Genomic DNA, 55,492 nt, shown 5'->3' with positions numbered 1-55,492 from the left:
AGCAAGGCCGGCGGCAACGCCCCGGTCATGGCGGGCGGCTCCGACCTCGCCGTCTGGAAGGACAGCAAGGCCAAGGACGCGGCGTTCGACTACATCACGGTCCTGAACAACGCCAAGAACGCGGCCGCGTGGGCCGACTACAGCGGCTTCTCGTCCATGCGCTCGGACGTGAAGTTCTCCGACCCGAAGCTGGCGATCTTCACCGAGATCGCCGGTAACACCAAGTTCACCCCGATCAGCTCCGGCTGGGGCGAGTTCGAGCAGGCCAAGAAGGTGCTGCCGAACGCGATGAAGGCGATCATGCAGGGCAAGGCCGCGGACGCCGAGTTGAAGAAGGCCAACGAGCAGGCGAACGCGCTGCTCAACCAGTAGGACCGGCACGCCCCGGCCGCCCGCGCGCACCGACGCCGGGCGGCCGGGGCCCGGCAACGCCACCCGCCCGTCCCCGCTGATCGGAACCGCGCATGCTCGACACCGCTCCCGCGGTAAAGAGGACGCCCGGCCGGAGATCCCCCGGCCGGGCGCGCTCCCTACGCAGGCCCCGTTTCGGGCCCTATCTGCTGATCGCGCCCACCGTGATCGTGATCGCACTCCTGATGTTCTGGCCCATGGTCCAGATCGGGATCATGTCCTTCCAGAAGGTCGGCAACCGCCAGCTGCGCGGCGAGCCGGCCGAGTCGGTGGGCACCGAGAACTTCAAAACGATCTTCGACGACCCGTTCTTCTGGCAGACCCTCCGGCACACCGTGCTGTTCGCCGTCGTCGCGGTGAGCCTCACGATGGTGGTGGGCACGCTGATCGGGCTGCTGCTCAACAAGCTCGGCACCAAGATGTCGAACTTCGTCGCCGGCGGCGTGATGGTCGCCTGGGCGACCCCGCCGGTCACCGCGGCCATCATCTTCACCTGGCTGTTCGGCACCACCGGCGGCGTGGTCAACTGGACCCTCGACCTGCTGCCCGACTTCCTCGTCGGGAGCGGCTGGCTCGACTACAACTGGTTCGCCAAGCCCCTGTCCACCTACACCGTGCTGACCGTGTGCGTGGTGTGGCAGGCGTGCCCGTTCGTCGCCGTCTCCGTCCTCGCCGGCCTCAAGAGCGTGCCGAGCGAGCTGTACGAGGCCGCGCGCGTGGACGGGTCGGGCCCCTGGCGGACGTTCTGGAGCATCACCTACCCGATGCTCAAGCCGATCTTCCTCGTGCTGCTGGTCATGTCGATCATCTGGGACTTCAAGGTGTTCACCCAGCTGTTCGTGATGTCCGGGATGGCGAACCGCGACGCGTTCAACCTGTCGCTGTACGCCTACAGCGAGGCGTTCGGCTCGCTCAATCCGAAGCTCGGCATGGGTTCGGCGATCGCGCTCGTGCTGACGATGATCCTGCTCGTCGTCACGGCCCTGTACGTCCGGGTCATGGTGCGTCAGGGGGAGACCAGATGAAGCGCTCCCTGCTCCGGCGGGCCGCCCTGAACGGGACCGGCCTGCTCGTCTTCGTTTTCGCGGTGTTCCCCGTCTTCTGGATGGTCTCCACCGCGTTCAAGCCCAACACCGAGATCTTCAGCACGACGCCGAAGCCGTTCCCGTCGCACCCGACGCTGGCCCACTTCGACCTCGTGCTGAACGGCGGCATCGCGGAGGTCTCCTTCTGGGAGTACTTCCGCAACAGCGCCGTGCTCGCCCTCGTCACCGTCGTGGTGTCGAGCCTGTTCGCCCTGCTGGCGGCGACCGCCGTCGCCCGGTTCCGCTTCCGGTTCCGGACGACGTTCCTGGTCATGCTGCTGGTGGTCCAGATGGTTCCGCTGGAGGCCCTGGTCATCCCGCTGTTCCTGGACCTCAAGAAGGCCGACATGCTCAACACGCTGCCCGGCCTCGCGGTCGTCTACATCGGCTTCGCCGTCCCGTTCGCGATCTGGATGCTGCGCGGCTTCGTCGCCGCGGTGCCGCGCGAGCTGGAGGAGGCCGCCGCGATCGACGGCGCCGGCCCCGTCCGGACGTTCTTCAAGGTCATGCTCCCGCTCGTCGCGCCCGGCCTGGTCGCGACCAGCATCTTCTCCTTCATCACCGCCTGGAACGAGTTCATCTTCGCCTACACCTTCCTGGAAGACCAGGACAAGTACACCCTGCCGATCATGCTGCAGTTCTTCTTCGGCCGCAGCGGCAACGCCTGGGGGCCCATCATGGCAGCGTCCACGCTGCTCACCATTCCCGTCATCGCGTTCTTCCTCCTCGTCCAGCGCCGCATGGTCTCCGGCCTCACCGCAGGGGCGGTGAAGGGGTGAACACCGACGACCTCGCCCGGCTCGCCCGCGGCACGCTGCTCCCCTCCTTCCCCGGCCCGACCGCGCCCCGCTGGGTGCTGGACGCGCTGGAGGCCGGCCTCGGCGGCGTGACGCTGTTCGCGCTGACCGGCAACGTGCCGAGCCCGGAGTCCCTCGCCGCCCTGACCATGCAGATGCGCAAGGCCGGCGACCCGTTCGTGACCATCGACGAGGAGGGCGGCGACGTCACCCGGCTCGGCGGCCACGCCACCGGCAGCCCCTACCCGGGCAACGCCGCCCTCGGCGCGGTGGACGACCCGGAGCTGACCCGGCGCGTCTACCGCTCGCTCGGCGCCGAGCTGGCCGAGGTGGGGGTCAACCTCAACTTCGCGCCCTCGGTGGACGTCAACACCGCCGACGACAACCCCGTGATCGGCACCCGCTCGTTCGGGCCCGACCCCGAGCTCGTCGCCCGGCACGCCGCCGCGGCCGTGACGGGCACGCAGGAGGCGGGCGTGGCGGCGTGCGCGAAGCACTTCCCGGGCCACGGCGCCACCGTGGAGGACAGCCACCTGTCCGTCCCGCTCGTCGACGCCGACCTGGAGCTGCTGGACCGCCGCGAGCTGGTCCCGTTCCGCGCGGCGATCGAGGCCGGCACCCGCGCGGTGATGACCGGGCACCTCAACCTGCCCGCCATCACCCGCGGCGTGCCGGCGACCCTGTCCGGCGCCGCGATCACCGGCCTGCTGCGCGAGCGGCTCGGCTACCAGGGCGTGATCGTCACCGACGCGCTCGACATGGAGGGCGCCAGCGGCGAGATCGGCATCCCCGAGGCGTCGGTCCGGGCGCTGATCGCGGGCGCCGACCTGCTGTGCCTCGGCCCGAACGAGCACGCCGAGACCCTCACCGCCACGCTTGAGGCGATCGTCGCGGCGGTGCGGGCCGGGCGGCTGACCGAGGAGCGCCTCGCGGCCTCGGCGGGCCGCACGGGCCGTCTGAAGCAGTGGCTGGCCGGGCACAGCCCCGCCGTGGTCGACCGCGCCGCCGGCCTGGAGGCCGCCCGCCGCGCCATCCGCGTGTCGGGATCGCTGCCGGGCTGGAGCGCCGCGCCGCTCGTGGTGGAGCTTGAGGCGACCGGGAACATCGCGGTCGGCCCGACCCCGTGGGGGCTCAACCCGTGGGCTCCCGACGCCGTGCAGGCCGATGGGGCCGAAGGGGAGGCAGACCGTGTCCTGGAACGTGCCACGGGACGCGGACTGGTCGTCGTGCTGCGCGACGCGCACCGCCACGCGGGCCAGCGGGCGCTGACGACCGCCCTCCTGACGGCGCGTCCGGACACGGTCGTCGTGGAGATGGGCCTGCCCGTGTGGCGGCCCGGATCCGCGGTGTACCTCGCCACCTACGGAGCCGCCGCCGCCAACGCCCAGGCGGCCGCCGAACTGCTGGGCCTGACGACCGCGGCGTGACGGTTCCGTGACGCCGCGTGACGATGGTATGACGGTCGTGTGAGCCGCGCGGCGGTCGCGTTCGAACCCCGCGGCGGCCGCGCGGGTCGCGCGAGCGTCGCGTGACCGCCGTGGCGTGCCCGCCGGACGAGAGCCCGGTTCCGGTGGGCGCGTCATGGCCCTCTCCCGAGGTGACGACGGGTGGGGTAAGACGAACCAGTCCGATCGGCAAGGGATACTAAGACCATGCGATTGTCCGCCCGGGTCGACTACGCGCTGCGTGCAGCCGCCGAGTTGGCGATCGCCGGAAGCCATCCGGTGACCGCCGTCCAACTCGCGGAGGCCCAGCAAATTCCACCCAAATTCCTTGAGAACATCCTCGGTCAGTTGCGCAGATCCGGCCTCGTCCGGAGCCAGCGCGGCCCCGAGGGCGGCTACTGGCTGGCGAGGCCGGCCGAACAGATCTCGCTCGCCGACATCATCCGCGCGATCGACGGGCCGCTGCTCGGCGTGCGGGGCGAGCGCCCCGAGCACGTCGGGTACGAGGGGCCCGCGCGTTCGCTCCAGGACGTGTGGATCGCCCTGCGCGCCAGCGAGCGCTCCATCCTCGAATCGGTCTCGCTCGGGCACATCGCCGCGGGCGAGCTGCCGCCGCCCGTCCGCAAGCTCACCGAGGACCCGTCGGCCTGGGAGAGCCCGTCCTTCATCTGATCCTCCGACGCCCCACCGAGGTTCCATGCCGGAAGGCGACACCGTCTGGCTGGCCGCCCGGCGCCTGCACGAGGCGCTCGCCGGGCGGCCTCTTACGCTGTCGGACTTCCGCGTCCCCCGGCACGCCACCGCCGACCTGCGCGGACGCGAGGTCCATGAGGCGCGCTCGCGCGGCAAGCACCTCCTGGTGCGGGTCGAGGGCGGGCTGACCGTCCACACGCACCTGATGATGGAGGGCCGCTGGCAGATCCGGCGCGCGGGGCCGCTGCCCCGCGACCACCGGATCCGGCTCGTGCTCGGGAACGCCGAGTGGCAGGCGCTCGGCTACTCCCTCGGCCTGGTGGAGCTGCTGCGCACCGCCGGGGAGGACGAGGCGGTCGGGCACCTCGGCCCCGACCTGCTCGCGCCCGACTGGGGCGCGGAGGCCGCGGCGGCCGCGGTGCGGCGGCTCGGGGAGCGGCCGGACCGGGAGATCGGCGAGGCGCTGCTCGACCAGACCGTGCTCGCCGGGATCGGCAACGTCTACAAGGCCGAGATCCTGTTCCTGAGCGGCGTCCACCCCTGGACGCCGGTCGCCGCCGTCCCCGACCGGCAGGCGATGGTCGACCTCGCGCACCGGCTGCTGGACGCCAACAAGGAGCGGCACGGCCACATCACGACCGGCGACCGGCGGCGCGGCCGGGAGCACTGGGTGTACGGGCGGGCCGGGCGGCCCTGCCGCCGCTGCGGCACCCCGGTCCGGCGCGCCGGCCAGACGTCCGACGTGGGCGTCCGGTCGACGTACTGGTGCCCCCGCTGCCAGCCCGCCCTCGCGGGCGGCTAGGTCAGGCCGCGGGTCGGCCCGCGGCGCGTTCGGCGCGGCGGGCTATCGTGCCGAGGATCTCCAGCCGGACGAAACCGGCGCCGCCCGCGCGGATCAGCGCCCAGTACGGGGAGAACGCGCGGCGCGCGAACGCGTCGGTGCCGCGCACGCGGGTCTCGAAGGACAGCAGGGAGCCCGCGCCCTCGGGGTCCACGCGCAGCGACAGCGCGACCTTCGCCCAGCCGGGCGCGGTGAAGGCGGTGAACTCCCCGGCGTCGCCGGGCTCGACCGGGGCCAGCTCTGGCTGGACCCGCCAGAACTTGGCGATCTTGCCCTTGACCAGCTCGGTGCCCTCGTCGACGAGCAGGGTGGGGGTCGGGAACGACTCCAGGAGCGGGCCCTTCAGCCGGGTGCGTCCCGCCGACCGCAGCCTCATGAGGTTCCGCGAGACGGGCAGCTCCTCGGCGGAGAGCGTCAGCATCGTGTCCCACACCGTCGCCGGGTCGGCGTCGATGTGCCGGGTGTAGCGGGAACGGAAGTCGGGGGCGGGCAGGATCGCGTCGAGCGCGGTGCCCTCCGCTCGTTCGGTCTTCATGGTGTCACTCCTTGGCGCCCAGCGCGGCGACCAGCGCCCCCGCCAGGCGGTCGGTGAGATCGGACGGCATGTCCCCGCCGCCGAGGAACAGGTGGGCGAAGACGGGCCCGAGGATCAGCACGTGGGCGAAGCCGACGTCCTCGGACGCCGGGGACGCGATCTCGCCGCGCCCGGCGGCGCGGTCGAGGATCTCGCCGAGGACGTCCCGCTCGCGGTCGACGAACCCGGCCGCGAACCGCTCCGACAGCGCCGGGTCGGCGGCGAGCTCGGCGACCAGGCCCGGCATGGCGAGCCGCGCGTGCGGCGCGGACAGCAGCGCGGCGACGTGCCGGGCGAGCGCGGCCAGGTCGCCGCGCAGCGTGCCGGTGTCGGCGGGCGGGACCGGCCGCTCCCCGTGCACGACGACGGCGAAGACCATCTCCGCCTTGGACCGCCAGCGGCGGTAGATGCCCGCCTTGCCGACCCCGGCCCGCGCCGCGACCCTGTCGATGCTGAGGCCCTGGTAGCCGTGCTCGACGAGCAGCTCGCGGACGGCCGCGGCGACGGCCTCGTCGACGTGCTCCGAACGTGGGCGGCCTCGGTTCATGCTCCGAGCATAAACGAAACGGAACGATCCGTAAATAATAGGTCGGCGCCCGTCCGGACTCCGGACTCCCGGACGGGTCGCCGCCTGTGCCGGGTCGCCGGATCCTGCGCCCGCGCTTCGATCGTGCGCCGCGCGGCCACCCAAGTCAATTCTCGGGTTTCCTTATTGATCTCTTAGGGATAGCTTGGGGCGATGACCCTGGACGACCTGCGGGTGTTCGTCGCGGTGTGCGAGGCGGGGAACCTGAGCGCCGTCGCGCGCGACCTGGCGTGCAGCCAGCCCGCCGTGAGCCAGCACGTCCGGCGGCTGGAGCGGGAGACCGGGCTCGTCCTGCTGGAGCGGCTGCCGCGCGGCGTCCGGCCGACCGGCGCGGGCCGCGTGCTGCTGCGCGCCGCCGCCGACGGCATCGCCGGGCTGGACGCGGCGCTCGGCCGGCTCGACGACCTGCGGCGCGGCGTGGGCGGCACGGTCCGGATCGCGACCGGCGCCACCACGGTGCGGCACTTCATGGCGGCGGGCGTCGCCGCGTTCCGGGCGCGCCATCCCGAGACCGCGCTCCGGTTCGAGACCGCCGGGTCGAGCCGCCGCTGCCTGGAGGCGGTGCGCTCGCACCGGGCGGATCTGGCCTGGGTCACGGTCGGACCGCCGCTGGAGGGCGTCGAGCAGCGCCCGGCGCGCGAGCTGCCCTGGGTCCTCGCCGTCCACGTGGACGACCCGCTGGCCGGGCGCGAGGCGGTCACGCTGGACGACCTCGCCGGGATCCGGCACATCGAGCTGCCCGCGCACTCCACGTCCCGCGTCCATCTGGAGACGCACCTCGACCGGCACGGCGTGCGGCTCGCCTCGACCACCGGCGTGGCCGACTGGGACACCGCGCTCCTGCTGGCCGAACTCGGGCTCGGGCACGCGATCCTGCCCGCGCTGCCCGGGTGGGGGGCGGGGACGGGCGACGTCCGCCTCGTCCCCGTGCCGGGGCTGCCGCCGCTCACCGCCGGATGGGCCGCGCGTCGCTTCGACGCGCTGAGCCCGCTCGCGCTGGAGTTCGCCGACACGGTCGTCGGCCGGCTCGCCGCCGCCTGACCTCCGGTCGGGCCTCGCTCAGGGGGTCTCGCGCAGGACGAAGGTGACGAACCCAAGCGTCCCGCGATAGCCGTGGAGCCAGGCGCGGCGATGCTCGTCGGCGGCCGCGAACGCGTCGGCACGGTCCTCCGGGTGGTCGATGCCCCACTGGGCGAGCGCGCCCGTCCAGGACCACTCGTAGTCGTCCCACTCGTGCCGGGTGCTGACGTGCGCGTAGACGATCGTCCAGCCGGCGGCGGCGATCCGGTCGGCGGTGGCGGGAAGACCGGCGTACTCGTCGGCGGTGAACCCCGCGTCGAGCGCAGCCCGCCCGGGTTCGCGCTCCCAGAAGCCGTCACCGGCGAGGACGGCGCCGCCGGGCGCCAGATGGCCGCGGGCGGCGGCCAGCGTCGGCATCAGCCCGCCGAACGCGTGCGCCGCGCCGACCGACAGCACCAGGTCGTAAGGCTCGGACGAGGTGAACGCGCGGGCGTCCCCCAGATGGAACGCGACCCGGTCGCCGAGCCCGGCCTCGGCGGCCCGCGCCCGTCCGGTGGCGAGGGCGCCCTCGTCCAGATCGACGCCGTCGGCGCGGAGCCCGGGGCGGCCGTCCAGAGCCCGCAGCAGCCACGCGCCGGTGTTGCAGCCGAGGTCGAGGACGCGTCCGCGCTCCGGCGCCGCGCGGTCGAGCAGGCGGCGGACCGACGCCTCCTCCAGCGGGCCCGCGATCGGATGGCGGGCGTGGGCGGCGGCGCTGATCTGCTCCCTGTTCATGACCCGCCATGCTGGCGGGCGCGGGGCCGGGCCGGCCACCGGTTATCGGGCCGCCCGCCGGTCCAGGCCGGGGGACGCGAGAAGACCCCAGTGCGGGACTGGGGCCTTCTCGCGGGCCGGACGCGTCTGCCTCCCATGGGGGCGGCCGACGGTCAGGTCTGCGCCTGGAACATCCAGTGCTGCTTCTCCAGCTGCGCGGTGATGCTGATGAGCAGGTCCTGCGTGATCGGGTCGGGCTCGTCGGTCTCGGCGACGCGCTCGCGGAACCGCGCGATGACCTGCGCCAGCGCGTCGGTCACCGCGGCGACGACCTTGTCGTCGGCGAGGTAGCCGGCCTCCAGCTGGGGCAGCGCGGTCCGGTCGGCGACGGTGCGGGCGCGGCCGTCGGGGTTCACGCCGATCGCGACCGCGCGCTCGGCGACGTCGTCCTGGCCCTCACGGGCGAGGTCCACGACCTCGTCGAGGTGCTCGTGAACGACCTTGAAGTTGCGTCCGGTCAGGTTCCAGTGGGCCTGCTTGGCCACGAGGGCGAGGTCGATCAGGTCGACCAGGGCGCCCTGCAGGGCGTTGCCGACGGTCTTCCGGGCGTCCTCGCCGAGCGGGCTCTTGACCTCCGCCATGGTGGGCTCCTTCCGCGTCGTTACGGTTGTCCGCTACAACGGGGTTAGATCCCCTCATATGCCGGGCTCATACGTGAGGCCGCGCACACTCGCGGCCCGTCTCGTGCGTGGGCTCGCGCGGGAACGTCCGCCCAGGCCGAAGGTCGTTTCGGGCGTGGACGAACGGGGGCTGGACGGCACCCGAGCGGGCCGTCCGGGCTCGGACGTGGGCTCGTGGGGAGGAGCGCCGCGTCCGGGCATGGGCGCGCCCGATGGGGCTTGGGCGCGCGTGGGACGGGTCAGGCCGCGACCATGTCGGCGCGGAGTTCCCCTGTGATCTCTTCCGGAGTCTCCGGAATGCTCTCGGCCGTGATGCGCTCGTGTTCGGGCGCACCCGCCATGACGGGCTCGTGCTGCAGCTCGGCGAGGGCCAGTTGATCCGCCACTTCCCTGAGCACGTGCGACAGCGGCACACCTAGGGCCTTGCAGATAGAAGAAAGCAACTCCGAAGAGGCTTCCTTCTGTCCCCGCTCCACCTCGGAGAGGTAGCCGAGGGAAACCCGCGCCGCCGCGGACACCTCACGGAGGGTGCGTCCCTGGCGCAGCCGCAGCTGCCGCAGTACGTCACCGAGCAGCTGGCGAAGCAGGACCATCGTCTCGCTCCCTCCCTCAGTTCGGACCATCTGCCGGTTCCACCGTACCCGCCCTGACGGTGACCGTGGCAGACCGTTGATTTCGTGTTCGCTCGGAACGTAACGCTGTAATCAGCCCCACTCTTCCCGATCGCGTCGAGACTCCTCGCTCCACTCGGCCACGTCAAGTCCGAGCAGGGCGCGTCTGAGCAGCTCAAGGGCATGGACGACGGTCATCCGCTGGATCACCGCGCGAATCTCCGGCCCCTTGCCCGGCACCGGGAGTTTCGGGCTGACCACAGTCCGCGTTCCCTCAGGACCGGCCAAACCGATGTAGACCGTTCCCACCGGACGGCCGTCCTGCGGCTCGGGACCCGCCACGCCGGTCACGGAGAGTCCGTAGGCGGTGCCGAGCCGGTCGCGGACGCCCGCCGCCATCGCGGCGGCGACGTCGGGGTGGACGGCGCCGTGCTCGGCCAGCAGGGCGTCCGGGACGCCGAGCAGCCGCGCCTTCATCTCGGTCGCGTAGGCGACGATCCCGCCCGCGTAGGTCTCGGACGAGCCGGGCGCCGCGGTCAGCTCGGCGCTGATGAGCCCGCCGGTCAGCGACTCCGCCGCCGCGACGGTCGCCGACCGCTCGACGAGCAGCCGGTGCACGACGCGGGCGAGCGTCTCGTCCTCGACGCCGTACACGACGTCGCCGAGCAGCTCGCGGACGCGCGCCTCGGCGGCGGCGAGCCGCCCCGGCGCGTCCGGCCCGGCGGCGGTGACGCGGATCTTCACCTCCGCGGGGTCGGGCAGGTAGGCGAGCCTGACGCCGTCCATGGCCTCGACCTCGGCGAGCCGGGTCGCGAGGACCGACTCCCACACGCGCGCGGTGCGCAGGGTGCGGCGCGCGACGCCGGGCGGCCCGGCGATCGCGGCGAGCTCGGGCAACACGACCTCGTCCATGATGGTGCGCATCTCGAACGGGACGCCCGGCAGCGCGTAGGCGATCCCGCCCGGCAGCTCGACGCGCAGGCCCGGCGCCGTCCCGGCGGAGTTGCGCAGCAGGCCCGCGCCCTCGGGCACCTCCGCCATGCGGAACGCCATCGGCTGCAACACCCGCCCCGACGCCTCGGCGCGCTCGCGCAGCCGCCGCTCCAGCGCCGGGTCGCGGACGAGCCCGACCCCGGCCGCCTTGGCGAGCGCGTCGCGGGTCACGTCGTCGTAGGTGGGGCCGAGGCCGCCGGTGGTGATGACCGCGTCGGCGCGCCCCAAGGCGGAGGCGACGGCCTCCACGATGACGTCCAGCTCGTCGCCGACGACCACGCTGCGCGTCACCTCGACGCCGTGGTCGGCGAGCCGCCGCCCGAGCCACGCCGCGTTCCCGTTGACCGTGTCGCCGAGGAGCAGCTCGTCCCCGACCGTGAGCAGTTCGACCCGCATCACGCCCCCCATCCTCGCCGTACCGCGTCCAGCGACCCGAATCTACAGCGGGCCGCCGACAGCCGGCCGGGCGCGGGCGCGGCGGCCGCCGCGCGGCCGGATCAGGACGCCGCATTCCGCTCTGCGGAAAATCGGAACGTGCCCAAGGGGCCACACCCACATTTCTCTTTTCGTCGCGCTGGAAATCGGGGGGCCGCGCATTGCATGCTGTATCACAGACACATCACTCACGGCGCGCGGACGGGAACGGGCCGAAGGAACGCTTCGTCGGCACGTGCTCGGCAAGATCATGGGCGTGGTGTCCGACTTGTCGGACTCTGATCGTGACGTTGTGAGTCAGAACTCATTTGCCCGTGCACAAAGCATTCCCATTCACAGGGATAATTGCCTGGGGCCCGAAGACCGGGCTGCGGGGCCACGACCGGGGTGGGCGCGGCCTCGCAGCCCACCTCCCCTGCTGCCCGGGGGTCGGTCAGGCCCGCGCGAGCCTGCGCAGCACGGCGCCGCAGCGCCGCGCGTAGGCGCGCTGGAACACCGGCATGAGCGGCCCGGCCAGCCGCCCCGCCGCCCCCGCCGGGCGGCTGAACGCGGTGACGGTCAGCCATACCTCGCCCGACTCGTCCCGGTGCACGACGAACGCCTCCTCCCCCGCGGCCGGATGGCCCGGGAGCGTCCCGTACGCCCATCCGGCGCGGTGCTCCTCCTCCCGCGTCCACACGACGCGGCACGGCGCCCTCAGCCGCAGCGGGCCGGCGCCGAGCCCGACCTCCACGCTCACCCCCGGCGCCACGCGCGGCGCCGACGCCCGCACACGCGCGGGCAGCGCCCGGTGCATCCAGAACTCCATCAGCGCGTCGGTCGCGTTCCGCATGACCGCCGGGCCCTCGCCGACGAGCGTGCGCACGCGCATGTGGCGGTAGCCGTCCGGCCGGTCGGCGTCCCAGGTCGCGCCGACCTCGGCGTAGGTGAAGTCCTGTGCGGTCATCGTCGTCCTCCCGGCGCCAGGATGCCGCAGCGCGCCCAACCTGACGAATCGGTGTCAGGTACCGTCCGGATCGCTGGCCTCGCCGCCGCGCGGCGCCGTACCGTCCGAGCCATGACCGCCGTCATCGCCGGGCTGACCGTGTACCCGATCAAGAGCGCGGGCGGCGTCGCGCTCGCCGAGGCCGACCTGACCGCGACCGGGCTGCGGCACGACCGCGCGTTCATGCTCGTCCGGCCGGACGGGCGGCACCTCTCGCAGCGCGAGGTGCCCGAGCTGGCGCTGCTGCGCCCGGGCTTCGACGGCGCGAAGCTGACCGTCGAGTCGCCGCTCGCGAGCGCGCCGCTGGTGTGGGAGGCGGCGGACGGCCCGGCCCGCGACGTGACCGTCCACGGGCGTCCCTGCCAGGGCGTCGACCAGGGCGATGAGCCCGCGGCGTGGTTCGGTGCGGCGCTCGGGCTGGAGTGCCGCCTCGTCCGCTTCACCGGGACGCGCCGCACCCTCCCCGGCGACGGGACCCTGGCGTTCGCCGACGGCTACCCCGTGTCGGTGCTGTCCCGCGAGTCGCTCGACGACCTGAACCGCCGCGTGGACGTCGCGCTCCCGATGAACCGGTTCCGCCCCAACATCGTCCTTGAGGGTCTGGGCCCGTACGGCGAGGACTCCGTCACCTCCCTGCGCGGGCGCGCGCCGGACGCCGTGGAGATCGACCTCGTCAGGCCGTGCGGCCGGTGCGTCATCATCAACACCGACCAGGAGACGGCGCGCCGCGCGCCCGCCCCGCTGCGCGCCCTCGGCCGCTACCGCGTCGAGCGCTTCGGCGGCGGGCGAGAGATCATGTTCGGGCGGCTGGGCGTGCCCCGCGTCCCCGGCGCGCTGCGCCTCGGCGACGCCCTCACGGCCACCTGAGGCCGCCTGGCGGCCTAGGAGGCCCCGTCCCCGCTCCGCCACAGCCGCCACGCCCGGACGAGGTAGTCCGCGCCGGTGACGACCGTGACGACCAGCGCCGCGCCCATCGTCGCCCAGCGCAGCGGGTCGAGCGGCCCCGGCAGGATGTAGAAGCCGATCGCGAAGACCTGGAGCAGCGTCTTCAGCTTGCCGCCCTTGCTCGCCGGGATCACCCCGCGCCGGATCACGACGAACCGCAGCACGGTGATGCCGATCTCGCGGACCATGATGGCGGCGGTCACCCACCACCACAGCTCCCCCATGACCGAGAGGCTGACCAGCGCGGCGCCGATGAGCGCCTTGTCGGCGATCGGGTCGGCGATCTTGCCGAAGTCGGTGACCAGGCCCCGGGCGCGGGCGAGGTCACCGTCGATCTTGTCGGTGATGGACGCGGCGGCGAACACCGCGAACGAGGCGAGCCGCCAGCCGGTGCCGTCCAGGAACAGCGTCCAGACGAACAGCGGGACCAGCGCGATCCGGACGAGCGTCAGCGCGTTGGCGATGTTGTAGACGCTGGCGCTCGGCGGCGGGTCGGGGGACGACCCCGCGACCGGGCCGGGGGCGCCCGCGATCACGGCACGTCCGCCGCCGCGCCCCGCGACACCTCCGCCGGCGCGCCCGCGGCGGCGCCGGTCAGCGCGTCCGCGATCAGGTCCACGCCGTCACTGCCGGTCACGCGGGCCGGGACGATCGCGCCGACCGCCAGGCCCTCGCCGCGGACGAGGACCGTGCCGTCCACCTCGGGCGCCTGGTGCGCGGCGCGCCCCTCGAACGCGCCGTCGGCCGCCTCCTCCTCCAGCAGGACCTCGACGACCGTGCCGACGCGGTCCTCGGCGCGCTGCGCGGTCAGCTCCTCGGCGAGCGCCGTCAGCTCCTCGACCCGGCGGGCGACCTCCGCCGGGTCGATCTTGCCGGGCAGGTTCGCGGCCTCGGTGCCGTCCTCGTCGGAGTAGCCGAAGACGCCGACCGCGTCCAGCCGCGCGGCGGTCAGGAACGCCGCCAGCTCCTCGACGTCGTCCTCGCTCTCGCCGGGGAACCCGACGATGAAGTTGGACCGCACGCCCGCCTCGGGCGCCAGCGCGCGGACCTGGGCGAGCAGGTCCAGGAACCGCTCGCGGTCGCCGAAGCGCCGCATCGAGCGCAGCACCGGCCCGCTCGCGTGCTGGAACGACAGGTCGAAGTAGGGCGCGACGCCGGGGGTGCCGCAGATCGCCTCGATGAGCCCCGGACGGGTCTCGGCGGGCTGGAGGTAGCTGACGCGGACGCGGTCGATGCCGTCCACGGCGGCGAGGTCGGGAAGGAGGCGCTCCAGCGCCCGCAGGTCGCCGAGGTCCTTGCCGTAGGACGTGGAGTTCTCGCTGACGAGCACGAGCTCGCGGGCGCCGTGCCCGGCCAGCCAGCGCGCCTCCTCCAGCACCTCCGCCGGCGGACGCGACACGTAGGCGCCGCGGAAGGCCGGGATCGCGCAGAACGTGCAGCGCCGGTCGCAGCCGGAGGCCAGCTTCAGCGGGGCCACCGGCCCGCCGCCGAGCCGCCGCCGCAGCACCCGGGGGCCGGACGCGGGGGCGACGCCGTCGGGCAGCGCGTCGTCCTCGTGGGCACCGCCGTGGCCCGGGATCGCCACGTCCCCGCTGGAGGCGGTGCGCTCGACCGGGCTGATCGGCAGGAGCGTGCGCCGGTCGCGCGGGGTGTGGGCCTGGTGCGCGCGCCCGGCGACGACGTCCTCCAGCCGCTCGCCGATCGCGGTGTAGTCGTCGAAGCCGATCACCGCGTGCGCCTCGGGCAGCGCCTCGGCCAGCTCCCTGCCGTACCGCTCGGCCATGCAGCCCGCCGCGACGACCTTCGCGCCGGAGTCGTGCGCGGCCAGCAGCGTGTCGATGGAGTCCTTCTTCGCCGCCTCGATGAAGCCGCAGGTGTTGACCACGACCACGTCGGCGTCGCCGCTGCCCTCGGCGAGGTCCCAGCCCGCGTCCTCGATCCGTGCCGCCAGCTCCTCGGAGTCGACCTCGTTGCGGGCGCAGCCGAGCGTGATGAGTGAGACCTTACGCCGTGTGGACATGCCCCTAAGGTAATGGGCGCGGGAGCCCCGGCCGACCAGCGGGCCGTCAGGCCGTCTTCGGGTCGTCGCGCCCGAAGCTGAGCTGCTGCACGCCCCGGCCCTTGCCGGGCGAGCCGATGTCCTTGCCGTTGACGGTCATCCGGACGCCGCCGCCGACGCCGATCACGACGCTGATCTTCTTCTTGGCGGTCCAGCGCTTGTGGTCGCCCTGGCGGAGCATGCCGCTGAACAGCGGCGCGCCCTTGTCGCCGCGCACGCTGACCCAGGTCGTCCGCCTGACCTGGACGGCCAGCTCGACGTGCTTGCGCGGCGCGGCCACGACCGGGTCGCTGCGCTTGGGCGGCGCCGTCGTCGGGCGCGGCGGGGCCGGCGCGGCCGGGGTGCCGGCGACCTGCTGGGCGGTGCGCCGCTCGCTCCCGCCGCCGTGCCCGACGACCTGCACGATCCCGTAGATCACCACGAGCGCCAGGGCGAGCGCCATCGCGGCGCTCCAGTTCGGGGAGCGGCGCTCGCGGAAGGCGACCGGCTGCTCGGGCTCGAACGCCGACACGGCCGACACGGGTTGCGGCGCGCCGCCGTGCGTCGCGTCGAACTCGGCGACCAGCGGTTCCGGATCGATGCCGATCACGCGGGAGACGCTGCGGATGTGGCCGCGGGCGTAGAAGTTGCCGCCGCAGGTGGAGAAGTCGTCCGACTCCATGCCGCGGATGACGGTCTCGCGTATCCGCGTCTGGAGACTGACCTGGGTCACCGAGAGACCGGCCTGCTGACGCTCCGTCGCCAAGGTCTCTCCGATGCTCACGCCGAGCCTCCTTTGAGCGCGCCCATGGCCTACCACACGATCCGGTGACATCAGTCTAGGAACCGCAATGCCCGCTGAGCGACAGCCAACACGTTCGAAACTGGGCAAGATTTCGCATCATTCCGCCATCGCCCCGCCCGCCACCCTTCCCACGGGAGGGAACCGTCCGCACTCCGCGGCGAGACCTCCGGGGAACGCGCCGCCGAACACCGGGTGCGGTCGGCTCATGGTCGGTCTTCGGCCGCCCGCCGGCGGTCAGCCCCCGCGCAGTTCCGCCAGGACGCCGGGAAGGTCGTCGGGCTTGGCGAGGACGTCCCGCGCCTTGGACCCCTCGCTCGGCCCGACGATGTCGCGGCTCTCCATCAGGTCCATGAGCCGCCCGGCCTTGGCGAAGCCGACGCGCAGCTTGCGCTGGAGCATCGAGGTGGACCCGAACTGGGTGGACACCACCAGCTCGATCGCCTGGACGAGCAGGTCCATGTCGTCGCCGATCTCCTCGTCGATCTCCTTCTTCGGCGCGTTGGACTCGGCGACGTCCTCCCGGTAGTTCGCCTCCATCTGCCCCTTGCAGTGGTCGACGACGCCGTGGATCTCCTTCTCGGCCACGTAGGCGTTCTGGATGCGCATGGGCTTGCTCGCGCCCATCGGCAGGAACAGCGCGTCGCCCTGCCCGACGAGCTTCTCCGCGCCCGGCTGGTCGAGGATGACGCGGCTGTCGGCCAGCGAGGACGTCGCGAACGCCAGCCGGGACGGGACGTTGGCCTTGATGAGCCCGGTGACGACGTCCACCGACGGGCGCTGCGTCGCGAGCACGAGGTGGATGCCGGCGGCGCGGGCGAGCTGGGTGATGCGGACGACCGAGTCCTCGACGTCGCGCGGCGCGACCATCATCAGGTCGGCCAGCTCGTCGACGATGACCAGCATGTACGGGTAGGGCGTGTAGACGCGCTCGCTGCCGGGCGGCGCGGTGAGCTTGCCCGCCTTCACCGCCTTGTTGAAGTCGTCGATGTGCCGGAACCCGGACGCGGCGAGGTCGTCGTAGCGGCGGTCCATCTCGCCGACGACCCAGTCGAGCGCCTCGGCGGCCTTCTTGGGGTTGGTGATGATCGGGGTGATCAGGTGCGGGATGCCCTGGTACATCGTCAGCTCGACGCGCTTGGGGTCGACCAGGATCATCCGCACCTCGTCGGGCGTGGCCCGCATCAGGATCGAGGTGATGAGCCCGTTGATGCAGGTCGACTTGCCCGCGCCGGTGGCGCCCGCGATGAGGATGTGCGGCATCTTGGCGAGGTTGGCGACGACCGTGCGGCCCTCGACGTCCTTGCCGAGGCCGACGATCATCGGGTGGTGCTCGTTGGTGGCGGCGGGCGAGCGCAGCACGTCGCCGAGGCTGACGATGTCCTTGTCGACGTTGGGGATCTCCACGCCGATCGCCGACTTGCCGGGGATCGGGGAGATGATGCGCACGTCGGCGCTCTTCACCGCGTAGGCGATGTTCTTGGTGAGCGCGGTGACCTTCTCGACCTTGACGGCGGGGCCCAGCTCGATCTCGTACCGGGTGATCGTCGGGCCCCGGGTGAACCCGGTGACCTGCGCGTCGATGTCGAACTGGTCGAGCACGCCCGACAGCGCGTTCACGACGGTGTCGTTGGCCTTGGTGCGCGGCTTGGCGACGCTGCCGGGCCGCAGCGCCGACGCGTCGGGCAGCGCGTAGATCTCGCCGGAGGAGGACAGCGGGAGCTGCTCGGAGCTGCGCGGCGCCGGCGTCGGGTCGGGCACGGCGTGGGCGTCCGCCGGCTCGGGCACATCGGGCAGGTCGGGCAGCTCGGGGAGGTCGTCGGGGACGGGCTCGTCGTCGGAGGGCGGGGCGGGCGGCGGGACCTCGGCGCCGAACGGGTCGGGCTCGAACAGGTCGTCGACGAGGTCGCGGCCGGACCGGTCGGCGCGGCCGCCGCGCTCGCCCTTGCGGGGCGCGTCCTCCAGCAGGGGCGTGTCGTAGGGCTTGGAGTGCTCGCCGACCTCCAGCTCGCCGTCCTCCAGGGCCTCGCCGTCGGCCTTCCTGCTCTTGCGGCGGCGCTTCTTCGGGGCCTCCTCGGCGGGCGCCCCGTCCTCGGCGTCGCGTGCCGGACGGCCCTGGAGCGTCGCGAGCGTCCACAGGTCGCCGAACCGCTCGGGGACCTTGTTGATGGGGGTCGCGGTGACGACCAGCAGCCCGAAGAACGACAGGAGCAGCAGCAGCGGGACGGCCACCCAGCCGCTCAGCCCGGCCTCCAGCGGCGCCGAGACCACCCAGCCGAGGACGCCGCCCGCGTCGCGCACGGCCGGCATGTCCTTGGCGGGGGACGGCACGCCCGCCGCGATGTGCAGCACGCCGAGGACGCCGACGGCGAGCGCGGTGCAGCCGATGACGACGCGGCCGGTGTCCTCGTGCTGCTCGGGGTGGCGGAGCGTCTGCCAGGCCAGCAGCAGCAGCAGGACCGGCAGCACGACCGCCATCAGCCCGAGCCCGCCGCGCACGACCTTCTCCAGCGCGATCGTGACGACGCCGTCGGGCCGGAACCAGGTGACCGAGGCCAGCACGATGGACGAGCCGAGCAGCGCGAGCCCGAGCCCGTCGCGGCGGTGCTCGGGGTCGAGGCTCCGGGCGCTGTTGCCGTAGGCGCGGAACAGCGACCCGACCGAGACCGCCGCGAGCTGGTAGAGCTTGAACACGAGCTGGGCGAACCCTGAGATGACCTGGACGATCGGATGGGGCTGCGGGGCCGCGGGCCGCCGCCCGCCCGAGCCGCGCGCCGCACCCTTCGCGCCGCCCTTCGCCCCGCCCTTCGCAGCGCCTTTGGCGCCGCCCTTGGACGCGCCGCCGGACGGGCGTTTGCGGGGGGTGGAGCTCGCGGGCTTACGAGCCGCGCTGCCCCCGGCACGCGAGGTGCTCTTCGCTCCGGACGCACGTGTGGCCATGATGATGAGAGTAACCAAGGAGCCTGGCGGTTCCTTGGAGAAGCGAACGGCGTGTCGCCCCGCCGGTGACGGTCGTGACCCCGGGGAACGCCGAGGCCGCACATATCGGAACGTTCCGATATATGCGGCCTGCTGGGACCGTTCCGCTATGCCCGGATGGCCGGAACGGTCCTACACCTCGACGATCACAGGGATGATCATGGGACGGCGGCGGTAGGTGTCGCTCACCCACTTGCCGACCGTGCGCCGGACGAGCTGGCTGATCTGGTGCAGGTCGTTGACCCCGTCGCCCGCCGCGTCCCGCAGCACCTGGTCGATGCGCGCCAGGACCTCGTCGAAGTCCTCGTTGACGATGCCGGCGCCGCGGGCGTGGATCTCCGGACCCGCGACGACCTTGCCGGAGGAGGAGTCGATGCCGATCACGATGGAGACGAAGCCCTCCTCGCCGAGGATCCGCCGGTCCTTCAGGGAGGTCTCGGTGACCTCGCCGACCGACAGGCCGTCGACGTAGACGTACCCGGCGGGGACCGCGCCGACGATGCTCGCCTTCCCCTCGACGAGGTCGACGACGACGCCGTCCTCGGCGATGACGATGTTCTCGTCGGGGACGCCGGTCAGCGCGGCGAGCTTGGCGTGCGCCCGCAGGTGCCGCCACTCGCCGTGGATCGGCATGAAGTTGCCCGGCTTGGTCATGTTGAGCACGTACAGCAGCTCGCCCGCCGAGGCGTGCCCGGACACGTGCACCAGCGCGTTGCCCTTGTGCACGACCCGCGCGCCCCACCGGGTGAGCCCGTTGATGACCCGGTTGACCGCGTTCTCGTTGCCGGGGATCAGCGAGGACGCCAGCATGACGGTGTCGCGGTCGGTGATGCGGATCTGCTGGTGGTCGCGGTTGGCCATCCGCGACAGCGCCGACATCGGCTCGCCCTGCGAGCCGGTGCACACGAGGACGAGGCGGTCGGCGGGGACGTCCTCCAGCTCCTTCGGCTCGACCATGATGCCCTCGGGCACGTTCAGGTAGCCGAGCTCGCGCGCGACGCCCATGTTGCGGACCATGGAGCGGCCGATGAAGCACACCTTGCGGCCGTTAGCGACGGCGGCGTCCAGCACCTGCTGGACGCGGTGGACGTGCGAGGCGAAGCAGGCGACGATCAGCCGCTCCTGCGCGGTGCGGAACACCTCGTCCACGACGGGGCCGATGTTGCGCTCGCTCGGCACGAAGCCGGACACCTCGGCGTTGGTGGAGTCCGACAGGAGCAGGTCGATGCCCTCGGCGCCGAGCCGGGCGAACCCGGGCAGGTCGGTGAGCCGGCCGTCCAGCGGGAGCTGGTCCATCTTGAAGTCGCCGGTGTGCAGCACGAGCCCGGCCCCGGTGCGGACCGCGAGGGCGAGCGCGTCGGGGATCGAGTGGTTGACGGCGAGGAACTCGCAGTCGAACGGGCCGAAGGTGCTCCGGTCGCCCTCGCCGACCACCCGGGTGACGGGCCGGATGCGGTGCTCGGTGAGCTTGGCCTCCAGCAGCGCCAGCGTCAGCCGCGACCCGACGAGCGGGATGTCGGGCCGCTCGCGCAGCAGGTAGGGGACGGCGCCGATGTGGTCCTCGTGGCCGTGGGTCAGCACGACGGCCTCGATGTCGTCGAGCCGGTCCCTGATGTAGTCGAAGTCGGGCAGGATCAGGTCGATCCCGGGCTGCTCGGTCTCGGGGAAGAGCACGCCGCAGTCGACGACGAGCAGGCGTCCGCCGTACTCGTACACCGTCATGTTGCGGCCGATCTCCCCGAGGCCGCCGAGCGCGACGATGCGCAGGCCGTCCGCGGGCGGTTCGGGCGGGTCGGAGAGCTCCGGGTGAGGATGGCTCACCGGGCGACCTCCGGGATCGTTTCGGGCACTTTTACTCCCCCTGTCGTCAGGTCCTCACGCAGGCGTGCCGCGAACTCCGGCGTGGCCTCCACCAGCGGCGCGCGGAGCGGGCCGCCTCCGGGGAGGCCGAGCAGGTTCAGCGCTGCCTTGACGGCGATGGCGCCCTGCGTGCGTGTCATGATCGCGGTGACCACGGGCAGCAGCCGGCGGTGGATGTCCAGCGCCCGACCGTGCTCACCGGCGCGGTATGCGTCGATCATCTCATGGAGCTCGGTGCCGACGACATGCCCGACCACGCTGACGAAGCCCGCCGCCCCGACCGACAGCCACGGCAGGTTGAGCACGTCGTCGCCGGAGTACCACACGAGGTCGGTCTCGGCCATTACCCGGGAGGCGCCGAAAAGGTCGCCCTTGGCGTCCTTGACGGCGAGGATCCGGGGGTGCTCGGCGAGCCGCAGCAGCGTCTCGTTGTGGATCGGCACCCCGGTGCGGCCCGGGATGTCATAGAGCATCGCGGGCAGGCCGGTGGCGTCGGCGACCGCCGTGAAGTGGCGGACGAGCCCCTCCTGCGGCGGCTTGTTGTAGTACGGCGTGACCACCAGCAGGCCGTGCGCGCCGGCGGTCTCGGCCTGCCGCGCGAGTTTCAGCGTGTGCTCGGTGTGGTTCGTCCCGGCACCGGCGACGATCACCGCGCGGTCGCCGACCGCCTCGATGACCGCGCGCAGCAGGGTGGACTTCTCCTCGTCGCTCGTCGTCGGCGACTCGCCCGTCGTCCCGCTGACGACGAGGCCGTCATGGCGCCGCTCGTCGACCAGATGGGTCGCGAGGCGCGCGGCGCCGTCGTAGTCGACGCCGCCGTCGGGCAGGAACGGAGTGACCATCGCGGTCAGCATCCGCCCGAACGGCGCGTCGGTCGTTGTGCTGGGTGCCATGCATCGAACGGTACCGTTCCGGCCGGTCGGCGTGGACCCGCAGGTCCCTCCTAGTCAGGGAATATCCCGCCCTGGCGCCCCGGGCCGCCGCCCGCGGGCCGGAACCGGGCGGGGGACACCGCCCGCGCACCGCCGAAAACGGGCCCGGCGGCCGGGATCCGGCCGCGCTTCTGGAGGATCCGCCGCCACACGCTCGGGGGTACGCGTGGCGGCGGCTCCATCACCACATCGTTGCACGCAAACGCGACGTTACGGGGTCAGTCCGGCCACTTCCCGGACTCGGTTGGATAACATGACCCTGCTCGCCCTGGCGTTGCCCGCGGCACCCCGATCGGGTGCCCGGCGGGTGGTTCAGCGCGCGGCCCCGGCGGCGGCCGTCCCGGCGGGCCATTCCGCGCGGTAGCGCGCCCACTCGGCGTCGTCGGTCGTCCAGTCCGCGTAGACGCCCACGCCGAAGGGGCGTTCCGGCGGCCGCTCCAGGTCGTCCACGCCGCGCCGGATGCCCCGGAGCGCGACCGCGAGGTCCTCCGCCCACGGCACCAGCGGCCGGTACGTCGGGACGCCCATGAACACCGTCGTGCGGTCCCCGATCAGCTCCAGCGTCCAGCGGGTGTGCCGGGCGAAGTGCCATCCGGCCAGCGCCTTCGTCGGCAGCGACACGTCGTAGGTCATGATCGCGACCTGGTCCGCCCGGTCGGCGATCCTGAGGAGGAACTCCCTGGTCGGACGCGGCGGGTAGTGCACCGGACCGTGCCGCGGCACGAGCGCCTTGTAGACGGGCTGGAGCGCGTCGAACAGCGTCGGCTGCTCCAGCGCGACCGACAGCAGCCGCCCCCGGGACCGGGTCAGGGCGCGCGTGGCGTCCATCAGCGCCAGGAACGCGGTGTCGTCGGGGTAGATCGGCTCGAAGTCGTAGTGGATGCCGTCGAACCCGGCGTCGAGGAGCGCCGCGTCGCTGCCCAGCACCCGCGCGCGGACGGCCGGGTCGTCGAGGTCGGTGACCCCGTGGCCCTCGACCGTCCGGATCTGGCCCAGGTACGCCTGCGCGCGGACGCCCGGCGCGTACTCGCGCACGGCCCCGAGGAGCTGCTTGGCGTAGCGGTACTTGGCCGGGGGGACGGTCCCGTCCGCCTCGAAGGGGCCGGCGTGGAAGTACACGTCGGTGATCCGGTTGCGCTTGAGCAGATCCGCGAACGCGCGGTACTCGGCGTCGGTGTGCGGCTCCCCCACCCACTGGTGCCGCGCCCACAGCGCGTTCACCTCCGTGCCGGGCGCGCGCGGCTCCCGCTGCCACCACACGAAGGCGCCGCTGACGGTGATCGCGGCGAGCCCCAGCGCGTAGGCCGCCGCCCAGGCCGTCCAGCGCAGGGAGCGCAGGAGCAGCCGCCGCCAGGACGTTCCACCCGATCGCCGCATCCCGCCATGATCGCGGATCAGTGGGCGGTTCGGACGCGGACGGCATGCGGCGGCCACGGGACGATCATGTTTCGGTCGGGATCGCGGGTCGCGCGCGCGATCCGTTGACACCGCCGGAACGATGTGGTGACCAGGCGGTTCGTCGGACGCGGACCCGGCAGGGTCCGCGCCCCTCCGCTGCGAGGCGTGAGCCGCCCGGTCCGAACCCCGTTTCATCGGGATGGAGGTCGAGCGTCATGCGAGGACGACCGAACCGGGCCGAACCGAAACCCCTGCTCAGCACGCGCGCCCTGGTGATCCTGATCGCCGCGGTGGGCGCCGCCGCCCTGTGCGCCGCCGCGCCCGGGGCCGCCGTCCCGATCGGCGTGGGCGTCGGGGTCGTCACGCTGCTGGTACAGATCGTCCGGGACTGACCGGACCCGGCCGCGCGCCGCCGGCGCGTCCCGGCGGACGCGCGTCCGCTGGGTCAGCGCCACGCACACGAGGACGCCGACGGCGGCGAGCGCGGTGGTGGCGTCGATCGACTCCTCCAGTAGGAGGGCCGACCACACCAGCGTCAGGACGGGCTGGGTCAGCTGCACCTGGCTGGCGCGGGCGATCCCGGCCCGCGCCAGGCCCTCGTACCAGGCGAAGAAGCCGAGGTAGGCGGAGAACGCGGTCACGTAGCCGAAGCCGAGGGCGGCGCGCCCCGTCCAGTGCGGGCCGGTGGTGGCCAGCAGCCAGCCGGTCACCGGGACGGTGACCGGCGCGGCCAGGACCAGCGCCCAGGAGATCACGCGCCAGCCGGGCATGTCGCGGGTGAGCCGCGCGCCCTCGGCGTATCCGGCGGCGGCGGCCAGCAGCGCGGCGAACAGCAGCAGGTCGCCGACCGTGAGGCGGCCCGCGCCGCGCACGAGCGCGAAGCCGGTGACGCAGGCGGCGCCCGCCCCGCTCGCGAGCCAGAACGCGCGGGAGGGCCGCTCCCCCGCGCGCAGGACGGCGAGCACGGCGGTCGCGGCGGGCAGCAGCCCGATCACGACGGCGGAGTGGCCGGAGGATGCGCCCCGGTCGAGCGCGAGCGTGGTCAGCACCGGGAACCCGAAGATCACTCCGGCGCAGACGACCGCGAGCCCGGGGAGCTGGTCGCGCCGGGGCCGCCGGGCGCGCACCGCCAGGAGCGCGATCGCGGCGAGCCCGGCCGCGGCGGCGGACCGGCCGACGCCGATCACGTAGGGGTCGAGCCCCTCCAGCCCGAACTCGGTGCCGGGGAAGGTGAAGGAGTAGATCAGGACACCGATCGAGGCGAGCCACAGCCCGCCGGCCGCTACCGGCGTGGAGGCGGTAGCGCTATCGTGATTCCTCATGCAACAAGATAGCAGCGTGCTCTCCCTGGCCGATCGGCTGCGCGCGGAGGTGCGCGGGCTGAATCCTGGGGAGCGGCTGCCGTCGAGCCGGTCGCTGGTCGAGCGGCACCGGGTCAGCCCGGTGACGGTCTCGCGGGCGCTGGGGCTGCTCGCCGCCGAGGGGCTGGTCGTCACCCGCCCGGGGAGCGGCACGTTCGCCGCCGACCGCCCGGCGCCCGCCGAGCCGTCCGACCCGGGCTGGCAGGCGGTGACGCTCGGCGACCGGGCGGTCGACGCCTCCGGGGTGTCGTGGCTGCTCACGCCCGCGCCGGAGGGCACGGCCGCGCTCAGCGGCGGGTACCTGCACCCGACGCTCCAGCCGGTCCGCGCGCTCGCGACGGCGGCGGCCAGGGCGGCCCGGCGGCCGGACGCGTGGGAGATGCCCGCGCTCGGCGGCCTGCCCGAGCTGCGCGCCTGGTTCGCCCGGACGGTCGGCGGCGGCGTCGCGCCGTCCGACGTGGTGATCACCAGCGGCGGGCAGCAGTCGCTGACGACCGTGCTGCGGGCGCTGCTGCCGCCCGGCGCGCCCGTGCTGGTGGAGTCGCCGACCTACCTGGGCGTGCTCGCGGTGGCGCGGGCGAGCGGGCTGCACCCGGTGCCCGTCCCGGTGGACGCGGGCGGCGTGCGGCCCGACCTGCTCGCCGAGGCGTTCGCGATGAGCGGCGCGCGAGTGCTGTACTGCCAGCCCGCCTTCCACAACCCGACCGGGGCGGTGCTGTCGGCGGAGCGCCGCGAGCGGGTGCTCGCGGTGGCGCGGGCGGCGGGCGCGTTCGTGGTCGAGGACGACTTCGCGCGGCACCTCGGCATCGACCCGCCCCCGCCGCCGCTGGTCGCGCGGGACGGCGAGGGCCGCGTCGTGCACATCGCCTCGCTCACCAAGGCCACCGCGCCGAGCCTGCGGGTCGCCGCGGTGATCGCGCGCGGCCCGGTCGCGGAGCGGATCCGCGCGACGCAGCTCGTCGAGGAGTTCTTCCCCGCGCGGCCGTTGCAGGAGACCCTGCTCGAACTGGTCAGCTCGCCGGGCTGGCCCCGGCACCTGCGCACCGTCCGCGCGGCGCTGCGGTCGCGGCGCGACGCCGTCCTCGCCGCGATCGCGCGCGACCTGCCGGAGGTGCGGACGAGCCGCCCGGCGGGCGGCTTCCACATGTGGCTGCGGCTGCCCGAAGGGGTGGACGACGTGGACCTGGCCGAGGCGGCGCTCCGCGCGGGCGTCCTGGTCAGCGCCGGGCGCCCGTTCTTCCCCGCCGAGGCCCCGGCCCCTCACCTGCGGATCAGCTACGGCACGGCGGCCTCGGAGGCGGAGCTGGCCGAGGGCGTCCGGCGGCTGGCCTCCGTCCTGCCGCGCTGACCTCCCCCTGACTCGGCGGGCCGCGCAGGAGCAGAACTCATCGCCTCGGCTCCGCCGGGCGGCCGGCGGCGCGGCTCCGGCGCCGTCCGATCAGGTCGTGGACGCGTCTCGACCTGCGCTCGGCGCGCTCCAGCGCCTCCGCGCGGGCGGCGAGGCGCGCCTCGACGAGGTCGGCGTGCAGCCGCGCGTACTGCCGCCGCGCCCACGCGTGCCGCGTCGCCAGGTCCGCCAGGTAAGGCAGGGCGTTCATTCGGTCTCCCATCGTTGACACCAGCTAAACCGTAACGCTGGTGTCGCTCATGCTGCAACCACCAAAGCAGGAATGCCGGTGTTGCGGGTTGGGTAGGGTGCTCGGTGACAGGCAGGAGGGGTGATGGCCGACGCTGGTCCCGGTGAGGACGCCGCGCTGCTGCTGCGGGACTTCGTCAACACGCTCGACGTCGACTCCGGCACCGACGGGTTCGCCGCGCCCGCCGACCTCGCGCGCTGGCTCACCGAGCGCGGGCTCGTCCCGTCCGGCACGGCGGCGGGCGACGCCGACCTCGCCATGGGGATCGCCCTGCGCGAGGGGCTGCGCGCCGCGATGCTCGCCCACCGGGGGCCGACGGACGAGGAGGTCTGCGACCTCGACGACGTGCTCGCCGAGCTCCCCCTGCGGGTCGTCCTCGACGGGCCCCGCCCGGCGCTCGTCCCGGCGGGCGGCGCCGCGGCGGCCGCCGCCGGCCTCGCCCGCGTCGCCTCGGCGATCATGGACGCGGCGGCCGCCGGGACCTGGGCCCGGCTCAAGGTCTGCGAGGAGGACACCTGCCGCTGGGCGTTCCTCGACACCTCCAAGAACCGCTCCCGCGCCTGGTGCTCGATGAAGACCTGCGGGAACCGCACCAAGACCCGCGCCTACCGCGCCCGGCGCCGCCCCCCGGCCGGCGCGGCGCCCGCGCGCTGAGCCGTATCCTCGCGCCGTGCTGACGATCCGTTTCGCGGGGGCGGAGGACGCCGAGGCGATCGAGGCCGCCCGCGCCGCGTCGTGGCGGGCGGGCTACGCGGGGCTGCTCCCCCGGGCGGTGATCGACGACCTCACCGGCCCGGACGAGGTCGAGCGGCGGCGCCGGTGGCCGGAGGCGAACCCGCACGGCCGGATGCTGCTGGCCGAGGTCGACGGCGTCCCGGCGGGGATGGCGGCCTTCGGGCCCGAGCGGCGGCCGCGCGACACCTCCGCGTCGTCCCGCGTCGAGCTCTACTCGCTGTACGTCGCGCCGGAGTTCTGGTCGGACGGCGTGGGCCGCGCCCTGCTGGAGCGGGTGGTGGACGAGAGCCGCGCGTCCGGGTACGACCGGCTCGTCCTGTGGGTGCTCGACACCAACACGCGGGCCCGGCGCTTCTACGCGCGGGCGGGGCTGACGGAGACGGCGCGGGAGGAGACGGAGCTGCGCGGGCACGTCGTCACCCACCTCCGGTGCGAGCGCGACCTCACGCGTCCCCCTAGGGTGAGCGGTGATCCCGGACGAGAGGACACGTGACGCCATGGCCGATGTGGGCGTGCGGCCCGCCCGGCGCGCGGACGCCGCCGCCGTCGCCGACATCCAGGTGCGCGCCTGGCGGCTCGGCTACCGGGACCTGCTCCCGCCGGAGGTCCTCACGAGGGTGACCGGTCCCGAGGCGCTCGCGGCCTGGCGGGAGCGGTGGGCGGACGCGGCGGTGTCGCCCCCGTCCCCGCGCCACCGGCTGCTGGTCGCGGTGGCGAACGACCTGGTGGTCGGGTTCGCCGCGCACGCCCCCGCCGAGGACGCCGACCTCGACCCGGCGGCGGACGCCGAACTCGTCGCGCTGCTGGTCGACCCGACGCACGGCCGCGCCGGGCACGGCAGCAGGCTGCTGGCCGCCTCCGTGGACCTGCTCCGCGAGGACGGCTTCCGCACGCTGACCACCTGGGCGTTCGAGGACGACGCGGTGACGCGGGGGTTCCTCGGCTCGGCGGGCTGGGCCCCCGACGGGACGGCCAGGACGCTCGACATGGGCGAGCCCGTCCGGCAGATCCGCCTGCACACCGGCATCGCCGACGAACTGTAGGCGGGGCGGGGCGTTCGGCAGGGGTCGGTGAAGGGCACGGGGCGTCCGGCCATATCTTTGAAGTCGTGCCCGAGTCCACCTCCCTGAGCCCGCCGCCGCATGTCTCGGCGGGGCCGTCGCGCGCCGGCCGCCGCCGCTGGCTCGGCATGGTCGTCATCAGCCTCGGCGTCTCGCTGATCGTGGTCGACGCCACGATCGTCGGCGTCCTGCTCCCCCGGATCGTCACCGGGCTGGACCTCACGACCACCGGCGCGGAGTGGGTGACCTCGGTCTACTCGCTGGTGTTCGCCGCGCTGCTGATCCCGTTCGGGCGGGCGGGCGACCTGTTCGGGCGCCGCCGCATGTTCGTCCTCGGCGTCGCGGTGTTCTCGGTCGCGAGCCTGCTCGCGGCGCTCGCGGGCGGCGCCGGGACGCTGGTCGGCGCGCGGGCGCTGCAGGGCGTCGGCGCTTCCATGATCCTTCCGGCGACGCTGTCCACGGTGAACGCGATGTTCACCGGCCGCGACCGCGCGATCGCGTTCGGCATCTGGGGGTCGCTGATCAGCGGCATGGCCGCGCTCGGCCCGCTGGTGGGCGGCGCGGTCGCCACCGGCGGCGGCTGGCGCTGGGCGTTCGGGATCAACCTGCCGCTCGGCGCCGCGCTCGTGGTGGGCGCTCTCGCCCTGATGCCCGAGACGCGGGTGGAACCCGCCGTTCCGGGAGGCGTGGGGGGGCGTCCCCCCGCAGGAGACCGGTCCGGGAGCGCGTGGCGGGAGATCGACTGGGTCGGCGGGCTGCTGTCGGCGCTCGGGCTCGGCGCGCTGGTGTTCGGGCTGATCGAAGGCCAGACCTACGGCTGGTGGGCGGCGACGCGTCCGATGTCGATCGGCGCGTTCGAGTGGCCGGGCACCGGCCTGTCGCCGGTCCCGGTCGTCCTCGCGCTCGGGATCGCGCTGGTCGCGGTGCTGGTCGTGGTCGAGCGGGCGCGGGCGGCGGCGGGGCGCGCGGTCATGCTCGACCTGGCGCTGTTCCGCATCGCGAACTTCCGGCACGGCAACGTGGCCTCGTCGCTGATCAGCGTGGGCGAGCTGGGGCTGCTGTTCATCCTGCCGCTGTTCCTGCTCGGCGTGCACGGGACGTCCCCGCTCCAGATCAGCGTGGCGATCCTGCCGCTGGCGGTCGGCGCGTTCCTGTCGGGCGGGTACGCGGGCCGGCTCGCGAACAGGCGCGGCGCGCACCGGGTCGTGCAGATCGGCATGGTGCTGGAGGTCGCGGCCGTCCTCGCGCTCGGCCTCACCGTGTCGGCGTCCACCACCGGGTTCGGGCTCGCGCCCTGGATGCTGCTGTACGGCTTCGGCCTCGGCCTGACCTCGGCGCAGCTCACCAACGTCTCGCTGGCGGACGTGCCGCCCGCGCTGGCCGGGCAGGCGTCCGGCACCCAGTCCACCGCCCGCCAGGTCGGCGCGGCGCTCGGCATCGCCCTGATCGGGACGGTGTTCGCGACCGGCCTCGGGCACGCGATGAGCGACCGGCTCGCCGGGTCCGGGCTGCCGCCCGAGCGGCAGGCCGCCATCACCCGCGAGCTGCGCGACAGCGCCGGGACCTACGGACGTGACCTGCACGACACCCCGGGGATGGGCGCCGAGGCGCACGCCGCCGACGCCAGCCTCGCGGTGGCGACCAGGCACGGGGCGCTCGCCACCGCCGCGATCCTGGCGCTCGGCCTCGCGATGTCGCTGCGGCTGCGCCCGAGCAGTGATCATGATCGTGGACAATCGAAGGGATAGTCCCCTGTCATCGCACGAGAACCCGGGATAACTTTGGCAACGCTCTCCCAGTGGGTCGCCGGCGCCCGGCCTCGCACGCTGCCCACCTCGCTCGTCCCCGTCGTCGTCGGCACCGGGGTCGCGGTCGGCGCGGACCACGCCGTCTGGTGGCGCGCGCTGCTCGCCGCCGTCGTGGCCCTGGTCCTGCAGATCGGCGTGAACTACTCCAACGACTACTGCGACGGCATCCGCGGCACCGACGAGAAACGCGTCGGGCCGCTGCGGCTCGTCGGGTCCAAGGTCGCGCCGCCCAGGCAGGTGCTGGCCGCCGCGCTCGGCGCCTTCACCGTCGCGGGCGTGGCGGGCCTCGTCCTCGCCGCCGTGACGACGTGGTGGCTGGTGCTGATCGGCGCGTTCGCGATCCTGGCGGCCTGGTACTACACCGGCGGCAAGACCCCCTACGGCTACCGCGCGCTCGGCGAGATCTCGGTGTTCGTGTTCTTCGGCCTGGTCGCCGTCGTCGGGACGGCCTACGTCCAGGTGGAGGGGCTGCCGTGGGAGGCGTGGGTCGCGGCGGTGCCGATCGGGCTGCTGGCCTGCGGGCTGCTGGTCGCCAACAACCTGCGCGACATCCCCACCGACCGCGTCTCGGGCAAGCGGACCCTGGCCGTCGTCGTCGGCGACCGCTGGACGCGGATCATATACGCGGTCTGCACCGCGCTGCCGTTCATGATCGTCCTCGGGCTGGCCGCCCCGCACCCGTGGGTGCTGATCGCGCTGCTGGCGGCGCCGCTGTCGGTGCCGCCCACGCAGAAGGTGCTGAACGGCGCGGTCGGCCCCGCCCTGATCCCGGTGCTGGGCGAGACCGGCCGGCTGCAGATCGCCTACGGGGTGCTGCTGGCGATCGGCCTCGCCATCTGACCATCCCGCTCCACGAGCAGGACGGCGCCGGTGAGGCCCATGACGAGCCCCGCGAGCACCCCGGCGAGCGCCGTCATGGCCTCGGCGACCGTGAAGCCGGACGCCAGGTGCGCCGGGCGCCCGAGCATCACCAGCAGGGCGTACAGGGACCCGGCGAACGTCGCCCCCGACCCCACCCACGCGGCGGCGAGCGGCGGCACGAACCCGCGGGGGCGTCCGGCGCGCAGGACGATCAGGAGCAGCGCGCCCGCCCCGGCGGCCGTCAGCAGACCTGAGACGCCGTCGACCGTGTGTCGAAGGACGGTCCGGTCCTGGATCTCCTCGGCGGTGAGCCCGACCGTCCCGCCGAGGGCCCAGAAGAGGTCGGCGAGCGCGACGACGGCCGCCAGCCCCGCCGCCCCGAACGCGAGGAGTCTCTGGAGCGCGTGGGTCGCGCCCTCGGGGAGGTCCCTGGTCCGGCTGGTGAAGACGTCGGGCCACCGCGTCCGCGCGTAGAGGACGAACGCCGCCAGCAGCCCGAGGCCCTGCACCGTGAATCCCGAGTACACGACGGCGTAGACCCAGCCCTGGAGGCCGTTGTCGGTCCCGGTCAGGGACTCCGACGAGGTGAGCGTCTGCGACGCCGACCCCAGCGGGACGGCCACGACGATCGGCGCGAGCAGCCCGGCCGCGATCCAGATCGGCGCCAGGACGGCCCACGCCGGGATCCGCAGCCCCCACCGGAACGTGAACGCCAGCGCGACGAGCACGGCCGCCGCGTCCATGGCCATCGTGATCGCGTTGCCGACGTAGAGCGCGGAGTCCTTCGCGGCGTCGACGTCGTTCCAGCCGACCGTGCTGCCGGACAGCCAAGCGATCTTGATGGTCAGGTAGGGGACGCAGGCGGCGACGGTCGCGACGCAGACCGCCAGGCGGACACGTCCGGGCCCCGCGCCCGGGACCCCGGCGGCGCCGCGTCCCGGCAGCGGATGAGCTGAAACGGTCATGCCCGCCATGCTCGCCCGAACGCCCGCCGCCCCGCCTCCCGCCGCCGGGGGAACCGGAACCGCCCGGCTCCCCCACAGGGGTGATCATGCGGTTGTGTTCATGAAAGCCCCGGCCCACGACCGCTCGCGTGGCGGCCGTACTCACGAAGCCCCGGCCCCCAACCGCTCGCCTGGCGGCTCGCGGCCGTGACCGCGCCTTTGGCGAGTGCGGCATCGCTTCGCGATCTTCCCGGTGGGGCTCGCCTTCGGCTTCGCCCCACCGGTCAGCTACGCACTCGCGTGGCGGCTAGGGCCGTTGCGGGGGCGTCCTAGGCGAGGTTCCAGTCGATCTCGGAGCGGCCCGCGTCCACCAGGGCCTTGTTCACGGCGCTGAAGGGGCGCGTGCCGAAGAACTTCTTGGCGCTGAGCGGGCTCGGGTGGGCCGACTCGATCACGGTGTGCTGGGGGCCGGTGATGAGGCGGGCCTTCTTGCGCGCGTAGGCGCCCCAGAGCACGAAGACGACGCGGTCGGTCTTGTCGTTGAGGGCGCGGATCGCGGCGTCGGTGAAGTCCTCCCAGCCCTTGCCGGCGTGCGACCCGGCGTCGCCCGCGCGGACGGTCAGCACCGCGTTGAGCAGCAGGACGCCCTGGTCGGCCCACCGGGTGAGGTCGCCGGACCCCGCGGGCGGGATCTCCAGGTCGGCGGCCAGCTCCTTGTAGATGTTGCGCAGCGACGGCGGCAGCCGCACGCCCTCGCGGACGCTGAAGCTGAGCCCGTGCGCCTGGCCGGGGCCGTGGTAGGGGTCCTGCCCGAGGATCAGGACGCGGGTGTTCTCGTACGCGCAGTGCCTGAACGCGTTGAACAGGTCGGCCTGCGGGGGGTAGACGGTCTGCTCGGCGTACTCGGCGGCCACGAACGCCTCAAGGGCGGCGGTGGCGATCGGGTCGAGCAGCGGGTCGAGCCGCTCCCGCCAGTCGCCGGGCAGCGATTCCATCAGGTCGAGCGACATCGTCGGGCCTCCGGGGAAGTGATCTCCAGCTATCCGGAACACTAGTGCGGGGCACTGACACGCCAGGGCGGAATCACGGGAGCGAATGCCCCGGGACCCTAAGATCGGGCCATATGCCCGACTCCCCCGGCCGGCGCCGCCCCCGAGCATCCGCGCTGCTCACCGTTCTCGTGCTGCTCGGCCTCACGGCGGGCTGCGGCGGTTCGTCGGGCCCGGTGACGCTGAGGGTCCTCGCGGCCTCGTCGCTGACCGAGGCGTTCGGGGAGATGGGTCTGGCGTATTCGCAGGCCAACCCTGGCGTGAAGGTGAGGCTGGAGTTCGGCGGGTCGCAGGAGATGGCGGGCCGGCTGTCCGACCACGACCCCGGCGACGTCCTGGTGACGGCGGACGAGGCGAGCATGCGGAAGGCCGACCGCTACCTGACCGGCCCCCGCCCGGTCATCGCGCACAACTCGATGACGATCGCGGTCGCGCCCGGCAACCCGCGCGGCATCCGCGACGTGCGCGACCTCGCGCGACCGGGGCTGCGGGTCGTGGCGGGGGCCGAGATCGTCCCGGTCGGACGGTACGCCCGGCAGGTCCTGGCGCGGGCCGGGGTGAGCGTCCGGTGGAGGTCGGAGGAGATCAGCGCCCGCGCGGTCCTGGACCGGATCCGCACCGGGGACGCCGACGCCGGCCTCGTCTACATCACCGACCTGGGGTCGGCGGGGGCGGCGGCGAGCAGCGTCCCGATCCCGGCGAACCTCAACGTCACGGCGGCCTATCCGGCGTCGGCCGTCAGGGGCGGCCACCACCTGGACGAGGCGAACGCGTTCGTGTCGTGGCTGAGCACGCCCGAGGCGCAGAAGCTGCTGGGCAAGTACGGCTTCGCCGGCCCCGGCCCCGCCCGCTGACGCCCGCGTCAGGACGCTTCGGCGCGGGCCTTGAGGGCGGCGTTCATGGCGGCGAACTCGTCCTCCATCTTGAGCTGGCCGCCCGCGACCGGGACGAGCGCGCCGCTGAACCGCTCGCCCTGGGTGAGGCGGACGCGGCCCTGCCCGGCGGGCTCGATCCGGAAGTAGTGCTCGCCGTCCACGATCCCGGGCACCCACAGGCGCCCGATCCAGCGCAGCTCTCGGCCCGGCTCGGCGGCGAGGACCTTCGGCTCGAACGTCATCGAGCTTCCGCCGGAGTCGCGCAGCACGTTGCGGAGCCGCGCGCCCTTCCTCGGCTCGCCCTCGGCCTTGACGATGAACGGGTTCCACTCCGGGAAGCTGCCGAAGTCGGTGAGGATGCCGTAGACCTTGTCGGCGGGCGCGGCGATCTCGACGGTGCTGCTGACCTCGTGCGGCGCCAGCTCGCCCCAGGCGAGCAGGCCGCCGGCGGCCAGGACCGGGACGGTGAGGGCGGTGACGACGACGCGGCGGATCATGGCGGCCTCCTTGGCTAATGACTTTTTGCAATTGGCTAAGCTTATTAGCCAACAGGCTAGCTAAGAGGATTAGCTTTGGCAAGAGGGAACGTCCGGGGGCCGTACGCCGTTTACTCCCCCGGAGCCCGCAACCGGGCTTGCGCGCAACCGCGACCCGCGGGCACGCGCCCGGGAAGATCGTGTTCACCGGCCCCGGCCTGGTGACGTGTACGGGGGGAAGGTCAGTCGTGCCGTCCAAGCGACCCGCGCCGCAGCCGAGCGAGGCGGCGCGCCGAGGAGGCCCCGGCGAACCCGACAGGCGCCAGTCGGTCCCGCCCCGCAACGACCCCGAGCAGCCCTGGCGGGCCGAAGGGGTGCCGGAGCGGCGGCCGGAGCGACGCGCGCGCGGCTTCGGCGGCGGCTGGAAACCCGGCCGCAACACCTACCTGTTCTGGCTGCTCCTGGCCGTCGTGTTCGGGCTGAGCTACGCCTCGATGCACATCACCGGCAAGCAGGAGCGGGTGTCGGTGCCCTACACCGCGTTCACGCAGCAGGTGTCGGCGGGCAACGTCAAGGACGTCTACACCAAGGGCTACCAGATCCAGGGCAAGCTGAAGAACGCCCAGCAGGTGCCCGGCCAGGCCGACACGAAGAAGACCTACACCTCGTTCGAGACGCTGCGCCCCGCGTTCGCCGACGACAAGATCTACACCGAGATGGTGCGGAAGGGCGTCCAGGTCGAGGCCAAGCCCGTCAGCGAGGACCGGGGGCTGCTCGCCAACCTCCTGCTGTCGCTACTGCCGACGCTGCTGTTCGTCGGCCTGTGGATCGGCGTGATGGTCTGGCTCCAGCGCCGGATGTCCGGCGGCGGAGGCGGCGGGATCATGGGCGGCTTCGGCCGGTCCCCCAAGCCCGTCCAGCCGGACGAGAAGCGCGCCACGTTCGCCGACGTCGCGGGGATCGACGAGGTCGAGGCCGAGCTGAGCGAGATCGTCGACTTCCTCAAGGACCCTGGCAAGTACCGGCGGATGGGCGCCCGCGTCCCCCGCGGGGTGCTGCTCACCGGCTCGCCCGGCACCGGTAAGACGCTGCTGGCCCGCGCCGTCGCGGGCGAGGCCGACGTGCCGTTCTACTCCGCCGCCGCGTCGGAGTTCATCGAGATGGTCGTGGGCGTCGGCGCGGCCCGCGTCCGCGAGCTGTTCACCGAGGCGCGCAAGACCGCCCCGTCGATCATCTTCATCGACGAGATCGACACGATCGGGCGGGCCCGCGGCAGCGGCGCCAGCATGGGCGGCCACGACGAGCGCGAGCAGACCCTCAACCAGATCCTCACCGAGATGGACGGGTTCTCCGGCTCCGAGGGCGTCGTCGTGATCGCCGCGACCAACCGCCCCGACATCCTGGACCCGGCGCTCATGCGCCCCGGCCGGTTCGACCGCCAGGTCGCCGTCGCGCCGCCCGACCTGGACGGGCGCGTCGCGATCCTGCGCGTCCACACCCGCGAGGTGCCGCTCGCGGGCGACTCCGACATCACCTCCGTCGCCAAGATGACGCCGGGCATGACGGGCGCGGAGCTCGCCAACCTGGTCAACGAGGCCGCCCTGCTCGCCGTCAAGCGCGAGAAGGGCGCGGTCGACATGGCCGACTTCCAGTCCGCGCTGGAGAAGGTGCAGCTCGGCACCCGCCGCTCGCTGGTCATGCCGTTCGAGGAGCGGCGCCGCACGTCCTACCACGAGTCCGGGCACGGCCTGCTCGGCATGCTCCAGCCGGGCGCCGACCCCGTCCGCAAGATCACGATCGTGCCGCACGGCCGCGCGCTCGGCGTCACCGTGTCGACCCCCGAGAGCGACCGGTACGCCTACGACGAGCGCTACCTGCGCGGCCGCATCATCGGCGCGCTCGGCGGGATGGCCGCCGAGGAGCTGGTCTTCGGCGTGATCACCACCGGGTCGGAGAGCGACCTGGAGCAGGTCACCAAGATCGCCCGCGGCATGGTCGGCCGCTGGGGCATGTCCCCGAAGGTCGGCCCGCTGTCGATCCTGCCCGCCGACGGCATGGACCCGATGGGCCAGTACGCCGCCCAGGGCACCCTCGACGCGGTCGACCTGGAGGCCCGCCGCATCGTGGACGAGTGCTACGCCGAGGCCCTGGAGACCCTCCGCGCCAACCGCGACAAGCTGGACTCCCTCGCCCGCGTCCTCCTCGAACACGAGACGCTGGACGAGGAGGCCGCCTACGCGGCCGCGGGGATCGAGCGCGTCACGGTCCCGGTGGAGACCACGAAGTTCCCGTCCCCGACCCAGCGCTAGTCGACTCGGGGCACGCCGACCGGGTTGGGGAAGGGGACCTCGCCCGCGTCGGCCACGGCCCGCGCGAACGGCACGAGCGTCCGGTAGAGCCCTTCCGGGTCGTCCAGGACCCGGAAGGGCGGCGCCGCGAGCGCGTCGGTGCGCCGCTCGACCTCCGCCCTGAGGGCCCGGCCGGTGCCGGTCGCCGCGTCCCCGTCCAGGAGCCCGCGCGCGGCGAGGGCGGCCGACGCCTCCCGCCACTCCTCCTCCGACCAGCCGCGCGCCTTGGACACCATGTCCCCCGGGACGGCTCCGACCCCGCTGGCCAGGACGTTCGCCTCCAGCCCGCCGAGCCCCTCGGCGGTCAGCGCCGCCACATGCCCGTCGCCCCGGTGCTCCCGCAGCGACGTGGCGAGCTGCCAGAGCGCCTCCACGGGATCATCCGGCAGGCTGAGGTCGCGGTTGGCGGCGAACAGGGGGCGCCCGGCGCCGTCCGCCGCGTCGACGACCCTCGCGAGCAGGGGCACGATCTCGGGCGCGGCGTCCTCGATCCCCGGCGCGACCCGCCGCAGGTTCGCCGCCGCCGCCTCGCTCCGCGCCCGCAGGATGGCCTCCGGCGCCGCGAACCCCCACGCGTCCGGGACGGCCCGCCGCACCCGCGCCGGGTGGAACCCGAAGAACGTCGCCTCGACCACGCCCGCCGCCACCGGGCCGAGCGGCGCGGCCCGTCCGCCGAAATACCCCATCCAGAAGCCCCGGAGCCCGACCTCCTTGAGGGCCCCGAGGCTCTCCGGTGAGAAGTACGTCACCACGTGCAGCGGCTCCAGCACCGTCCACATCCGCCGCGCGTCCGAGTCGTCCACAGGCTCTCCCTCCCACTCCGCCGAACGCTAGGCCCGCCCCGCCGCCCGCACAAGGGATCACTCCGCCCTCCCGGCCGGGCGGGAGTCCCGGATCCGGCACGGCCGGACCCGTCACATACTCGCGGTCGGGCGCGTCATAGCTGTGACGTGGCCGAACGGAGGATGGGGTCGATGGACGAGCGGGAGTTTCTGGCCGAGCGGTTCGAGGACCACCGGGGGCATCTGAAGGCCGTCGCCTACCGGATGCTCGGGTCGCTCGCCGAGGCCGACGACGCCGTGCAGGAGGCGTGGCTGCGGCTCAGCCGGACCGACGCCGACGCCGTGCAGAACCTCGGCGGGTGGCTGACGACGGTGGTCGGGCGGGTGTGCATGGACATGCTGCGGTCCCGGACGTCGCGGCGCGAGACGCCGCTCGACGAGCGGCTGCCGGACCCCGTGGTCAGCTCGGTCGACGGGGTCGATCCGGAGCAGCGGGCGGTGCTGGCCGACTCGGTCGGGCTCGCGCTGCTGGTCGTCCTGCAGTCGCTCACGCCCGCGGAACGGCTGGCGTTCGTCCTGCACGACCTGTTCGCGGTGCCGTTCGAGGAGATCGCGCCGATCGTGGGGCGCTCGCCCGCCGCGTCCCGGCAGCTCGCCAGCAGGGCGCGGCGGAGGGTGCGCGGCTCGGTGCCCGTGCCCGAACGCGACCTGGCGCGGCAGCGCGAGGTCGTGGAGGCGTTCCAGGCGGCGGCGACCGGCGGGGACTTCGAGGCGCTCGTCGCCGTCCTCGACCCGGACGTGGTGCTGCGGGCCGACCAGGGCGCGGTGCCCGGCGGCTGGCGGGAGGTGCGCGGCGCGGAGACCGTGGCGAGGCAGGCGCTCACGTTCCGGCACCCGCCCTACGAGCTGACGCCCGCGCTGGTCAACGGCACGGCGGCGGTCGTGGCCGTCAGCCACGGGCGGCCCTTCTCGCTGCTGGCCTTCACGGTCGCCGACGGGCGGATCGCCGCCATCGACATCCTCGCCGACCCCGAGCGGCTCGCCGCCCTCGACCTCACGTCCCTCGGCTGACGCGGGCGAACCTCCGGGGAGGGTGCGGCGTCTCAGTCGGAAGGGAGGAACCGTTGCGTCTGAGGCTGCGCCTGTTCCAGGCCGCGGGACACCGGGTCGTCCAGCCGTGGCGGCCGCTGCGGCACACGGCCCTGTCCGACCCCGAGGGCCACGGATGGCTCGTCGGCGACCGCGAGGGGCTGGCGCGCCTGGCCGGGCTGTTCTCGTTCGCGGCGTACTCGCGGCGGACGCTCGTCCACGTGCCGCTGCGGGACGGGGCGCCGATCGACGGGGACGAGGGCTTCCTGGAGTCGTGCGGCGGCCGCGTGGACCTGCTGCTGGCGCACCATTCGCTGGGGTTCCCCGCGACGCGCTGGCCCGGCGTCCGGCGGAGGCTCGCGGGCGGGACGCCCCTGTCGGTGCGTCCGGACGGCGAGCGCACCGTCCGGGACGCGGCGGCCTGGGAGGCACGGGTCGGGCGGCAGGGTTTCCGGGACTGGCTCAGGCCCGTCACCCATGCGCGGACGCTCTGCCTCACCGGCAGCCGGGACGCCTTCGCCTGCGCCGCCACCGAGTTCGCCTACGCGCTGGAGCACGGGCCGGGGAAGAAGCGGGTGAGCCGGGGCGAGGCGGCCCTGGTCGCGTCGCTGACCGGGCTGTTCGAGCCCGAGGACGCGTGGCCCCGGCGCCAGTTGGAGATCTCCTACAAGCAGCACCCCTCGGCGCTGCGCACGCGCTAGTCAGCCGAGATCCGTGGGCGGCGTCGCGGACTTCAGCGCGTCCAGGACGGCGCGGGGCGGGGCGGCGTGCACCATCGGCAGGACCGGCGCGTCCGGGTAGGCCAGGCGGTCCTCGGACGCGGAGAAGGCCAGGTCGGTGCCGCGCGGGTCGAGATGGACCCAGCGGTCGTCGGCCAGCACGGCGGTGAGGCCGTGCAGGCCGCCGTCCAGCCGCTGGTAGCACAGCCCGGCCTGGATGCCCCCCGCGCGCAGCAGGGCGACGTAGGCGTGCGCCTTGGCGAAGCAGAGCCCGGTCCGCCGGTCGAGCGCGTCGGAGGCCCGCCAGGCGGTCGCCTCCAGCGAATGGGTGATCTCGTCGCGGACGTGGTCGAACGCGGCCTCGGCGTAGGCGAGGTCGTCGCCGGTGCGCAGCCGTGCGGCGATCGTCTGGACGAGCGGGTGCTCGATGTCGATCGCCTCCGACGCGCCGAGGTACTCCCAGGGCCGGGCGTCGAAGTCCATCACAGGCCGAGCAGCGACTCGATGCCGATCGTGAGGCGGTCGGGCAGCCCGGCGACCTCGCGGACGGCCAGCACCACGCCCGGCATGAACGACTCGCGGTTCATCGAGTCGTGCCGGAGCGTGAACAGCTCGCCGTGCCCGCCGAGGATCACCTCCTGGTGGGCGACCGCGCCCGACATCCGCACGGCGTGGACGCGCACGCCCTCGACGTCGGCGCCGCGCGCGCCGTCCAGCGCCGTGGACGTGGCGTCGGGGAAGGGGGCGGCGCCGGCCTCCGCGCGGGCGGCGGCGATCAGCTCGGCGGTGCGGCGGGCGGTGCCCGACGGGGCGTCCGCCTTGTTCGGGTGGTGGGTCTCGACAACCTCGACCGACTCGAAGAACGGCGCGGCCTTCCGCGCGAACTGCATCATCAGCACGGCGCCGATGCCGAAGTTCGGCGCGATGAGGACGTTGCCCGTCCCCTCCTCCAGCCACGCGCGGACGCTGTCGAGCCGCGCCGCGTCGAACCCGGTGGTGCCGACGACGGCGTGGATCCCGTGCTTCACGCACCACTGGAGGTTGTCCATGACGACACCGGGGTGGGTGAAGTCGACGACGACCTCGGCGGCGGTCAGCGCGTCCAGCCCGTCGCCCTGGTCGACGGCGGCGGCGAGTTCCATGCCGTTGGCGTCCCGCACGGCCCGGCACACCTCGGCGCCCATCCGGCCCCGCGCGCCCAGCACCCCGACCTTGATCACGTGTTCCTCCCCGTCTCGGCGTCCGCCCGAGCCTACCGCCGCCTCAACCCCGCTCACCGTCGCGGTCGCGGTCGAACACCTCGTCGGCGACGAACATGTTGAGCAGCCAGCTCACGACGCCGATGATGATCGCCCCCCAGAACGCGGGCCAGAACCAGTCCACGTGGAAGGGCAGGTTCAGCTTCCCCGCGATCCAGCTCGTCAGCATGAGCAGCGCGGCGTTCACCAGCAGCGCGAACAGGCCGAGCGTGAGGATGTAGAAGGCGCACCCGAGCACCTGGATGACCGGTTTCAGGAAGGCGTTGATGACGCCGAAGATGGCCGCGACCGCCAGCAGCGTGAGCACCCGCCGGGCCGTGCTCCCCGCGGTGAGGTCGATGCCGTCCACCAGCGCCTGCGCCACCCACAGCGCGATGGCCGAGATCACGAGCCTGATGAGGATCTTCACGCCGGGGCGATACCCGGTCAGGGACGGGGTCTAACGGCGTCGAGATCGAGCGCCGCCGCCGCGCGCTCCACGGCCTCCCGCTGGTGGGGGGTGGTCTCCTGGCCGGGAATGCCGAGCAGGCTCTCCAGGAACGGGTCGGTGACGGGCGTCCGGACGCCGGCGAGGGTCTCCACGACCGCGAGGCCGCAGAACGGGACGTACTCGGGCGAGTAGCCGCCCTCGTGGACGACGACGACCGGCGCGCCGTAGGAGAGCACGCGCGCGGTCATCATCCGGTAGGCGTCGGAGTGCAGGCACATGCGGGCGAGCGGGTCGAAGGCGCCCGCGTCGAACCCGCAGGCCACGAAGACCAGCTCGGGCTCGAACGCGCGGACGGCGGGCCCCACCACCCGCTCGAACGCCTCCTCGTACGCGCCGGAGCCGGACCCGGCGGGCAGCGGGACGTTGACCGTGAACCCCTCCCCCGCCCCGGTGCCGCGCTCGGCGACCTTGCCCGAGTCGGCCGGGAACAGCCCGTCCTGGTGCAGCGAGACCGCCAGCACGCCCGGGTCGGACTCGAAGACCGCCTGGGTGCCGTTGCCGTGGTGGACGTCCCAGTCGACGACCGCGACCCGGCGGAGCCCCCGCGACCGGGCGTGCTCCGCGGCGACCGCGATGTTGCCGAACATGCAGAACCCGATGCCCTGGTCGGGCACGGCGTGGTGGCCCGGCGGCCGGACCAGCGCGTAGGCGTTGTCGACGGTCCCGTCCAGGACGGCGTCGACCGCCGCGATCACCCCGCCGACGGCGAGGCGGGCGATCTCGTAGGAGCCGGGGCCGAACGCCGACTCGCCGTCGCCCGCGTCGCCGCCGCCCGACTCCGACAGCTCCCGCATCCGCGTCACGTGCGCCTCGGTGTGGACGCGCAGCAGCTCGGCCTCGGTGGCCGGCCGCGGCGCCACCGGCACCAGCGCGTCCAGCAGCCCGCTCACCTCGACCAGGTTGCGCAGCCGCCGCTTGGCCTCCGGGGTGTCCGGGTGGCGCAGCGGCTCCAGGTAGCCGCCGCCGGGCATGCCGAGCGGGCCGGTCCCGGTGTCGTGCCAGAAGTAGCGCTCATGGCAGATCCAGCCGGTGCTCACGTCAGGGCTCCTGGGGGCGGGAATTCAGGCGGCTCGGGGGTTCAGGCGGCGAAGTCGCGGTCGCCGACCGGGCCGATCACCGTGAGGGCCTGCGGGGAGTCCAGCACCTCGTGCGCGACGGCGCGGACGTCCTCCAGCGTCACGGCCTCGATCCGCGCGAGCACCTCGTCGACCGGCAGCAGCGACTCATACACCAGCTCGCTCTTGCCGATGCGGCTCATCCGCGACCCGGTGTCCTCCAGGCCGAGGACCATCGCGCCGCGCAGCTGGCCCTTCCCGCGCTCCAGCTCCTCGGCGGTGAGGCCCTGCCCGCCGTCCCCGGCGACCTTGGCGACCTCGTCCCGGCAGATCGACAGGACCTCCTCGACCTTGCCCGGCTGGCAGCCCGCGTAGACGCCGAACACGCCCGAGTCGGCGTACTGCGCGGTGTAGCTGTACACCGAGTAGGCGAGGCCGCGCTTCTCCCGCACCTCCTGGAACAGCCGCGAGGACATGCCGCCGCCGAGCGCCGCGTTCAGCACGCCGAGCGCGAACCGGCGGTCGTCGGTGCGCGACACCCCGGCGCCGCCGAGCACGATGTGCGCCTGCTCGGTGTCCTTGTCGATCACCCGGGTGGACGGGGCGACCGGCACGGGCGCACCGTTCAGCCGGGGCGCGGCGGGCGCGGCGCCGCCGGTCAGGTGCTCGGCGAACGCGCGCGAGACCAGCCCGACGACCTCCTCGTGGTCGATGTTGCCCGCCACGGACACGACCAGGTTGGACGGGACGTAGTGCTCGCGGTAGTAGTCGTGGATCCGGTCCCGCGACAGCGCGTTGATCGACTCGACGGTGCCGAGGATCGGGCGGCCGAGCGGGGTGTCCCCGTACAGCGCGGTCGCGAACTCGTCGTGGATGAGGTCGCCGGGGTCGTCGTCGCGCATGTGGATCTCTTCGAGGATCACCCCGCGCTCGGCCTCGACGTCCTCGGGGCGGTTGACCGACGCCGCCACCATGTCCGACACGACGTCCACGGCGAGCGGCAGGTCGGAGTCGAGCACCCGCGCGTAGTAGCAGGTGTACTCCTTGGCGGTGAACGCGTTGAGGTCGCCGCCGACGGCGTCGAGCGCGGCCGAGATCTCCAGCGCCGACCGGGTGCGCGTGCCCTTGAACAGCACGTGCTCCAGGTAGTGGCTGGCGCCCGCGTCGGCGACCGCCTCGTCGCGGGACCCGACGCCCGACCAGATGCCGAACGCGGCGGACCGCACGGTCGGCATCGATTCGGTGATCACGCGGAGCCCGCCGGGCAGGACGGTGCGGCGGACCGCGCCGGCGCCCTCGGTGTGGATCGTGGTGGTGGTGCCGGGCTCCTGCGCCCTCGCCGGCAGCGTCACGTGTCGCTCACATTCCGTCGATGGGAAACGGCCGACCGGCCTGCCCGTCGTGGGCAGGCCGGTCGGTCATCGGTATGTCCGTCAGGAGTTGCGCTGGCCGGCGTCGTCGCCGCCGCGGCGGGTGCGGCGGCGGCGCGGGGCCCCGCGGCGCTCGCCGTCCTCGCCGCGCTCCCGGCGCGCGCCGCCGTCCTCGCCGTCGTCGGCCGCGTCGCCGGACGCCGCGTCCGCCGGGCCCTCGCCCGCCTCGTCGGCGGCCGCGGACTCGCGGTCGACGACCTCGACCGGCACCAGCGACAGCTTGCCGCGCTGGTCGATCTCGGTGACCTCGACCTGGATCTTCTCGCCGACGCCGATGACGTCCTCGACGTTCTCGATCCGGGCGCCGCCGTGCAGCTTGCGGATCTGCGAGACGTGCAGCAGGCCGTCCTTGCCGGGCAGCAGCGACACGAACGCGCCGAACGTCGTGGTCTTGACGACGGTGCCGAGGAACCGCTCGCCGACCTCCGGCATGTGCGGGTTGGCGATCGCGTTGATCGCCTGCCGCGCGGCCTCGGCGGAGGGCCCGTCGGTGGCGCCGACGTAGATCGTGCCGTCGTCCTCGATCGTGATGTCGGCGCCGGTGTCGTCCTGGATCGAGTTGATCATCTTGCCCTTGGGGCCGATGACCTCGCCGATCTTGTCGACCGGGACCTTGATCGTGATGATCCGCGGCGCGTTCGGGCTCATCTCGGCGGGCGCCTCGATGGCCTCCTGCATGACGTCCAGGATCGCCAGCCGCGCGCCCTTGGCCTGCTTGAGCGCGGCGGCCAGCACCGAGGCGGGGATGCCGTCGAGCTTGGTGTCGAGCTGGAGCGCGGTGATCACGTCACGGGTGCCGGCGACCTTGAAGTCCATGTCGCCGAACGCGTCCTCGGCGCCGAGGATGTCGGTCAGCGTGACGTACTCGCCGCCCTCGTGGATCAGGCCCATCGCGATGCCCGCGACCATCTGCTTGAGCGGGACGCCCGCGTCCAGCAGCGACATCGTGGACGCGCACACCGAGCCCATCGACGTGGAGCCGTTCGAGCTGACCGCCTCCGACACCTGCCGGATCGCGTACGGGAACTCCTCGCGGGTCGGCAGCACCGGGATCAGCGCGCGCTCGGCGAGCGCGCCGTGCCCGATCTCGCGCCGCTTCGGCGAGCCCACCCGGCCGGTCTCACCGGTCGAGTAGGGCGGGAAGTTGTAGTTGTGCATGTAGCGCTTGGTGCGCTCGGGGTTCAGCGTGTCGATCATCTGCTCCATGCGGAGCATGTTCAACGTGGTGACGCCCAGGATCTGCGTCTCGCCGCGCTCGAACACCGCCGACCCGTGCACCCGCGGGATCACGTGCGCCTCGGCGGTGAGCTGGCGGATGTCCTTCAGCCCGCGGCCGTCGATGCGCAGCCCGTCGCGGATGACCCGCTCGCGGACGAGCTTCTTGGTCACGGCGCGGAACGCGGCGGAGATCTCCTTCTCGCGGCCCTCGAAGTCCTCGCCGAGCTTCTCGGCGGCGCCGGCCTTGATCTCGTCCAGCCGGGACTCGCGCTCCTGCTTGCCCGCGATGGTCAGCGCCTGCGCGAGGTCCTCGCCGACGGCGGCGGTGACGGCGGCGAGCACGTCGTCCTGGTAGTCCAGGAAGACCGGGTACTCGGCGGTCTCCTTGGCGGCGACCGCGGCGAGGTCGCTCTGCGCCTTGCACAGCACCTTGATGAACGGCTTGGCCGCCTCCAGGCCCTGCGCGACGGTCTCCTCGGTCGGCGCGGTCGCGCCCTCGCCGACGAGCTTCAGCGTGTCGCGGGTCGACTCGGCCTCGACCATCATGATCGCGACGTCGCCGTCCTCCAGCGTGCGGCCCGCGACGACCATGTCGAAGGTCGCGCGCTCCAGCTCGGGGTGGGTCGGGAAGCCGACCCACTGGCCGTCGATCAGCGCGACGCGGACGCCGCCGATCGGGCCGGAGAAGGGCAGCCCGGCGAGCTGCGTGGACATCGAGGCGGCGTTGATCGCCACGACGTCGTACAGGTGGTCGGGGTGCAGCGCCATGATCGTCTCGACGACCTGGATCTCGTTGCGCAGGCCCTTGGCGAACGAGGGGCGCAGCGGCCGGTCGATCAGGCGGCAGGTGAGGATCGCGTCCTCGGACGGGCGGCCCTCGCGGCGGAAGAACGAGCCGGGGATGCGCCCGGCCGCGTACATCCGCTCCTCGACGTCCACGGTCAGCGGGAAGAAGTCCAGGTTGTCCTTGGGCTTCTTGGACGCGGTGGTCGCCGACAGCACCATCGTCTCGTCGTCGAGGTAGGCGACGGCCGAGCCGGCCGCCTGGCGGGCCAGCCGGCCCGTCTCGAAGCGGATGGTCCGGGTGCCGAACGTGCCGTTGTCGATCACGGCCTCGGTGCTCTGCGCGCCATCGATGCGCACGGCTTCTGTCACGGGAAACCTCCTCAAGGTTCCTTCGTCGGTCCCCGCGGCCGTCTCCCGTGGCTTTCACGCTGCCGGTCTTCGATCGAAGCATCCGGATCGCATGCCCGCCGGCGCGGCGGACGGATCCGGAAGCCACTACCGAGGACCGGCCCGCACCAGCGGTGTCCGCGAGGCTTGTCTCCAGTTGGCGGCCCACCCGGCCATCTGGGCCGGGCGGCCGGTGCGCCGGGGGCCGGCCCACACGGCCGGGCCTCCGGCGTGGCCGGACGGGGACGCCGTGCGCGGTGGCGCGGCGCGGCCGTCCGGCCCGATGCAAGAGAGGGAGTGGCCGTGGCCACTCCCTCGGTGTGCTATCGGCGCAGACCGAGTCGCTCGATCAGCTTCCGGTAGCGGTTGATGTCCTTGTTGCTCAGGTACTTCAGGAGCCGGCGACGCTGGCCGACCAGCAGCAGCAGCCCGCGGCGGCTGTGGTGGTCGTGCTTGTGCTCCTTGAGGTGCTCGGTGAGATCGTTGATCCGCCGGGTCAGCAGCGCGACCTGGACCTCCGGGGAACCGGTGTCACCCTCAGTGGTCGCGTACTCGGCGATGATCTGCTTCTTCGTGGCGGTGTCGAGCGACACGTGGCTCCTTCAGTGAGGTCGTCACCCGCAGATCCCGGGCCCGGTGGGCGCTCGGGTCCGCATGGTGCGTGTTAAGAGAGTGGTGAGCCGCATGAGGGTGCAGCCAACCGCGCCGGGGCCCTTCCCGGCGACTATTCACCGTACCATGTCCGAAAGCCACCCCGTCACGATGCGGAAACGGCGTGATCACGCAGGGTGCGCCCCGTTCTGCCCGGGTATCAAGGGCGCTGACCTGGGGTGTCCTAGGCGTCCGGCGCGGTGATCTCGCGGGCGCGGTCGACGTCGCGGTGCATCTCCTCGATCAGCGCCTCGATCGAGTCGAACTTGAGGGTGTCGCGGATGCGCGCGGTGAAGTCGGCGGCCATGTGCTCGCCGTACAGGTCGAGGTCGTCGCGGTCCAGCGCGTAGGCCTCGACGGTCCGCTCCACGCCCTCGAACGTCGGGTTGGTGCCGATGGAGATCGCGGCGGGCCAGCGGAAGCCCGGGTAGCGCTCGGAGTCGCAGACCAGCCAGCCCGCGTACACGCCGTCCGCCGGGATCGCGGTGTGCGGCAGCGTCTCCAGGTTGGCGGTCGGGAAGCCGAGCGCCCGGCCGCGCTGGTGGCCGCGCACCACGACGCCCTCGACGCGGTGCGGGCGGCCGAGCGCGGTCGCCGCCGCCTCGACGTCGCCCGCGTCCAGCCGCGCGCGGATGTAGGAGGAGGAGATCGTGTCGCCGTTGGCGACCAGCGGCGTGCCCTCGGCGGTGAAGTCGTACTTCTCGCCCAGCTCGGTCAGCAGCGCGACGTCGCCCTTGGCGCGGTGCCCGAACCGGAAGTCCTCGCCGACGATCACGTGCGCGGTGTGCAGCCGGTCGACGAGCACGGACTGGACGAACTCGTCCGGCGGCACCTTGGACAGCTCCAGCGTGAACGGCACGACGACGACCGCGTCGGTGCCGAGGCCCTCCAGCAGCTCGATCCGGCGCGTGGTGGAGGCCAGCAGCGGCGGGTGCGTGCCGGGGCGGACGACCTCGTCCGGGTGCGGGTCGAAGGTGATCACCACGGACCGCAGCCCGCGCCGGCGCGCCTCCTCGGCGGCGGCGCCCACGATGCGCTGGTGGCCGCGGTGCACTCCGTCGAACACCCCGATGGTGACCACCGAACGGCCCCAGTCGGCGGGAACCTCGTCGAGGCCATACCAGCGCCGCACCATGCTCTCCCTGCGTAGGACGTGAGTGCCCGGTCTATCCCCTGCCGTCTAAGGGTGCCATGCGCGGGCGGGTGAGGTCGCATCCAGGGTGCCCCGGCGCGCGCGGCCCCGCGCCGCCGGGTCAGGCCGACTGGTAGACGACCAGGGAGACCGCGATGTATTGCAGGACGTAGGCGGCGAGCGTGCAGGCGTGGAAGACCTCGTGGAAGCCGAACCAGCTCGGCGACGGGTCGGGGCGGCGCAGGCCGTAGACGACCCCGCCCACGCTGTAGCAGACGCCTCCGAGCGCGACCATCACGCACGCGACCGCTCCCGCGCCGGACAGGAACTGGGGCATGAAGAACACCGCGACCCAGCCGAGGACGATGTAGAGGGTGACGTAGAGCGCGCGGGGGGCGCGGATCCAGGTCGTCCGGAACACGACCCCGGCGACCGCGCCCGTCCACACGATGGCGAGGACGCAGACGCGGACGGCGCCGTCCAGCGCCAGCACCGCGAACGGCGTGTAGGTCCCGGCGATGATCAGGTAGATGTTGGCGTGGTCGAAGCGGCGCAGCACCTCGATCAGCCGGTGCGAGCGCTGCCGGTGGTAGGTGCCCGAGATCCCGAACAGCATCCCCGACGTCGCCACGTACAGCGCGGACGCGAGCCGCGCCTGCGTCGTGGGGCCGAGCGCGACGAGCACGAGCCCCGCGACCAGCACCGCCGGGAACGCGCCGAGATGCAGCCAGCCGCGCAGCCGGGGGCGGGTGGGGGACGGCGCCTCGGCCCGGTCGGTCCCGGTGCCGGTGGGAACGGGGGTTGCGGGCACTGGGGTTGCGGGCACGGTGGTCATGGGGTCGCTCCTCGCCAACGAACGTCGCCAACGAACCTACGGTCACGTAGGTTACGCGACAGTAGCTTCACGCGCATGGTGTTCCGGGGGTGATGCTCACCACGGGCACCCCCATGGGACCATGGGAGCACTCATGCTCGTCCAGCCCTGTTTCCGCCTTGCCCGCGCGGTGGTCTTCGCCACGGTCTGCCTGACCCTGACCACCGCCGGCCACGCGTACGCGGCGGGCGCCTGCGTGCCGCCGCCCTTCGCGGTGGCCGCCGGGTTCGTGCTCGTGACCGGGCTGGCGCTGGCGCTCTGCGGGGTCGAGCGGTCGTTCTGGACGATCGGCGGACTCCTCGCGGGCGCCCAGTTCGCCCTCCACGCCCTCTTCGCGGGCGCGTCCGGCGGCGCCGCGCATCCCACCGGGGAGGCGCATGTCCTCCCCGCGGCCCAGGGCGGGGGCGGGATGACGCTCGCCCATCTCGGCGCGGCCCTGGCGACCGCCTGGTGGCTGCGGCGCGGCGAGGCCGCGATGTGGTCGCTGGCCCGGCGGGTCTCCGCCGCGGCGGGGCGCCCGTGGCGGCCGATCGCGGCCGCCTCCCCCGCCGGCTTCCCGGCCCCGCCGGCGGTCCGGACGCGGCGTCCGGACCGCCCCGCCTCGGACGCGCCGCTCCGCCGCGCGCTCGTCCGCGGCCCGCCCGCGCGCTGAACTCCCCAGCCTTCACCCGCCGCCGCGTCCGGCGCCGGGTCCCTTCTCACGTGGAGAGTTCCGCATGCGCGTTTCCGCACGTCCCGGGCCGGGCACGGGCCTGGCCGCCATCGGCCTGGCCGCCGTCCTGCTGGGCGCCGCCGCCTGCGGCGGGGAGCCCGCCCCCGCCGCGGTCGTCGACAGCACGCCCGCCTCGCCCTACAAGGCCACGATGCTGCCCGCCTCGTACACGCTCCCGGACGTCACGATGACGGACGCCAACGGCCGCCCCTACGACCTGCCGAAGCGGACGCGGGGCAAGGTGACCCTGCTGTTCTTCGGCTTCGCCAACTGCCCCGACGTCTGCCCGACCACGATGGCGGACGCGGCGGGCGCCCTGCGCCTCCTCACCCCGGCCGAGCGGGCGCGGATCCAGGTCGTGTTCATCACCGCCGACCCCGCCCGCGACACCCCGGCCGCGCTGAAGGACTACCTCGGCCGCTTCGACCCCTCGTTCGTCGGGCTCACCGGCCCGTGGAAGACGATCGAGCGGGCGGCGGGGGTCGCGAAGGTCCCGGTCAGCCCGGCGCCGAAGAACCCCAAGGGGAACTACCAGGTCCAGCACGGCAGCAACGTCATGACCTACGGGCCGGACGGCTCCGGGCGGCTCCTGTTCCCCTACCAGTTCGGCAGCGCCGACATGGCCAAGGACCTCAGGACGCTCCTCTACAAGGAGAGGAGGGCCGCCTAGCGAGCGCCTAGGGGACGAAGACGGCGAGCGGCTTGGCCCGGCCGTCCTTCTCCTCGACCAGGGCCAGCAGGGTCCCGTCGGGCGCGAACACGCCGACGGGGCCCGGCCCGAGCCCGGCCGCCTCCAGCCGCCCGCCGTGCGCGACCGCGCGGGCGTCCTCGGTCGAGACGTCGCGGCGCGGGAACGCGGACGCGACCGCCGCGCCGATCGGGAGGATCTCCAGGTTCTCGGCGAGTTGCTCCAACGTCCGCGCCATGCCGAGGTCGTAGGGGCCGACACGGGTGCGGCGCAGCGCGGTCAGGTGCCCGCCGCAGCCGAGGGACGCGCCGAGGTCGCGTGCCAGCGCGCGGATGTAGGTGCCCGACGAGCAGGCGATCGAGGCGTCCACGTCGATCACGTCGCCGTGCCGCCGGACCCCGGTCACCGCGAAGTCGTGCACGGTCACCGGGCGGGCCTTGAGCGCGACCTCCTCGCCCTTGCGGGCCATCTTGTAGGCCCGCTCGCCGTTCACCTTGATCGCGCTGACCTGCGGCGGGACCTGCTCGATCGGCCCGGTCAGCGCCGCGATCCCGGCGCGCAGGGCCTCATCGGCCACGGCGGCGGCGGACGCCGACGCGGTGATCTCGCCCTCGGCGTCGTCGGTGTTGGTCGACTCGCCCAGCCGGATCGTCGCGTCGTAGCCCTTGGCGGTCAGCGCCAGGTGGCCGAGCAGGCGGGTGGCCTTGCCGACGCCGACCACGAGCACGCCCGTCGCCATCGGGTCCAGCGTGCCGGCGTGCCCGACCCGGCGCGTCCCGGCGATCCGCCGCATCCGGCCGACGACGTCGTGCGACGTCCAGCCCGCGGGCTTGTCCACGATGACGAGCCCCGATTCACCCGGTTCCACTCATGCTCCGCAACGCTCGGTCAGATGGTCGGTCGGTCAGATGGTCGGGTCGGTCAGTCGGCGTCGCCCGGCAGGCGCAGCGCGGCGCGCAGCCGGTCGATGATCCAGGCGGGCTCCCCGCCCATGGTGAACGCGGCGGCGGTGCGGTGCCCGCCGCCGCCGAGCTCGACGCAGGCGCGCCCGACGTCCACCGCGCCCTTGGCCCGGGTGGAGACGTACCACTCGCCCTTGTCGGTCTCCTTCAGCACGACCGCGACCTCGGCCTCGTCGGTGCGCCTGAGCTGGTCGATGACCCCTTCGAGCTGGTCGTAGGGGACGTCGCGGGAGTCGCGGTCGGCGCGCGCGATCGTCGTCCAGACCAGGCCGCGGCCGCCCGCCGCGTCCCGCTCCAGCCGGGCCCGCGCGAGCGCGCCCGCCAGCACCTGGAGGTAGCCGAACGGCGCCCGGTCCCACAGCTCGCGGCTGACCGCCTCGGGGCGGACCCCGGCGGTCAGCAGCCGTCCCGCGAGGTCGTGCACCTCGGGGGTCGTGCAGGGGTACTTGAACGAGCCGGTGTCGCTGGCGAGCCCCGCGTACAGGCCCTCGGCGATCGCGCCGTCGAGCGGGACGCCGAGCCGCCGGATCAGCTCCTCCACGAGGACGGCGGTGGCGGCGGCGTCCGGATCGACCAGCCGCACCCCGCCGAACCCGGTGTTGGACGCGTGGTGGTCGACGACGATCAGCGCGCCGGCGCGTCCGGCGCGGGCGGCGAGCGAGCCCAGCCGGGACTGGCCCGCCGCGTCCAGCGAGACCATCAGCGCGGGTTCCTCGGGCATCCGGTCGGGCTCGACCAGCAGCTCCTGGCCCGGCAGGAACCGCAGGATCGCCGGGACCCGGAACGGCTCACCGAACGAGGCCAGGCAGCGCTTGCCGAGCGCGCGCAGCGCCTGCCCGAGCGCGAGCATCGAGCCGAGCGCGTCCCCGTCCGGCGCGACATGGCAGGCCAGGCACACCTCGTCGGCCGCGCGGATCAGCTCGACCGCCCGCTCCCACTCCATTCCCTGGTCCGTGCCCGGCTCCGGGGCGGCCGACGCGGGGGTGGGCGGCACCGTGGCCGCCGGGTTCGGGTTCGTGGCGGTGGAGTCGGCCGTGGCCGGGTTGTCGGCGGGGTTCGCGGTGCCGGGGTTCAGCGCGGGGGGCGTCGCGGGCGCCGTGGGCGCCGTCGTGGCATGTGCGCCGCGCGGGACGACATCGTGCCCCCCTGCGGAGTGCCCGCCCGCGGAGTGCCCGCCCGTGTCGCGCCGGGAGCAGCGCCGCGTCCATCCCGTGCCCGGCGTCTCCGCGCGCCCCTCGGGGCCGCTCACGATGACGGGGGCCTGGTTCGTCCGTCCCCGCCGCCGCGGGCGCCGGCCGCGCCGAGGCCGTCCGAGCGGGCGTCCTCGCCGCCGGGCTCGTCGTCCTCGTCGTCGGCCTCCTCGCCCGGCTCCCGGTAGGGGTTGGCGTCCCCGGCGTGGGAGGCGCCCTGCGCGGCCCTGGCGACCTCGGCGTCCCTGGCGCGGGCCTGGGCGAGCAGGTCGTCGATGTGGGCGGCGTTCTCCATCAGGGAGTCCATGACGAAGGTGATGCTGGGCGTGTGCCGGACCCCGGTCTTGCGGCCCACCTCCGACCTGATCACGCCCTTCGCGCTCTCCAGCGCGGCGGCCGTCTCGGCGCGCTCGCCGTCCGACCCGTACACCGTGTAGTAGACGGTGGCGTCGCGCAGGTCGTTGGTGATGCGGGTGTCCGTCACGGTGACGAACCCGAGCCGTGGATCCTTGATCCGGCGCTCCAGCATCTCCGCCACGATCTGCTGGATGCGGTCGGCGAGCTTGCGCGCGCGAGCTGCGTCCACCATGATCGCACTCCCTTTCTCGGTTCCCGCGACGATGCGTCGCGGACTCAAGTTCTCGGTGCGCGGGGACGGTCCCCCGCGCACCCGCGGCTCCGGCCGGTGCACCGTTCCCGGGACGGCGCGGCACCCGGGGCGGCGGCGCCGGCGGTCAGCCGTCGTCGTCGTTGAAGAGCCGCTGCCTGGCCGACAGCAGCTCGATCTCGGGCCGGCCCGCCACCAGCCGTTCGCACTGGTCGAGCACCTGGGTGCAGTTGGCCGCGGTGGCCGACACCACCGCGACCCCGATCTCCGCCCTGCGGTGCAGGTCGTTGTCGCCGGTCTCGGCGACGGCCACCGCCGGGAAGCGCCTGTGCACCTCGGCGATGATCGGCCGCAGGACGGACCGCTTCTGCTTCAGCGAACGGACGTCGCCGAGCAGCAGGTCGAGTGTCAGCGCACCCACGTACACCTGGTCGATCACCTCGGAATTCGCATAGGTGGAACGACGGCGGTACGCCGCCGTGTTCCCGGGACGCGCCGCCATCACGCGGACGAACCGGGACATGACAGACGCCAGGCTAGAAGATCCGCCTGGCGCCGTGTCACCGAATCAGTCGATCACTGGTCTCACCGGGTCGGCCCGGCGGCGCGTCCCGCCCCGTGGGACGGGACGCGCCGGGGCCGTGCCGCCGCGTCAGTCGCGGGGCTTCTCCCGCATCTCGTAGCACTCGACGACGTCGCCGAGCTTGATGTCGTTGTAGCCGACACCGATACCGCACTCGAAGCCCTCGCGGACCTCGGTCGCGTCGTCCTTGAAGCGGCGCAGCGACGACACCGTGAGGTTGTCGGCCACCACGACCCCGTCGCGGACGAGACGGGCCTTGGCGTTGCGCTGGATGATCCCCGAGGTGACCATCGAGCCGGCGACGTTGCCGATCCGCGGCACCTTGAAGATCTCCCGGACCTCGGCGGTGCCCAGCTGGGCCTCCTCGAACTCCGGCTTGAGCATGCCCTTGAGGGCCGCCTCGATCTCGTCGATCGCCTGGTAGATGATCGAGTAGTAGCGGATGTCGACGCCCTCGCGGTCGGCGATCTCCTGCGCGTTGCGCTCCGGCCGCACGTTGAAGCCGATGATCACAGCGCCGTCGGAGGCCATCGCGAGGTTGACGTCGTTCTGCGTGATCGCGCCGACACCGCGGCGGATGATCCGCAGGTTGACCTCGTCGCCCACGTCGATCTTGAGGAGCGAGTCCTCCAGGGCCTCGACCGAACCGGACACGTCGCCCTTGAGGATGAGCAGCAGCTCGTCGCGCTCGCCGCGCTCCAGGTCCTTGAACAGCTCTTCCAGCGAGCTGCTCTTGCGGCTCTTGAGCAGTTCGGCGTTGCGCTTGCGCGCCACCCGCTTGTCGGCGATCTGCCGGGCTACCCGGTCGTCGTCGACGACCAGGAAGTTGTCGCCCGCGCCGGGCACGGCCGCGAGGCCGAGCACCAGCACCGGACGCGACGGGCCCGCCTCCTCGACGCTGTTGCCGTTCTCGTCGAGCATCGCCCGGACGCGGCCGTTCGCCACGCCGCAGACGATCGAGTCGCCGACCCGCAGCGTGCCGCGCTGCACCAGCACGGTCGCCACGGCGCCCCGGCCCTTGTCGAGGTTGGCCTCGATGGCCGACCCCTGCGCGGGCATGTCGGGGTTGGCGCGCAGGTCGAGTTCGGCGTCGGCGGTCAGCACGATCGCCTCCAGCAGGCCCTCGATGTTGAGGCCCTCGCGGGCCGACACGTCGACGAACTGCGTCTGGCCACCGAACTCCTCGGCGACCAGGCCGTACTCGGTGAGCTGCGCCCGCACCCGGTTCGGGTCGGCGCCCTCAAGGTCGATCTTGTTGACCGCGACCACGATCGGGACCCCCGCCGCGGTGGCGTGGTCGATCGCCTCGGTGGTCTGCGGCTTCACGCCGTCGTCGGCCGCGACCACCAGCACCACCAGGTCGGTGGTGTCGGCACCGCGGGCACGCATGGCGCTGAACGCCTCGTGACCCGGGGTGTCGATGAAGGTGATCTTGCGGTCCTCGCCGTCGACCTCGGTCTCGACCTGGTAGGCGCCGATGTGCTGGGTGATGCCGCCGGCCTCGCCCGCGACCACGTTGGCCTTGCGGATCGCGTCGAGCAGCTTGGTCTTGCCGTGGTCGACGTGACCCATGACGGTGACCACCGGCGGACGGGACTGGAGGTTCTCCTCGCCGCCCTCGTCCTCGCCGTACTCGATGTCGAAGGACTCCAGCAGCTCGCGGTCCTCGTCCTCGGGGCTGACGACCTGGACGTCGAAGTCCAGTTCGAGCCCGAGGGCCTGCAGGTCGTCGGGGTCGACCGACTGCGTCGCGGTGACCATCTTGCCGAGGTGCATCATGATCGCGACGAGCGACGCCGGGTTGGCGCCGATCTTCTCGGCGAAGTCGGTCAGCGACGCGCCCTGCGGCAGCCGGATGGTCCTGCCGTTGCCGCGCGGGGCCTGCACACCGCCGACGGCGGGCGCCTGCATGTTCTCGAACTCTTGACGGCGCGCCCGCTTCGACTTGCGTCCGCGCGCGGGCCGCCCGCCGGGACGTCCGAAGGCGCCCTGCGTGCCGCCGCGGCCGCGGCCGCCGCCACCGGGACGGGGGCCGAAGCCGCCGCCGCCGGGACGTCCGCCGCCGCCCGCGCGGGGCGCGCCGAAGCCGCCGCCACCGCCGGGACGACCGCCGCCACCGGGACCGCGACCGCCGCCGCCCGGACCGCGACCGCCGCCACCCGGGCCTCGGCCGCCGCCACCGCCGCCGGGACCGCCGCGCCCGGGGGCGCCCTGCGGCCGCGAGGACGGCATGTTCATCGGGCTCGGACGCGGACCGCCCGGCCGGGGCGGCATGCTGCCGGGGTTCGGCCGCGGACCGCCCGCGCCGGGAGGACCGCCGGGACGGCCGCCGCCCGCGGGACGCGGCCCGCCCGGACGGTCGCCGCCGCGCGGGCGGTCATCGCGCTCGGGGCGGTCGCCGCCGGGCCTCGGGCCGGGACGGGGACCGGGCTTGGGCGCCTGGCCCATGCCGGTGTTGGTCGAGCTGAACGGGTTGTTGCCCGGACGCGGACGTCCGCCGCCTCCGCCGCCGCCACCCTGGCGCGGGCCGGGACGCGGGCCCGGCTTGGGCGCGCGGGGGCCCGGCTTCGGGCCGGCACCGGCGCCGGGACCGGCGCCGGGACCGGCGCCGGGACCGCGACCGCCGCCGGCGGGGCCGGACGCGGGCGGGGCGCTCGGGGCGCCGCTCGGGGCGCTGGGCGCGCTCGGCGCCTGCGCGGCGGGCGCGTTCACCGGCGTGCTCGGCGCCGGCGGGACGGGCGGGCGCGTCCCCGTACCACTTGTGGACGCCGTCGAACACGACCTGCCCGGCCGTCTCCGCGCGGCGCTCCCCGGCGGGCCGCTCGTCGGTCATCTGCGCGCCGCGCCCGGCGCGTCCCTG

General features: G+C 73.8%; 54 protein-coding genes and 1 pseudogene (1 of these 55 cut by a window edge). 21 read left to right on the top strand and 34 right to left on the bottom strand.

Going from position 1 to position 55,492, the window contains the following annotated elements; translation table 11 throughout:
* The 6 genes from KLI87_RS14905 to KLI87_RS14880 form a co-directional block, all read left to right on the top strand.
* Positions 1-372: the end of an extracellular solute-binding protein gene (locus KLI87_RS14905; protein WP_214617564.1), read on the top strand. It extends 900 nt beyond the left edge of the window; the window shows 372 of its 1,272 coding nt (coding positions 901-1,272); the start codon falls outside the window, past its left edge; the stop codon is at positions 370-372.
* Between the two features lie 92 nt (positions 373-464).
* Positions 465-1,436, top strand: a complete 972-nt coding sequence (locus KLI87_RS14900; RefSeq protein ID WP_156219246.1) for a carbohydrate ABC transporter permease — start codon at positions 465-467, stop codon at positions 1,434-1,436.
* A complete protein-coding gene (locus KLI87_RS14895; protein ID WP_173390889.1) occupies positions 1,433-2,275 on the top strand; it encodes a carbohydrate ABC transporter permease in 843 nt (280 codons plus the stop codon). Before KLI87_RS14900 ends, KLI87_RS14895 begins: the two co-directional genes overlap by 4 nt.
* On the top strand, positions 2,272-3,720 hold the full coding sequence (locus tag KLI87_RS14890) for a glycoside hydrolase family 3 protein (RefSeq protein ID WP_214617562.1): 1,449 nt from the start codon (positions 2,272-2,274) through the stop codon (positions 3,718-3,720). The genes KLI87_RS14895 and KLI87_RS14890 overlap by 4 nt, the downstream gene beginning before the upstream one ends.
* 225 nt (positions 3,721-3,945) lie before the next feature.
* Entirely contained in the window at positions 3,946-4,410 is a 465-nt protein-coding gene (locus KLI87_RS14885) for an Rrf2 family transcriptional regulator (protein WP_156219244.1), read from the top strand.
* Positions 4,411-4,435: 25 nt separating this feature from the next.
* Positions 4,436-5,233 carry a DNA-formamidopyrimidine glycosylase family protein gene (locus tag KLI87_RS14880; RefSeq protein WP_214617561.1) on the top strand — a complete coding sequence of 266 codons (798 nt, stop codon included), beginning with the start codon at positions 4,436-4,438 and terminating at the stop codon, positions 5,231-5,233.
* Between the two features lies 1 nt (position 5,234).
* Here the strand turns inward: KLI87_RS14880 and KLI87_RS14875 are convergent, their stop codons facing one another.
* Complete coding sequence (locus KLI87_RS14875; RefSeq protein WP_156219242.1) at positions 5,235-5,807, bottom strand: hypothetical protein; 573 nt, start codon at positions 5,805-5,807, stop codon at positions 5,235-5,237.
* Positions 5,808-5,811: 4 nt separating this feature from the next.
* The gene (locus tag KLI87_RS14870; RefSeq protein WP_214617559.1) at positions 5,812-6,393 is read right to left on the bottom strand and encodes a TetR/AcrR family transcriptional regulator; all 582 of its coding nucleotides are present in this window, start codon (positions 6,391-6,393) and stop codon (positions 5,812-5,814) included.
* A gap of 192 nt (positions 6,394-6,585) precedes the next feature.
* On the opposite strand from KLI87_RS14870, the gene KLI87_RS14865 reads away from it, so the two are divergent.
* Positions 6,586-7,473 carry a LysR family transcriptional regulator gene (locus tag KLI87_RS14865; protein WP_156219240.1) on the top strand — a complete coding sequence of 296 codons (888 nt, stop codon included), beginning with the start codon at positions 6,586-6,588 and terminating at the stop codon, positions 7,471-7,473.
* Between the two features lie 18 nt (positions 7,474-7,491).
* On the opposite strand, the gene KLI87_RS14860 is transcribed toward KLI87_RS14865, so the two are convergent.
* The 5 genes from KLI87_RS14860 to KLI87_RS14840 all read right to left on the bottom strand — a co-directional run bounded on the left by KLI87_RS14860 (position 7,492) and on the right by KLI87_RS14840 (position 11,870).
* On the bottom strand, positions 7,492-8,226 hold the full coding sequence (locus tag KLI87_RS14860; protein WP_214617557.1) for a cyclopropane-fatty-acyl-phospholipid synthase family protein: 735 nt from the start codon (positions 8,224-8,226) through the stop codon (positions 7,492-7,494).
* 152 nt (positions 8,227-8,378) lie between these two features.
* Positions 8,379-8,846, bottom strand: coding sequence for a Dps family protein (locus KLI87_RS14855; RefSeq protein WP_156219238.1), 468 nt, complete (start codon positions 8,844-8,846; stop codon positions 8,379-8,381).
* A 278-nt stretch (positions 8,847-9,124) separates the two neighbouring features.
* Entirely contained in the window at positions 9,125-9,478 is a 354-nt protein-coding gene (locus KLI87_RS14850) for a helix-turn-helix domain-containing protein (protein ID WP_156219237.1), read from the bottom strand.
* A gap of 111 nt (positions 9,479-9,589) precedes the next feature.
* Positions 9,590-10,885 (bottom strand): CinA family nicotinamide mononucleotide deamidase-related protein, encoded by a 1,296-nt coding sequence (locus KLI87_RS14845; protein ID WP_214618067.1) that lies wholly within the window; start codon positions 10,883-10,885, stop codon positions 9,590-9,592.
* A gap of 472 nt (positions 10,886-11,357) precedes the next feature.
* The gene (locus KLI87_RS14840) at positions 11,358-11,870 is read right to left on the bottom strand and encodes a DUF1990 family protein (protein ID WP_156219236.1); all 513 of its coding nucleotides are present in this window, start codon (positions 11,868-11,870) and stop codon (positions 11,358-11,360) included.
* Between the two features lie 111 nt (positions 11,871-11,981).
* On the opposite strand from KLI87_RS14840, the gene KLI87_RS14835 reads away from it, so the two are divergent.
* Positions 11,982-12,776 carry an MOSC domain-containing protein gene (locus KLI87_RS14835; protein WP_214617555.1) on the top strand — a complete coding sequence of 265 codons (795 nt, stop codon included), beginning with the start codon at positions 11,982-11,984 and terminating at the stop codon, positions 12,774-12,776.
* 14 nt (positions 12,777-12,790) lie between these two features.
* On the opposite strand, the gene KLI87_RS14830 is transcribed toward KLI87_RS14835, so the two are convergent.
* From KLI87_RS14830 to KLI87_RS14795, 8 genes are all read right to left on the bottom strand, one after another.
* Positions 12,791-13,390 (bottom strand): CDP-alcohol phosphatidyltransferase family protein, encoded by a 600-nt coding sequence (locus KLI87_RS14830; protein WP_214617553.1) that lies wholly within the window; start codon positions 13,388-13,390, stop codon positions 12,791-12,793.
* Positions 13,387-14,874, bottom strand: a complete 1,488-nt coding sequence (gene rimO, locus KLI87_RS14825) for a 30S ribosomal protein S12 methylthiotransferase RimO (RefSeq protein ID WP_214617552.1) — start codon at positions 14,872-14,874, stop codon at positions 13,387-13,389. The genes KLI87_RS14830 and rimO overlap by 4 nt, the downstream gene beginning before the upstream one ends.
* A gap of 46 nt (positions 14,875-14,920) precedes the next feature.
* Positions 14,921-15,676: a helix-turn-helix domain-containing protein gene (locus tag KLI87_RS14820; protein ID WP_214617550.1), complete on the bottom strand. Its 756-nt coding sequence runs from the start codon at positions 15,674-15,676 to the stop codon at positions 14,921-14,923.
* A gap of 255 nt (positions 15,677-15,931) precedes the next feature.
* Positions 15,932-18,634, bottom strand: a complete 2,703-nt coding sequence (locus KLI87_RS14815) for a DNA translocase FtsK (RefSeq protein ID WP_214617548.1) — start codon at positions 18,632-18,634, stop codon at positions 15,932-15,934.
* Positions 18,635-18,805: 171 nt separating this feature from the next.
* Complete coding sequence (locus KLI87_RS14810; RefSeq protein ID WP_214617546.1) at positions 18,806-20,494, bottom strand: ribonuclease J; 1,689 nt, start codon at positions 20,492-20,494, stop codon at positions 18,806-18,808.
* Positions 20,491-21,426: a 4-hydroxy-tetrahydrodipicolinate synthase gene (gene dapA, locus KLI87_RS14805; protein WP_214617540.1), complete on the bottom strand. Its 936-nt coding sequence runs from the start codon at positions 21,424-21,426 to the stop codon at positions 20,491-20,493. The genes KLI87_RS14810 and dapA overlap by 4 nt, the downstream gene beginning before the upstream one ends.
* 351 nt (positions 21,427-21,777) lie before the next feature.
* Entirely contained in the window at positions 21,778-22,842 is a 1,065-nt protein-coding gene (locus KLI87_RS14800) for a hypothetical protein (RefSeq protein WP_250903903.1), read from the bottom strand.
* A 212-nt stretch (positions 22,843-23,054) separates the two neighbouring features.
* The gene (locus tag KLI87_RS14795; protein WP_156219230.1) at positions 23,055-24,185 is read right to left on the bottom strand and encodes a DMT family transporter; all 1,131 of its coding nucleotides are present in this window, start codon (positions 24,183-24,185) and stop codon (positions 23,055-23,057) included.
* Between KLI87_RS14795 and KLI87_RS14790 the strand changes: the two genes are divergently transcribed.
* The gene (locus tag KLI87_RS14790) at positions 24,184-25,572 is read left to right on the top strand and encodes a PLP-dependent aminotransferase family protein (protein WP_214617538.1); all 1,389 of its coding nucleotides are present in this window, start codon (positions 24,184-24,186) and stop codon (positions 25,570-25,572) included. The genes KLI87_RS14795 and KLI87_RS14790 overlap by 2 nt on opposite strands.
* 37 nt (positions 25,573-25,609) lie before the next feature.
* Here KLI87_RS14790 and KLI87_RS14785 read toward each other — a convergent pair whose 3' ends face one another.
* Positions 25,610-25,822: a hypothetical protein gene (locus KLI87_RS14785; protein WP_214617536.1), complete on the bottom strand. Its 213-nt coding sequence runs from the start codon at positions 25,820-25,822 to the stop codon at positions 25,610-25,612.
* 123 nt (positions 25,823-25,945) lie between these two features.
* Between KLI87_RS14785 and KLI87_RS14780 the strand changes: the two genes are divergently transcribed.
* The 5 genes from KLI87_RS14780 (at position 25,946) to KLI87_RS14760 (ending at position 30,305) form a co-directional block, all read left to right on the top strand.
* Positions 25,946-26,515 carry a CGNR zinc finger domain-containing protein gene (locus KLI87_RS14780; RefSeq protein ID WP_214617534.1) on the top strand — a complete coding sequence of 190 codons (570 nt, stop codon included), beginning with the start codon at positions 25,946-25,948 and terminating at the stop codon, positions 26,513-26,515.
* Between the two features lie 16 nt (positions 26,516-26,531).
* Positions 26,532-27,089: a GNAT family N-acetyltransferase gene (locus tag KLI87_RS14775; protein ID WP_214617532.1), complete on the top strand. Its 558-nt coding sequence runs from the start codon at positions 26,532-26,534 to the stop codon at positions 27,087-27,089.
* Between the two features lie 4 nt (positions 27,090-27,093).
* Entirely contained in the window at positions 27,094-27,639 is a 546-nt protein-coding gene (locus KLI87_RS14770) for a GNAT family N-acetyltransferase (protein WP_156219225.1), read from the top strand.
* 65 nt (positions 27,640-27,704) lie between these two features.
* Positions 27,705-29,405: an MFS transporter gene (locus KLI87_RS14765; RefSeq protein WP_308166013.1), complete on the top strand. Its 1,701-nt coding sequence runs from the start codon at positions 27,705-27,707 to the stop codon at positions 29,403-29,405.
* Positions 29,406-29,438: 33 nt separating this feature from the next.
* On the top strand, positions 29,439-30,305 hold the full coding sequence (locus tag KLI87_RS14760; protein ID WP_214617531.1) for a 1,4-dihydroxy-2-naphthoate polyprenyltransferase: 867 nt from the start codon (positions 29,439-29,441) through the stop codon (positions 30,303-30,305).
* On the opposite strand, the gene KLI87_RS14755 is transcribed toward KLI87_RS14760, so the two are convergent.
* Together KLI87_RS14755 and KLI87_RS14750 are read right to left on the bottom strand one after the other, a co-directional pair.
* The gene (locus tag KLI87_RS14755; protein WP_214617529.1) at positions 30,269-31,291 is read right to left on the bottom strand and encodes a hypothetical protein; all 1,023 of its coding nucleotides are present in this window, start codon (positions 31,289-31,291) and stop codon (positions 30,269-30,271) included. The two genes, KLI87_RS14760 and KLI87_RS14755, sit on opposite strands and share 37 nt — an antisense overlap.
* A gap of 308 nt (positions 31,292-31,599) precedes the next feature.
* Positions 31,600-32,280 (bottom strand): uracil-DNA glycosylase, encoded by a 681-nt coding sequence (locus KLI87_RS14750; protein WP_156219222.1) that lies wholly within the window; start codon positions 32,278-32,280, stop codon positions 31,600-31,602.
* Between the two features lie 113 nt (positions 32,281-32,393).
* On the opposite strand from KLI87_RS14750, the gene modA reads away from it, so the two are divergent.
* On the top strand, positions 32,394-33,173 hold the full coding sequence (gene modA, locus KLI87_RS14745) for a molybdate ABC transporter substrate-binding protein (protein ID WP_156219221.1): 780 nt from the start codon (positions 32,394-32,396) through the stop codon (positions 33,171-33,173).
* A gap of 8 nt (positions 33,174-33,181) precedes the next feature.
* On the opposite strand, the gene KLI87_RS14740 is transcribed toward modA, so the two are convergent.
* Positions 33,182-33,691: an SRPBCC domain-containing protein gene (locus KLI87_RS14740; protein WP_156219220.1), complete on the bottom strand. Its 510-nt coding sequence runs from the start codon at positions 33,689-33,691 to the stop codon at positions 33,182-33,184.
* A 227-nt stretch (positions 33,692-33,918) separates the two neighbouring features.
* Between KLI87_RS14740 and ftsH the strand changes: the two genes are divergently transcribed.
* The gene (ftsH, locus tag KLI87_RS14735; RefSeq protein WP_214617528.1) at positions 33,919-35,979 is read left to right on the top strand and encodes an ATP-dependent zinc metalloprotease FtsH; all 2,061 of its coding nucleotides are present in this window, start codon (positions 33,919-33,921) and stop codon (positions 35,977-35,979) included.
* Here ftsH and KLI87_RS14730 read toward each other — a convergent pair.
* Complete coding sequence (locus KLI87_RS14730; protein WP_214617526.1) at positions 35,976-36,821, bottom strand: hypothetical protein; 846 nt, start codon at positions 36,819-36,821, stop codon at positions 35,976-35,978. The two genes, ftsH and KLI87_RS14730, sit on opposite strands and share 4 nt — an antisense overlap.
* Before the next feature lie 171 nt (positions 36,822-36,992).
* Between KLI87_RS14730 and sigJ the strand changes: the two genes are divergently transcribed.
* Together sigJ and KLI87_RS14720 are read left to right on the top strand one after the other, a co-directional pair.
* Positions 36,993-37,871 carry an RNA polymerase sigma factor SigJ gene (gene sigJ / locus KLI87_RS14725; protein WP_156219219.1) on the top strand — a complete coding sequence of 293 codons (879 nt, stop codon included), beginning with the start codon at positions 36,993-36,995 and terminating at the stop codon, positions 37,869-37,871.
* 53 nt (positions 37,872-37,924) lie between these two features.
* Positions 37,925-38,590 (top strand): hypothetical protein, encoded by a 666-nt coding sequence (locus tag KLI87_RS14720; protein ID WP_156219218.1) that lies wholly within the window; start codon positions 37,925-37,927, stop codon positions 38,588-38,590.
* On the opposite strand, the gene KLI87_RS14715 is transcribed toward KLI87_RS14720, so the two are convergent.
* The 9 genes from KLI87_RS14715 to KLI87_RS14675 all read right to left on the bottom strand — a co-directional run bounded on the left by KLI87_RS14715 (position 38,591) and on the right by KLI87_RS14675 (position 47,851).
* On the bottom strand, positions 38,591-39,091 hold the full coding sequence (locus KLI87_RS14715) for a transglutaminase family protein (RefSeq protein WP_214618064.1): 501 nt from the start codon (positions 39,089-39,091) through the stop codon (positions 38,591-38,593).
* Entirely contained in the window at positions 39,091-39,828 is a 738-nt protein-coding gene (gene dapB, locus KLI87_RS14710; RefSeq protein WP_214617525.1) for a 4-hydroxy-tetrahydrodipicolinate reductase, read from the bottom strand. Before dapB ends, KLI87_RS14715 begins: the two co-directional genes overlap by 1 nt.
* A gap of 43 nt (positions 39,829-39,871) precedes the next feature.
* Positions 39,872-40,276: a phage holin family protein gene (locus KLI87_RS14705; protein WP_214617523.1), complete on the bottom strand. Its 405-nt coding sequence runs from the start codon at positions 40,274-40,276 to the stop codon at positions 39,872-39,874.
* Positions 40,277-40,293: 17 nt separating this feature from the next.
* On the bottom strand, positions 40,294-41,394 hold the full coding sequence (locus tag KLI87_RS14700) for a class II histone deacetylase (protein WP_308166012.1): 1,101 nt from the start codon (positions 41,392-41,394) through the stop codon (positions 40,294-40,296).
* A gap of 41 nt (positions 41,395-41,435) precedes the next feature.
* Positions 41,436-42,764 (bottom strand): pitrilysin family protein, encoded by a 1,329-nt coding sequence (locus KLI87_RS14695; protein ID WP_214617521.1) that lies wholly within the window; start codon positions 42,762-42,764, stop codon positions 41,436-41,438.
* 81 nt (positions 42,765-42,845) lie between these two features.
* On the bottom strand, positions 42,846-45,197 hold the full coding sequence (locus KLI87_RS14690) for a polyribonucleotide nucleotidyltransferase (RefSeq protein WP_214618062.1): 2,352 nt from the start codon (positions 45,195-45,197) through the stop codon (positions 42,846-42,848).
* Positions 45,198-45,556: 359 nt separating this feature from the next.
* Positions 45,557-45,826 (bottom strand): 30S ribosomal protein S15, encoded by a 270-nt coding sequence (gene rpsO, locus KLI87_RS14685; protein WP_067461705.1) that lies wholly within the window; start codon positions 45,824-45,826, stop codon positions 45,557-45,559.
* Positions 45,827-46,068: 242 nt separating this feature from the next.
* Positions 46,069-47,016: a bifunctional riboflavin kinase/FAD synthetase gene (locus KLI87_RS14680; RefSeq protein WP_214618061.1), complete on the bottom strand. Its 948-nt coding sequence runs from the start codon at positions 47,014-47,016 to the stop codon at positions 46,069-46,071.
* A 121-nt stretch (positions 47,017-47,137) separates the two neighbouring features.
* Positions 47,138-47,851, bottom strand: coding sequence for a hemolysin III family protein (locus KLI87_RS14675; RefSeq protein WP_214617519.1), 714 nt, complete (start codon positions 47,849-47,851; stop codon positions 47,138-47,140).
* A gap of 121 nt (positions 47,852-47,972) precedes the next feature.
* Here KLI87_RS14675 and KLI87_RS14670 point away from each other — a divergent pair, with 121 nt between their 5' ends.
* Positions 47,973-48,542 (top strand): hypothetical protein, encoded by a 570-nt coding sequence (locus KLI87_RS14670; RefSeq protein WP_156219211.1) that lies wholly within the window; start codon positions 47,973-47,975, stop codon positions 48,540-48,542.
* Between the two features lie 64 nt (positions 48,543-48,606).
* Positions 48,607-49,272, top strand: coding sequence for an SCO family protein (locus tag KLI87_RS14665; protein ID WP_214617517.1), 666 nt, complete (start codon positions 48,607-48,609; stop codon positions 49,270-49,272).
* A 7-nt stretch (positions 49,273-49,279) separates the two neighbouring features.
* On the opposite strand, the gene truB is transcribed toward KLI87_RS14665, so the two are convergent.
* The 5 genes from truB to infB all read right to left on the bottom strand — a co-directional run bounded on the left by truB (position 49,280) and on the right by infB (position 55,080).
* Entirely contained in the window at positions 49,280-50,158 is an 879-nt protein-coding gene (gene truB / locus KLI87_RS14660) for a tRNA pseudouridine(55) synthase TruB (RefSeq protein ID WP_214617515.1), read from the bottom strand.
* A gap of 53 nt (positions 50,159-50,211) precedes the next feature.
* Positions 50,212-51,501: a bifunctional oligoribonuclease/PAP phosphatase NrnA gene (locus KLI87_RS14655; protein ID WP_308166011.1), complete on the bottom strand. Its 1,290-nt coding sequence runs from the start codon at positions 51,499-51,501 to the stop codon at positions 50,212-50,214.
* Positions 51,498-52,031: a 30S ribosome-binding factor RbfA gene (gene rbfA, locus KLI87_RS14650; RefSeq protein ID WP_214617513.1), complete on the bottom strand. Its 534-nt coding sequence runs from the start codon at positions 52,029-52,031 to the stop codon at positions 51,498-51,500. Before rbfA ends, KLI87_RS14655 begins: the two co-directional genes overlap by 4 nt.
* A gap of 145 nt (positions 52,032-52,176) precedes the next feature.
* Entirely contained in the window at positions 52,177-52,476 is a 300-nt protein-coding gene (locus KLI87_RS14645) for a DUF503 domain-containing protein (protein WP_242890629.1), read from the bottom strand.
* Positions 52,477-52,701: 225 nt separating this feature from the next.
* Entirely contained in the window at positions 52,702-55,080 is a 2,379-nt protein-coding gene (gene infB, locus KLI87_RS14640) for a translation initiation factor IF-2 (RefSeq protein WP_250903901.1), read from the bottom strand.
* Here infB and KLI87_RS40045 point away from each other — a divergent pair.
* Positions 55,079-55,492 (top strand): annotated as a pseudogene (locus KLI87_RS40045) (hypothetical protein); the annotation flags it as partial. The gene infB and the pseudogene KLI87_RS40045 overlap by 2 nt on opposite strands.

This window comes from Actinomadura sp. NEAU-AAG7 (assembly GCF_018603865.1).
Taxonomy (GTDB): Bacteria; Actinomycetota; Actinomycetes; order Streptosporangiales; family Streptosporangiaceae; genus Spirillospora; species Spirillospora litoris.
This window is presented reverse-complemented; position numbering and strand designations above follow the sequence as displayed.

What these genes read in the sequence shown, in the direction of transcription:
- KLI87_RS14900 (WP_156219246.1), top strand. Translation starts at nt 465, where the DNA reads ATGCTCGACACCGCTCCCGCGGTAAAGAGGACGCCCGGCCGGAGATCC.
- KLI87_RS14895 (WP_173390889.1), top strand. Translation starts at nt 1,433, where the DNA reads ATGAAGCGCTCCCTGCTCCGGCGGGCCGCCCTGAACGGGACCGGCCTG.
- KLI87_RS14885 (WP_156219244.1), top strand. Translation starts at nt 3,946, where the DNA reads ATGCGATTGTCCGCCCGGGTCGACTACGCGCTGCGTGCAGCCGCCGAG.
- KLI87_RS14880 (WP_214617561.1), top strand. Translation starts at nt 4,436, where the DNA reads ATGCCGGAAGGCGACACCGTCTGGCTGGCCGCCCGGCGCCTGCACGAG.
- KLI87_RS14875 (WP_156219242.1), bottom strand. Translation starts at nt 5,807, where the DNA reads ATGAAGACCGAACGAGCGGAGGGCACCGCGCTCGACGCGATCCTGCCC.
- KLI87_RS14870 (WP_214617559.1), bottom strand. Translation starts at nt 6,393, where the DNA reads ATGAACCGAGGCCGCCCACGTTCGGAGCACGTCGACGAGGCCGTCGCC.
- KLI87_RS14865 (WP_156219240.1), top strand. Translation starts at nt 6,586, where the DNA reads ATGACCCTGGACGACCTGCGGGTGTTCGTCGCGGTGTGCGAGGCGGGG.
- KLI87_RS14860 (WP_214617557.1), bottom strand. Translation starts at nt 8,226, where the DNA reads ATGAACAGGGAGCAGATCAGCGCCGCCGCCCACGCCCGCCATCCGATC.
- KLI87_RS14855 (WP_156219238.1), bottom strand. Translation starts at nt 8,846, where the DNA reads ATGGCGGAGGTCAAGAGCCCGCTCGGCGAGGACGCCCGGAAGACCGTC.
- KLI87_RS14850 (WP_156219237.1), bottom strand. Translation starts at nt 9,478, where the DNA reads ATGGTCCTGCTTCGCCAGCTGCTCGGTGACGTACTGCGGCAGCTGCGG.
- KLI87_RS14845 (WP_214618067.1), bottom strand. Translation starts at nt 10,885, where the DNA reads ATGCGGGTCGAACTGCTCACGGTCGGGGACGAGCTGCTCCTCGGCGAC.
- KLI87_RS14840 (WP_156219236.1), bottom strand. Translation starts at nt 11,870, where the DNA reads ATGACCGCACAGGACTTCACCTACGCCGAGGTCGGCGCGACCTGGGAC.
- KLI87_RS14835 (WP_214617555.1), top strand. Translation starts at nt 11,982, where the DNA reads ATGACCGCCGTCATCGCCGGGCTGACCGTGTACCCGATCAAGAGCGCG.
- rimO (WP_214617552.1), bottom strand. Translation starts at nt 14,874, where the DNA reads ATGTCCACACGGCGTAAGGTCTCACTCATCACGCTCGGCTGCGCCCGC.
- KLI87_RS14815 (WP_214617548.1), bottom strand. Translation starts at nt 18,634, where the DNA reads ATGGCCACACGTGCGTCCGGAGCGAAGAGCACCTCGCGTGCCGGGGGC.
- dapA (WP_214617540.1), bottom strand. Translation starts at nt 21,426, where the DNA reads ATGGCACCCAGCACAACGACCGACGCGCCGTTCGGGCGGATGCTGACC.
- KLI87_RS14800 (WP_250903903.1), bottom strand. Translation starts at nt 22,842, where the DNA reads ATGCGGCGATCGGGTGGAACGTCCTGGCGGCGGCTGCTCCTGCGCTCC.
- KLI87_RS14790 (WP_214617538.1), top strand. Translation starts at nt 24,184, where the DNA reads ATGCAACAAGATAGCAGCGTGCTCTCCCTGGCCGATCGGCTGCGCGCG.
- KLI87_RS14795 (WP_156219230.1), bottom strand. Translation starts at nt 24,185, where the DNA reads ATGAGGAATCACGATAGCGCTACCGCCTCCACGCCGGTAGCGGCCGGC.
- KLI87_RS14785 (WP_214617536.1), bottom strand. Translation starts at nt 25,822, where the DNA reads ATGAACGCCCTGCCTTACCTGGCGGACCTGGCGACGCGGCACGCGTGG.
- KLI87_RS14780 (WP_214617534.1), top strand. Translation starts at nt 25,946, where the DNA reads ATGGCCGACGCTGGTCCCGGTGAGGACGCCGCGCTGCTGCTGCGGGAC.
- KLI87_RS14770 (WP_156219225.1), top strand. Translation starts at nt 27,094, where the DNA reads ATGGCCGATGTGGGCGTGCGGCCCGCCCGGCGCGCGGACGCCGCCGCC.
- KLI87_RS14755 (WP_214617529.1), bottom strand. Translation starts at nt 31,291, where the DNA reads ATGACCGTTTCAGCTCATCCGCTGCCGGGACGCGGCGCCGCCGGGGTC.
- KLI87_RS14750 (WP_156219222.1), bottom strand. Translation starts at nt 32,280, where the DNA reads ATGTCGCTCGACCTGATGGAATCGCTGCCCGGCGACTGGCGGGAGCGG.
- modA (WP_156219221.1), top strand. Translation starts at nt 32,394, where the DNA reads ATGCCCGACTCCCCCGGCCGGCGCCGCCCCCGAGCATCCGCGCTGCTC.
- KLI87_RS14740 (WP_156219220.1), bottom strand. Translation starts at nt 33,691, where the DNA reads ATGATCCGCCGCGTCGTCGTCACCGCCCTCACCGTCCCGGTCCTGGCC.
- sigJ (WP_156219219.1), top strand. Translation starts at nt 36,993, where the DNA reads ATGGACGAGCGGGAGTTTCTGGCCGAGCGGTTCGAGGACCACCGGGGG.
- KLI87_RS14715 (WP_214618064.1), bottom strand. Translation starts at nt 39,091, where the DNA reads ATGGACTTCGACGCCCGGCCCTGGGAGTACCTCGGCGCGTCGGAGGCG.
- KLI87_RS14675 (WP_214617519.1), bottom strand. Translation starts at nt 47,851, where the DNA reads ATGACCACCGTGCCCGCAACCCCAGTGCCCGCAACCCCCGTTCCCACC.
- KLI87_RS14670 (WP_156219211.1), top strand. Translation starts at nt 47,973, where the DNA reads ATGGGAGCACTCATGCTCGTCCAGCCCTGTTTCCGCCTTGCCCGCGCG.
- KLI87_RS14665 (WP_214617517.1), top strand. Translation starts at nt 48,607, where the DNA reads ATGCGCGTTTCCGCACGTCCCGGGCCGGGCACGGGCCTGGCCGCCATC.
- rbfA (WP_214617513.1), bottom strand. Translation starts at nt 52,031, where the DNA reads ATGGTGGACGCAGCTCGCGCGCGCAAGCTCGCCGACCGCATCCAGCAG.
- infB (WP_250903901.1), bottom strand. Translation starts at nt 55,080, where the DNA reads ATGGGCCAGGCGCCCAAGCCCGGTCCCCGTCCCGGCCCGAGGCCCGGC.